This window comes from Corynebacterium sp. HMSC036D03, from assembly GCF_001836185.1.
In the GTDB taxonomy this organism is placed as follows: domain Bacteria; phylum Actinomycetota; class Actinomycetes; order Mycobacteriales; family Mycobacteriaceae; genus Corynebacterium; species Corynebacterium simulans.
This window is the reverse complement of the sequence record NZ_KV827708.1, coordinates 57,197-114,538: the sequence shown is the minus strand read 5'-3', so window position 1 is coordinate 114,538 and position 57,342 is coordinate 57,197. Positions and strand designations below refer to the sequence as shown.

Genomic DNA, 57,342 nt, shown 5'->3' with positions numbered 1-57,342 from the left:
AAGGATGAGATGGACCTGATTCATAGGAGCAATTCTAGCGGTAGAAAACTGCGATTCCATCTGCTGTGCGCGTGGGGTAATCGGGCGGCGAATCTTGCGTAACAATGATGCTCCGTGTGCCCGGCGGAATGGGCTCGATGTCTTCCTCAGTGGCCACCACATGTATCGGTGCCTGCGGGGTATCAAAGTGCCTCGGCCACAGGAATGCAACCACGCAGGCAAGTGTGAGCAATGGGCGTTTGTAGAGGATGCCCGCCACTATCCAGCCGTAGCCCAGCAACACCAGGAAAGGGCTAGCGTCAACGGTGCTGACCGGCAAGGCCGCGCAGCCGCGGGCGATGGTGTTAATCCACCAGGTAAAAGGCTCGGCTAGGCGCAGCACCCCGGCGCCCAACACGGAAAGCGGGCCCAGCTGCGCGAAGAGGGCTGCCAGCAATCCCAGGATGGTCACGGGAGCAGTCGCGGGAGCAACCAGCACGTTTGCAAGTACCGAGACCACCGATACCTTCCCGGACATCAAAGCAATGATCGGCATCGTCACGAGGTCGGCCGCAATTGCCACGGCGAGCGCGCGGACGAAGATATCCGGCCATCCAATCACCGCCAGGTGGCGATAAAGCAACGGCGAGAGCGCCACGATTCCGGCGGTCGCCGCCACCGACAACGCAAACCCGAAGTTCTTGGCCAACTCGCTGTCGATAAAAAGCAGCACGATGATAGCCAGGCTGAGCCCATGCATCGGCTCCATGCGCGCGGAGTTTAAAACCGCGAGTAGTCCCACCAGGCCCATCACGGCCGCGCGCTGGACGGAAGGCTCAAACCCCACCAAAGCCACGAAGATGCACAATGCGCTAAGCGACGCCGCGACCCGCAGCCGTGGTCCCTTCACCAACAAGGCGGCAGCGCTGCACACGATGGCCACGTTCGAGCCGGATACCGCGCTCAAATGTGACAACCCGGTGTCGATATAAAGCTGCTTTTCTGCCGCAGTCTGCAAGGTGGTATCCCCCAGCACCATGCCCGGCAGCAGGCCTTGTGAGGAAGGGCCAACGCTTATGCTGACCAGCTCGCGGAAGTTCTCTGCCACGTGCGCGGCCAAAGAATCCGGCGGGGTAAGCGAAGTGATGGTGCCATGGTCCACGGTCACTTGGGCCCCGGCTGGAGCGGGTTCGTCGCTAAACACAGGTACCTGAAAGGGATAGCCAGGCACGCGCAGGCGCAGCAGCCAGCCAAAGCGCACCTCGGTGGGCTCAGTTATGACGGTGCCGGTCAGGACGTCGCCAAGCGGGCCCGCGCGGGAAATGCGCACCTTAGTCACGGCGATGGCCAAGGCGCTAAGGCCCGTGGTGAGCACCGCCTGGCCGCGCTGCCAGAACCACAGGACTAGACAGACTAGCGGCACTAAGGAGCACCACGCGCCGTTAAAGCTTAAGAGCGTGGCCAGCCACACCGCACACGCGGCCGGCAGCAGGCGCAGCTGCCTCATAATTGCACCTGGTCTTTGAGCGCCTCGAACTTTGCAGGCCCAATGCCGCTTATCTCCATCAGCTGCTCAATCGAGGTAAAACCGCCGGATTCCTCGCGAAAGCTCAAAATGGACTCCGCCGTGACCTCCCCCACCCCTTTCAGCTCCATCAGCTGCTCCTTGGTGGCTGAGTTCAGGCTGAGCAGACCGCCTTCCTGCGGCTCGCCCGGGGCTGGGGCGGGTGCGGGCAGGCCGACGACGATTTGCTCGCCGTCGCTAAGCCGTTTGGCCAGGTTGAGGTTGAGGAGGTCCACGCTGGGGCGCGGGTGGGCATGATCGAGGGCGTCGGCAATGCGGGCGTCCGGCGCCACCGTGACAAGGCCGGGGTTTTCGACCTCCCCCACCACGGAGACCACCAGGGAGCTCGGTGCAGCGGCGCTGCTCGTAGCCTCGGAAACGGAAACCGCATAAGGATCGTTCCGGCTCGTAATACCCAGCCACGCCAAGACACCCGCAGCAACCAACACCGCGATGGCGCAGGCAAGCCACGGCGGAATGCGCACGCGCGGGCGCGGATAGGTGACGTTGAGCAGGTCCTCTTCCCCGGTGGGGCGCGTTAGTTCCCGAAGGCGATCGCTAATATGCGGCATGCCCTCGACGCTAAAAGGCGGCGCAGTTAATGCGCTAGAGGCAATTTAAAAACCTGTGGATAACTTGTTGTTCGTGTCAACGATTCAGGAGGTTCCTTGCTAAAGACCACCGATACGCCGATGGCGCCGGGGCCGGCATGCACGGCGAGCACCTCGGTGAGTTCTTCGACCATGAAGGAAGAGCCCTTCGGCAGGGCTATCTCGAGCAGTTCGAGCAGGCGCTCGGCGGACTCCTCGGCGTCGTTGTGCTGCAATGCCACGAAGACGGGCTCGCCATCGGCGCGGGAGGCGATGAGATCGACCAGCTTGGTAAAAGCCTTAGTCTGGGTGCGGGTCTTGCCCACGAGCTCCAGTTTGCCGCCCACGATGGACATGATGGGCTTGGTGGCCAGAAGTGCAGTGGAGAGCATCGCGGTGGTGGTAGAAAGGCGACCGGAGCGGCGCAGTTCCTCCGTGGAGTTGAGGTAAACCCAGGTGCGGCCGCGCTTGATCGTATCCAGCGCCGCCTCGTAGCACTCCTCAAGCGAGGCGCCATCACGCGCCAAGGTCGCCGCAGACATCGCCGCGGCACCAATCACCATGCCCGCCGAGCCGGACTCGACCACCTTGACGGTATCGGGGAACACGCCCGAAGCCGTCACCGCGGCAGACCAGGTGGAAGAAAGTTCCTTGGACAGATGGATGGCCACAATGCCGTCGTCGGTGGAGCGTTCCATTTCGCGACCGTATGCGGCCGCGAGCTCCAGCGCAGTAAGACCCGAGGTAGATTGCTCGCCGTCTGCGTCCATGACGTGCAAATCGATTACTCGAATCTGCAGGTTTTTCACGATGTCTGGCGGCAGCCCCGCGGCGGAATCAGTGACGATGCGGACGGCCACTAGTCACCTGCCCCCATGTTCCAGCCGTCGAAGTACCACTTGGCGCCGTCCACGTTTCCCGCAGTGAACTCGAGGGAGGCCTGCGGATTCGCTGGATCAAAGTCCGGACGGGCGGTCAGCTGGGACCAGTGGGTGTTCTTCAGGCCCGAAAGGATGGAGTACTGCTCGTGGCGCAGGCCCAAAAGGTGGCAGGTCAACGCTGCAATCGCACCGCCGTGCCCCACCACCAACACGGTGCCCTCGGCCCACGGTTCCGGGTCACGCATCAGCTCGTCGATGACGGGACGCGCACGCTTGGCGACGTCCACCCGCGACTCGCCCTCCGGCGGCGCCCAGGTGGGATCGTGACGCCAGATGGCGCGGGCGCCGGGGTAGTCGCGATCTACTTCCGCCGAGGACATCCCCTGCCACTTGCCCAGGTGCGTCTCGCGCAGGCGGGCGTCGACAGTAGGCTCCAGGCCCAAACGTTCACCAATGACGCCGGCGGTGGCGCGGGCACGGGAAAGATCCGAGCACACGATCGCGGAAATCCCTTGCTCCGCAAGCAGATCTGCTGCCTGCTTGGCCTGTGCAAGCCCCAGCTCGGACAGCTCCGTGTCCAGGTGGCCCTGCATGCGGCCAGTGGCGTTATAAGTGGTCTGACCGTGGCGGATCAGAAGCAGGCGGCGCGACAAGGTTTAGTACTCCTCGTCCTCTTCCGGCTCCGGCTGAGCCAGTGGGATCTCATCGATGGACTCAACTTCGCGCAGGTTAACCTCGTCGGACCACTCGCCCGGACGCTCCGGGGTCTCGATGCCCTCGATCTCCAGGATCGGGCAATCGTGGTAGAGGCGATCGAGGCCATAGAACTCGCGCTGATCGTTGCGCTGGACGTGGATAACGATGTGACCGTAATCCAGCAGTACCCAGCGGTTTTCGCGGTTGCCTTCGCGGCGCTTTGGCTCGTGGCCAAGCTTGGTCAGCTCGTCTTCGATTTCCTCCACGATGGAGGCCACCTGGCGCTCGGTCTCGGCGGATGCCAGCACGAAGATCTCGGTGATAGCAAGCACGTCAGAGACGTCGATAGCCACGATGTTCGTGGCCAGCTTCTCGTCAGCAGCGTGCGCCGCGGTTTCAGCCATCTTGCGGGCTACATCAGTAACGGACATGTGCTTTCCTTCAAATATCTTCCAAATATCTTCGAATACTTTTTAGTTCTGCCAGTTTCGCACGTAAGAGGTGCGTTTGGCTATTTCCGTGAATTCTTTTTCCCAAATTCTATAAAGGCTTATCAGGATTAGGCCCATAAAGATTGTTCTTAGCGATGTATTGGACAACCCCATCCGGCACGAGATACCACACCGGCTCGCCTTCCCCGGCGCGCTTGCGGCAATCGGTGGAAGAAATGGCCATGGCGGGAATTTCGATGAGTTCGATCCCGGTTTGGGATTCCAGCGGCAGCATATCCTTGCTGAGTTCGTAGCCGGGGCGGGTGACGCCGACGAAGTTGGCCATCTCTAGCATGACCTCCCAATCGTGCCAGCTCATGATCGAGGCCAGGGAATCGGCGCCGGTGATGAAGTAGAGCTCGGCATCGGGGAAAAGCTCGCGCAGGTCACGCAGGGTATCGATGGTGTAGGTGGGGCCCTCGCGGTCGATGTCGACGCGGGAGACGGTAAAGCGCGGATTCGAGGCGGTTGCCACCATGGTCATCAGGTAGCGATGCTCGGCTGCGGTGACGTCGCGCCCCTCCTTCTGCCACGGCTGGCCGGTGGGCACGAAGACCACTTGGTCCAGTTGGAAGCGGTAGGCCACCTCACTGGCGGCCACGAGGTGGCCATTGTGGATGGGGTCGAAAGTGCCGCCCATGATTCCAATGCGCTGTGGACTAGTCATGAGTGGAGATTATACGTGCGCTTTCTACCCAGCTTGCAAAGGTATCGGCTACTTTTTCATCGGCGGGCGTGGGCGCCTGGGTGAAATAGGAAGCATGCCGCGAGGCCTTGGTGGATAGAGCCGCGCTTGCCGACGCCACCGAGAGGTCGCAGGCGAAATCGTCCCGCAGGCAGTAGTTCAAGCGCTGCCCCTCGGGCAACACCGCGCTTTCTGGACGCATGTGCGCTGGGGCCAATTCCAGTAGTCCGCCACCGCGGGCTGGGCTGCCGATGACGTTGGGATCGCCCGGCAGGGAAAGTGGATTTCCCAACGTAATGGCTGCATGCAGCCGCGGGAGGGACTTTTCCGCACTCGTGGTGATGATGGCGCCCTGCGAGTACCCAGCCGTTATGTACTTCGGTGCGCAGCCGGTGCTCGCCTCGTAGTCTTGGACCACCTTGGGCGCATTGGCCATGCCGGTTTGCACGCTGTTGATAAAGCCGAACAAGACAGAAGGAATGAGCTCGTAGAGCGGGTGCTGCCCCACGATGAGCGCTAGGCGCTGCACGGTCTGAATCGGGTTGAGGTTCTCGCCGTCTTCTGCCAGCGCCGGCAGGTCCATTTCTGCCGGATAGGCCTTGTCATCCATGGCCAGCACGAAGACGCGGTCCATGGTTCCCGGATGACGCTTTTCTACTAAGTGGAAAAGGCCTGCGAGGTTCGGGCCCTCGTAGCCGTTTGAGGGCGCGGAGTGCTCCGAGTATTGCTGCGGGCCGAAGTACTCGCCGTGGTCCTTGTCCTGGTCAGAGCCTCGTGCGGCGAGCACCACGACGTCGGGGCAGGCGCTCTCCTCAGCTGCTGCATGTGGGGCAACTGCGAAGGCGCTGCCCAGAGCAACTGTGGAGGCAGCCAAGAAGGACAGCGATTGGGAAGGCAGGCCTCGGGAAGAGAGGAAACGAGAAAAAGATAGATGCATGTTTTAAGGTCGAGTTTGACCGCTGCCCTGCAGGATCCACTTTGTGGAGGTCAGCTCCGGCAAAGCCATCGGGCCGCGGGCATGCAGCTTCTGGGTAGAGATACCGATCTCCGCGCCCATGCCATAAACCTCGCCGTCGGTAAAGGCGGTGGAGGCATTGAGCATGACGGCGGCGGCATCGACCTCGTTGGCGAACTTAAGCAGAACATCGGCGTCCTGAGCGGCGATGCCCTCAGTGTGGCCGGTGGTGTACTCGGCGATGTGCGCGATGGCGCCAGCGACGCCGTCAACCACCTTGGCGCAGATGTCGTTGCTCAGGAACTCCTCACGCCATTCCTCGTCGGTTGCTTCCACAGCATTGGCCACGCCGAATTGCTCGAGCTCGGCGACCTCGCCATGGATGACCACGCCTGCCTCCTGAAGGGAGGTGATGACGCGAAGTTTCGCGGCGTCGGCAAGCGCGGCGTCGAGCAGCACGCACTCGGTGGAGTTACAAACCGAAGGGCGGCGGGTCTTGCCGTTGATGACCATGGCGATGGCCTTGTCGAGGTCGGCGCTGGCATCGATGTAGAAGTGGCAGTTGCCGGTGCCGGTCTCAATGGCGGGGACGGTAGCGCCCTCCACCACCGCATTGATGAGGCGAGCAGAACCGCGGGGAATCACGACGTCGACAAGCCCGCGCGCCGTGATGAGATCCTGCACCGAATCGTGGCTTTCGCACGGCAGGAGCTGCACGCCCTCGCGCGGAAGGTCGAAGTGCGCCAGGGTGTCCTGGAGGATCTCCACGAGCTGCTCGTTGGAGTTGCGTGCGGACTTAGATCCGCGCAACAGCGGCACGTTGCCGGACTTGAGCGCAAGGCCAAAGGCATCCACCGTGACGTTCGGACGGGCCTCATAGACCATGCCCATGACGCCGAGCGGCACGCGCACCTGCTTCATCTGGATGCCGTTGTCCATGTTGTGGCCCCGCAGTACCTCCCCTACCGGGTCCTGCAGGGCGGCGACCTGGCGCAGGCCGTCGGCGATGCCTTCGACGCGCGCGGCGTCGAGCGAGAGCCTGTCGATTAAAGAATCATTCATCCCGGCCGCGCGGCCAGCGGCGACGTCGCGCTCATTGGCCTCGAGGATCTCAGGGGTGCGGGCCACCAGGTTTTCAGCAGCGCGCACAAGAATCTCATTCTTGCGTGGGGTGGAAAGCTGCGCGAACTGCGGCGCAACTTTCTTCGCCTGACGCGCCAGCTTTAGTACTTGGTCTCGTTCTTCATCTCGAGTGAGTTGGCTCATGAGGCTCAAGCTTACCGAAGCTAGCCTCGACAGGACAGACCATGGGCACGCCTTCATCATCGATGACGCGGGCATGGATGCCATAGACCTCACCCAGCAGCTCGGTGTTCAGCACCTCTGCCGGGGTGCCGTGGGCATGCACGCGGCCGCCGTGGAGAACCACGAGCTCATCGCAATAGCGCGCGGCCAGGTTGAGATCGTGGATAGCTACCAACGCCACTGCCCCGCGGGAGACCTCCTTGCGCAAGGTATCCAGCAGGTGCACTTGATGGCGCAGGTCGAGCGCGGAGGTCGGCTCATCCAGCAGCATCAGGTCTGGCTCGCGGGCCAGCATCTGCGCCACGGCCACGAGCTGGCGCTGTCCGCCGGAAAGCTGGTGAACGTAGCGGTGTGCGAGGTGAACGATGCCGAGCTTTTCGAGTGCCTGCACTGCCGATTCCAAGGCGTTAACGGAGCCGCGCTTAGCGGAGATGACCACCGATTCAAAGGCGGTCAGCGAGGCGCTGGTCAGAAGATCCTGCGGCACGTAGCCCACGTTGGCGCCACCAGTATCGCAGGTGCCCGAAGTCAGCTTCTGAATGCCGGCGATGGCCTTGACCAAGGTGGACTTGCCGGCCGCGTTGGGGCCGATGAGTCCGACGATGGTGCCGGGTTCAGGCTCGGGCAAGTCAACTCCTTTGAGCACCTCCCGCTTGCCAAAGTTCACGCATGCCTGTTCTACTTTCAGCACTTGATCCTCCTCTTGGTGAAGATGAGCAGCACGAAGAAAGGAACACCAACGAGCGCCGTGATGATGCCGATGGGTACGGCAACGCCGGGGATGATGGTGATCGATACCGCGTGGGCACCCGCCAGCAGCATCGCGCCCGCCGCCATGGAGGCCGGCGCAAAGAAACGCTGATCCTCGCCCACCAATAAGCGGGCCACGTGTGGGCCAACCAAGCCAATGAAGCCGATGATGCCGGCGAAGGCCACAGCGCTAGCGGCCAGCAAGGAGGCCACGACGAGGGTTAGAACGCGCAGTTTTTGCACGTTGATGCCGAGGGCCGCCGCACGCTCGTCGCCCAGGCGCAGCGCCGTGAGCTTCCACGCGTTAAGCATGGTGAAAGGAATGGCAACCAGCAAGGTGACTGCGATGATCAGGTTGGACATCCAATTCGCACGCTGCAGGGAGCCCATGGTCCAAAAGACGATCTGCTGCAGGGCTTCAGTCGAGGCGCTGTATTGCATCAGCGAAAGCAGTGCCTGGAACAAGAAAACGAGGGCGATACCCAGCAGAATCATTGACTCCGCACTAGCACCGCGCCACACCGCCGCACCCGCGACGATGGCCACGGCCACAAGAGCCGACAGCCAAGCGACGGCCGCGAGATTGAACTGCGGATTTCCCAGCACGGTCCAGCCCAACACGATTGAGGCCGCGCCACCGAAAGCGGCTGCTGCCGAAATGCCCAAGGTGAAAGGCTCCGCCAGCGGATTATCCAGAATGGTCTGCATATGCGCGCCCGATAGCGCCAGTGCGGCGCCGATGAGAACGGCCATAACCGACGCCGGCAGGCGCAGGTTCCACAGGACCGTGCGGGTAGTCTCATCCACCTGGCCCGGTGAGAAAATGCCACGCAGCATCTCCATCGGGGAAAGGTGAATCGGGCCGACCACCGTGGCGATGACGAAGGCCACGAAGGCAGCCAGCACCAGCGCGCCAATGATGAGCACCTTGCGGAAGTTATTGCTGCGGTACTCGGCGATTACCTGGTGGGTGTCGGTTTTGGTTTCGGTTTTCTGGTCAGTCTGCAAACTCTCAGAAGAGGTCAAAAGTGCCATTTTCTAGTGCTTGTGTGTGTTCTTGGTCGTGAAGAAAACGCCGCTGTAGTCGATGGGCAGCCACTTGTTGTGGAATTCGGCGAAGTCCTTTTCTGGGTCTAAGTCCTTGAAGGTTTCTGGGTGCATCCACACGGCAAACTGCTCCAAGGCGAAGATGTTAAAAGGCGAATCGTAGAACTGGTGGTAGACAGCGTGGAAGTTGCCTTCCTTTGGGGCCTTAAGCTGCTCGAAGCCCGGGGTCTTCAGCAGGCCCTCGAGGGTCTCCTGCGCCTTTTCTTCCTTGGCCGCGTAACCCATCTCCACGTGCGGCAGGACCTCCGGCTTTTCCGGGTCCTTGGCCCATGCGCCGCCGGTGGCGATGATGTGCTCCGGCTGCTCAGCAAGCACCTTTTCTGCGGTAAGATCTCCAGACTCGGTGTCCAGCAGGCTATCGCCCAAGTTCTCGCCGCCGGCGGCATTAACCAGGTCACCTAGGTTAGAGTCCTTGACCGTGGAGCAGCAATCCTTCAGGCCCGCCGCGCGCCAGACCAGGGTGCGCGGCTTGTTGCCTGCCTTTTCCGCGCGGGACTTAATGTCATCAACCTTGCCGGTATAGAACTTGTTGAACTCTGCGGCCTTGTCCTCGTGACCGAAGAGCTGGCCGAAGACCTCCATGGACTTCGGGGTGTTTTCCAGCGGCTTCTGGCGGAAGTCGGTGAAGACGTACTTCAGGCCGGCCTGGTCCATCTTGTCCAGAAAGCCGGTCTTTTCCGCACCCTCCTTGTGGTCCAGCGTCATGACCACGACGTCCGGCTTTTGCGCGAGCAGGTTTTCCACGGTGACGTCGCCCTTGGCGATGTTGCCGATGGTCGGCAGATCCTTGTACGCCGCATTGGTTTCGGCGAACTTGGACTCGAAGCTCGGAGCCGCCTCATGCAGGTCCTTGCCCAGAGCCACGACGTGCTCGAGCGGATCCTCGCGGTTGAGAATCGAGGTGGCGAAGAGCCCGCGGCCCTCGCCCAGAAGGATACGCTCAGGCTGCTTGTCGAAGGTGACCTCGCGGCCGGCGACGTCAGTGATGGTCACAGCAGTGTCCCCCGCGGCGCCGGTAGAGCCGGTGGACGCGGAGGTGTCTTCGTTGCTGCTGCACGCGCTCAACGCAGTCGCGGATGCGAGCATGGCCAGGGTGGCTGCCGCAATGCGGACGGAGTACTTGGGCACGTTGAAATGGGTCATGAAAGAAAGTCCTTTGCTCACGAACAATAGCCAAGTTAACTTAGGCTTGACTAAATCGAACTAGGATGAGCTTACAATCCGGAACGTGCCCGCGAAAGTGATCCCCCCGGGTTTTATTTAGGTCACTTTAAAGCTGAATAACATCCTCTTAAAGAAACTCACCCCCAACAGCATGGTTATCCGCGCTGGATGTCACGCGTGGGTATAGCTCAAGCGCGCAGCCACTCCCCCCGCAGACCCCGCGGACTACTGCCCCAGCTCCTTGCGGCGCTCGGCTGCCAGACGTAGGCGCTCGGCCCGGTCTTTGTCATCCTTCTTTTTCAATTCCTCATAAAGTTTTTCGTCGTCGTCGGAGAGCTTGACCGCCTCCCTGACACCCCACGAGGCGATACCTGCAATCGGGAAGACAAGCCAGAAATAGTCCCAGTCGAAGACGAAAAGCCCCAGGAAGAAGAGGATCATCGTCGCTGACCAAATGACGGCATCGATTCGGTGGACTAACCCTCCGCGGCGCTGCAGCCGGTCGAGCTCGGCCTGCGCTTCCGATTCCTTGAACGGGACGACCTCTGCAATTGGATTGTCAGGAAGGTCCTCAAAGAGGGAAGCGATCTCGCCGCGGGTACGCGCAACAGCCGCCTTTCCTGTGCGGTCTTCGAACTCGTTGATGTCGATGAGACCGTTAGCGAAGTGGGTGCTGAGGAGGTCTAGCGCATTGTGGCGTTCCGCGTCTCCCACGCGAATGTCTTTGTTCATGCTTTTACACTTTAATATCCAGCGTTCGGATCCACACGGGTAGGAATTTCCTCGCCAGCCTCAAAGGCTGCGGCCACCTTTGCGGTGTGTGCTCCCAAGTGGCGGCGCACCGAGTTACGGGTATTAGCAATGTGCGGTGTAATGACCACACGTTGGTCCTTCCACAGCGGGTGATCATCCGGGAGCGGCTCCGGATCAGTGACGTCGAGCGCTGCGCCGGCAATCTCGCCAGAGTCCAGCGCTGCCAAAAGATCCTCGGTACTGATGAGTGGGCCACGGCCCACATTGACCACCACCGCATGATTCGGCATTTGGGCAAACACGTCTTTGTTGACCATGTGGTGGGTCTGCGGGGTAAGCGGCGCGATGAGCACAAAGTAGTCGGCCTCAGACCAGACCTTGTCCACCTCGGAGATGGGATAGGTCTCATCCGCGCCTGGAACCGCGTTGCCGGACCGGTTTACGGCGATGATGCGCGGGCCAAAGCCAGAGAGCATCGTGATGAGCCGCTTGCCGATGCCGCCGGCGCCGATGATCGCCACAGTCTTGTCCTCGTGTAGGTAGGACTTGTGATCCTGCACCTCCTCGTAGTTGGAGAAGGTGTCGTTGACATAGCGATGGGCATGCAGCTGCGCAAGCAGCAGCGCGATGGTAGATTCCGCCACGGTGTTATCGAATACGCCAGCGGCGTTGGACCAGATTACGTCGGTCTCCTTCATGACGTCGAGCAGATGGTCTACGCCTGCAGACGGAATCTGCACGAACTTGATGTTCTCCGGCAGTGGCAACGGGAAGTCCGAGCCGTCGCCGTTGTAGATGAGGAAGTCGGCATCGAAAAGCTCCGCGAGCTCATGGCCAGATCCCCGCAAGGTCTCGACGGATTCTTCCCATTGTTCCGGCAACATGGCGTATTTCATGGTCTTCTCCTGGGGTTTCTCTGGCCTCTAGTGTCTAGATTCGGGAGGCGTAGTTCGACAGGTAGTCGGCGTGGACAACGCTGCGGCGCTGGTATTCCGGCAGCTCCTCCATCTGCTTGCCCAGGATGCCCCGCAGCTCCGCGGAATCAAAACGTACTTCGCCGCGGCCGATGACCTCACCTTCCGGGCCCATGATGTCGATGATTTCCCCGCGGGAGAATTCACCGATGGCCTCCGTGATGCCAACCGCCAGGAGCGAATTGCCTCCCTTGGTGACCGCCTGCATGGCGCCAGCGTCCAGGCGCACCGCCCCACCGGTATCGGCGCAGTAGAGCGCCCAGAACTTCCAGGCAGACAGTTTGCGCTCCTCGCGGGTGTGGAAGACGGTGCCCACGGAGGCATCGGCAAGAGCAGGGCCAATGTTATCCGTCGACGTCAGCAGCACCGGGATTCCGCCGCGGGTGGCCAGGCGCGCGGCCGAGACCTTCGTGGCCATACCACCGGTGCCGACGTTGCCGGACTCACCGGCCTCGACCCCTTTCAGGTCTTTGCCCGTACGCACCTCATCGATGAAGCGGGCGTCCGGCTCCGCCGGGTTTTTGTCATAGAGGCCATCGACATCAGAGAACAGGAACAGCGCGTCCGCGCCCATCAGGTTGGCCACCAAGGCGGAGAGCCGGTCATTATCCCCGAAGTGCATCTCCGAGGTCGCCACCGTGTCATTCTCATTGACTATGGGAATGGTGCGCAGCTGGCGCAGCCGGTCGATGGTGCGCTGCGCGTTGCGGGCGCGGTCCCGGTGCCCCGTATCCGAGGCGGTGAGCAGCACCTGGCCCACCGTGCGGTCATAGCGGGCGAAAGACCGGCCCCACTCGTACGCCAGATGCACCTGGCCCACAGACGCCGCGGCCTGCTTGGTGGCCAGATCAGTCGGCCGGCGATTAAGCCCCAGCGGGCCCATGCCAGCGGCCACCGCACCGGAGGAGACCAGGATGACATCGGAGATGCCCATGCGGGCGTGCACCGCGTCCACAATGTGGTCGATGCGCTCCTGGGAGACCAGGAAGTCCTCATCCGTCAGCGACGAAGAACCAATCTTGATGACTACGCGCTTGGCGTGCGCGATGTGCTGGCGCAGCGGCGAATCAAAGCCGGACGCCGTGGGATTTTCATGCAACGGGTCCGGAAAGGGGGTGTCAACCGTGGGCCCGGAATAAGGTTTTTGGGTTAGCGGAAAATCTTGTTGCGAAGACATGGCCGCCCATTGTACTAGCCCTGCCAGCGGTCCCGGTTCGCCTGCTCGCGGGTGACCTTCTCGTCATCGCCAAAGTCATACTCGTCGATGAGGCCACGGCGAGCCTGCGAAGCGCGCTTACGCTCAGCGGCGGAAACACGCTCGGTGCCGCCGAGGCGACCGTCGAAGCCGCGGCCGGCATCCGTGGCACGGCCGCCAGTCATCGGCTCCCACTCGAAGGTGATGCCGCCGATGGTCACCGGACAGCCTTCAACAGCGCCCTGCTTGAACAGCTCATCTTCCACACCGGCCTTGGCCAAGCGGTCAGCGAGGTAGCCGATGGCTTCATCATTTTCGAAGTCGGTTTGCACAATCCAGCGCTCGATCTTGTCGCCCTCCACCACGAAGGCACCGGCAAGCTCGGGATCAGGGCGCACGGTGAAGTCAGCGTGGGAGCCGGACTTACGCTCGCCACGTGGGCGGATGATGGTGTGGTTCTTATCCGCCTTGACCTTCGGCTGTGTGCGACGGTGCTCCTTGACCATCTCAAGCAGCTTGTACTTGAGCGGATCGAGGCCCTTGCGTGCCACCGCAGAAATAATGAAGACGGGCCAACCGTACTTCTCCTCCAGCTCGGGTTTGACGAACTCGGCCAGTTCTTCCGCCTCCCGAATATCCGCCTTGTTCAAGATAATGATGCGTGGGCGCTGCCGCAGATCACCCAAGCCGGTGTCCTGGTCCAGCAGTTCTTGGTACTTTGCGAGCTCCTCTTCGAGCGCCGCAATATCGGAAAGCGGGTCGCGGCCCGGCTCCAAGGAGGCAACGTCAACGACGTGTGCGAGCACCGCAGTGCGTTCGATGTGGCGCAGGAAGTCCAATCCGAGGCCCTTGCCGTCAGCAGCGCCCGGGATAAGGCCCGGAACGTCGGCCATGGTGAAAGATTCAAAGCCCATGTCCACCACGCCGAGATTCGGCTGCAGGGTGGTAAACGGATAATCACCAATCTTTGGCTTGGCCGCAGAAAGCACGGAAATTAGGGAAGACTTGCCGGCCGATGGGAAACCGACGAGGCCGACATCCGCCATGGATTTAAGCTCCAACACCAGATCACGGGCCTCGCCCGGCTCGCCTTGAAGCGCAAAGCCTGGTGCCTTGCGGGCAGCAGAAGCTAGCGCAGCATTACCAAGGCCGCCAAAGCCGCCTTCAGCGGCTACAAAACGGGTGCCAGGAATCGTGAGATCCGCCAGCATCTCGCCGTCTTCGGAGTAGACCACGGTGCCGGCCGGGACCTCGAGGATGAGATCCTCGCCGCGGGCGCCATTGCGCCAGTCACCAGCACCGTTGTTACCTCGGCCGGACTTCAGGTGCGGACGGTAGTGGAAGTCCATCAAGGTATGCACCTGGGTGGAAACCTCTAGCAGGATGTCTCCTCCGTGGCCGCCATTGCCGCCGTCTGGACCGCCCAGCGGCTTAAACTTTTCACGGTGCACCGAAGAGCATCCGTGGCCTCCGTCGCCGGCCTGCAGGTGAAGAACGACGCGGTCAATAAAACGTGCCATGAAGTTGGTTTCCTCGCACTAACGCTAAGTAGCTGTTTTTCTTACTCTGAGCTGCTCATACTACCATCGGCGGCCGCCTGCTTCCTAGCCTGACGTTCCTCGCGGGCTTGCTTACGTCGGCGGCGACGCCATTCCAGATAGATGATGATAAGCAAAGAGATGGCGATGATGCTAAGCGCGGCAATCATCCACCACGACAGCTTTGGATGCCAGCCCGAATCCTCATCTCCGCCCGCAATGTAGACGCGTTCGGCGTGCACGAGCAGACGATCCGTGTTGATGCCGTACGGGGTGCAGGTGATCAGCGTGATCTGATCCTTGTCAGGCTCATAAGTCACCGCATCGTACTTATCAGGTTTGACCACCTCGCGGCCCACGACCTTGTAATGCAGCAACTCGCCCATCACCTCGATGGTGACGATTTCGCCGTCCTTGAGTCGCGGCAAGTTATCAAACATCGACGCGTCCACCATGCCGGTGTGTGCAGAAATAACGGCATTGGTTCCCTTACCTCCCACCGGCAGTGAGGAACCAAACATGTGTCCCGCGCCGTCGTAAAGCACAGCAGGGGCAGTCGTATGCCGCACGGGAAGATCGACGTTAATTGCGGGAATGCGAAGTCGCGCAATCGCGCCCCCGGCCTCTGGGGCATTGAGCGTTTTCATGTAACGCTCAAAGCCCGGTGAAGAAGGATTCGGTGGGAAAGCATGATGACCTTGCTCCGCCAACCAATCGTTGTACTCATGTGCCTGCTGCACGTAGGCCTCTCGCTGGGCAGGCGGGTCGATGCGCTCAATGGCGCGCCGGTAGTTCTCCGCCTGGTGCTGCAGCTGCCAATCGTTGTACTGCGTGGCAACAATCGGATACAGCAGCACCAAGATGCCGAGGATAACCAGCCACAGCGAGCTTTTCTTCTTGCGTGACTGGTTCTTCTTCGACTTAGTCTTCGCCATCGGTTTCTTCGCCGTCGGTTTCTTCGTCGTTGCGATTACGCAGGTACAAAGCCATACCAATTGCCAGCAGAATGAGGCCGATCAGCAGCGCCCACACCAGGGTCTGACGGCCGGTATCCGGCAGCAGGAAGCCGAGGCCTTCCTTCAGACGCAGAGCACCGTAGCTATCGTCGTCGGAGACGAGGATGTTATTGCCCAGCGCTGTCACAGTAACCTTGCCGCGGTAGTAGAAGTTATCCTTCGTCGACTCCGTGATCTTCACGTCGAAGCTGCAGGTGGTGGATGCCCCTACGGCGAGATCGCCTGGGGCACAAACCTCAGTAGGAATCGCGCCGCCTTCCGGAACCACGTACTCGGATCCATCAGCGGCTACCACAGTGCGGCCAGCCAACTCCGGCTCGGTGAGCTTAAGGTCAGTCAGCGGCAAGGCGCCGTTGTTTTCTACCGTGTAGTTGAAACGCATGGTGGTCGCGTCGTCGGGAAGCACCGCGGTATCGGCCACCTTGCCAGTCACCGCACTGATAGGTGCGCCATCAATCTTCTTGGTGATGTTGACCCCAGGGAAGGTATTGATACCGGTCAGTTCCCACTTGCTGCCCGAAGTGGACATATCGCTGGCCTTCGCTACCGGCAGGATATCGAAGGACCACTCGCCAGAAGTCACCGTGTGGGTAGTCGGATCGATGGAGTTATTCGCCTTCACATTACCCAGGCGCGGTCCGGTCTCACCCACAGAGACAACCGGAGACGCAGAACCTTCATTCATGACCTCGCCGATGGTGCAGTTCTGATCAACTTCGATGTCACTCAACGTATGCGACTGGCCAGACTTCAAAGTGAATGTCTCACCACAGCTCGAGGAGAACTCGAAGGTCCGCCCCTCTCCTGCCGCGCCGACAGATTGCTTAGTGAAGGTGACCTCAACGCTATCGCGCGGATGCATCGCCTCACCGGCGATGGTCAACACCGGAGCACCCGTCTCAGAGCGCAGCGCGCTATCCAGCCTAAAATCGTAGGTGTACTTCTTCATGTCACTGGTGACTTTGTCGAGTGGAATATCTGCAGGCTTTACATCCGGGTTATCGGCTGCGGCGCCCTCCTTCGTCCACGTCGCGAAAGTCATGTACGGAGAACGCGTGCCCGCGGTCACTTCTAGCTGCACGCGCTCGCGCAGGGCCGAGGAACCACTTGCATCCAAGGTGCAGTCATAGCCCACCGGCAGGTTCACAACCTTGCCACCCGAAGGTGCACTGGCGTCAGCCACCGTCGCACTCGAGTTAGCTCTATTGACGTCGAAGCTCAACGTTTGGCTATCAAAGCCCGGAGCAGTACAGCTGACCTTATAGTCATAGCTATTGTTGCTCAGACCACCGAGGTAGCCATCCTGCAGCGCCGCGAAGGACACGGGGACGGTGCGGCGCGTGTAGGTGTTGGTGAAGTCATAGGAAACCGCCGGTTGGCCCTCTTCACCGACGCGCTTGTCGACCTCACGTGGGTCCTGCTTCCACTCCAAAGCTTCTGGTGTGGCAGAAGGAGCGAGCTCCGTGAAGGTACACCACGCACCGGAAGGAACCTCAACCTCGTCCGAGGTGAAGGTCAACGTGCCATCCGGGAAGGCATTGGTATCGCCCGCATTCAAACTGGTAGGCAGCCCCACGTTAGAGATGGAATAACCCACGCCCTGGCACTGGTAGTCGAAGCGGAACTCTGGGTTGGCCTCGCGCAGCACCTGAAGGTCGTCCGCATTGGCGACGATCTTCTTACTCATCTTGATGGGCGACTTCACGAATTCATAGAAGTTGACCAGTTCGACCTTGTTGCCCAGGCCTCCATCGGAGATGTCGTCCTCAATCATGAACTTCTGCGAGGTGGTCTCACCATCTGCGAGATCGGTATCCGTGTAGGTCATGCCCTCGTCGCGCTGCAGACGCCACTCCACCTTGCTTGGACGCATGTGCGTTTCCAGTTCCGTGCCATCCGGCGCGGTCTGAGTCAAGTTGAGCTGACCGAACTTGTCACCGGTCAGTTCGCATTCCGCGCCGACCGGGATATCAGCAAAACTGGTAGAGCCAGGTCCCTGAATGGTGCTGTTGACCGGGAAAGTTCCCAGCTTGCCCGAACCATCGATAGGCCCTTCTGGGTCACGGCAGACCAATGCAAAGTTGTGGGTATAGAACTGGTCTTTCCAGTTTGCGCCATAGGCTGCCTGGACGTCGACTGGCGTGTTAGCAACCTTGTCCAGGTTCACCTCTGCCAGCTGACGGGTATAGGTATTGACCAACTTCACGTCTTGGTTGCCTCTGACGTCGAAGTTCAGGGAGCGATCGCCTGAAGCGTCCCCGACTTTTACTTCCTGGGTGAAAGTGATGCCCTCGGCAGCAGTGGTCTCACCTTCTGCCGCAACGCACTCGGAACCGTCCGGAATGTTATCAAAGCTCAAGGACTGGCTAGCCGCATCATCAGATTGCGGGGAGCTGACCTTACCGGAGACAGTGATGACGCTGCCGCCACCGGGTGGCGTGCACTTCATCGTGAAATCGAATTGACGGTTGTACTTGACGTCCTTGCGGGCCTGGGAGAAGTAAGCCTCATTGGCAAAGTCGACCTGCTTGGTCACAGCCACGGTGACATCTTGGTAGTCGTAGGTGTGGGTTACCTGTGCAATGGTGGAATCGCCGACGATGAACTCACCAGAAACGATGCGAGCTTCGTCGTTGAAGGTCTGAGACTCGCCATCGACTGAAATGTTGGAATCACGGTCGATGGCGTAGCCATTGCGTTTGCCGTCTTCACGGTTGCTGTCGGATTCGACCAATTGGCACGTGCTTCCCGACGTCACGACGGTGGCTGGCACGGTCTCCTTCGGGTTATCGGGCCCCAGGGTGATAGTGGCGTACTGGCCTAGGTCCAAGGGGCTGCCGTCGTCGGCGGTACAGGTCAATTCGTAGTCGACGTCGCGGAAGAACTCGTCGACGCCTGCCTCAGACTGGGTAATGGTGATGCCCTTACCGGCGGGTTCGAAGGTATTGGTCAGGCTAACGGATTCAGAGTCAGAATCGACTGTAAAAGTCTGCTCCTTGGCGTCGGTTGACCACAGAACGCCGTTGCCAGTCGAAGGAGTGGTTTCAGAGAACGTACATTCATTGCCATAGGGCACGCCCATCGCACCGTCGCGGTCATTAACCAGCCCCGCAATCGTGGGATCGGAGACCTCGGCGACGAGACGTTCGGTCTGCCCATCGGCTAAACGGACAGTACCAGTGAGGTCGACAGGAACATAGCTATCGCTCGTCGTCTCTACCGTGCGGGTACCACAGCGGAAGGAAAGCTCGTAGTCAGCAGGCAGGTTAGCGCCGTTGACGGAATTGTTAACGAGCTTGGTCAAATCGACCGTGCCCGTTTTATTGAAGTAGTGGTTCGACACAGAAACGCGGTTCTGGTTGGTATCCCTGGATTTGTTCACGGTCAAAACCGGGGTGGTCTTTGCTTCCTCATTGTTGAGGGTGGTCACCACGTCAGAAGAATTGGACGCGGAGACCGTGGTGCGGTCAAGCGTGACGTTCTGCTGCGAGGGGCTACCGGATTCGTAGACGTAGCAGTCTGCACCGACGCGCACGCCCTCGATCTTGACCGGATTGGCGGTGTCAGTGGTGATGTTCATGTCGCCTTCGAGGTTGTAGGCGGCATCGTTTGGGTCGGTGCAGCGATAGTGCACCGGGAAGGTGGTACCCGCGTCCAACAAGCTGCTGCCTGGTCCACGCAACTGCTTGATCACACGGACGTCGCGGGTCTTGTAAGAGTAGTGCGCCTCGATACGAATATCGGACACAGTCGGGGTTCCACCTTGCGGATAATCCTTCAGGCGGATGGTGTAGGTGCCATCGGAGTTGGCTTGAATTTGCTGGCCATCAACCCAGACATCGCGGCCGTCGAAGCTAATGCGCTCGGCCTCGGAATCGGAAAGGCCAGACAGTGGCTTGAGCACGCAATCGCGCTCGACTGGGACATTGTTAAAGCTCGTATCGCCGGCGATTTCATCCCCAGTGCCCGTGGCCTGGATCGTGGATTGCTGACTGTAATTGGTGGTCAAACAACGTAGCGAGAAAGAATAATCGCGCGGGCTGCCGAGCTCGTTGACGGGTTCGCCGGTGATGGTCTTTGAGATGTTGACGGTGCCGGGACGGTAGTCATAGTTGTTGTTTGCCTCGATGTCATTCGAGTGATCGGCGGCGTTGACACCGGATTTCAGGGTGACAGTACCAACGGGCACGGCGTCGGTGTTCTGGGAGGTGCCGTTGCCCTTCCAGGTCAGGGTCAGTTCCTTACCTGGACGGGCAGGCGGAGCACCATCAGCAAACTTCTCCGTCAAGGTACAAGTCGCGCCGGCTGGCAGACCTTCAACGGTGTAATCATCACCAGCGGCGAGATCACGAGAATCCTCCAGCTTCATCGTGGGGTAAGCATCGGAGTAGCCGGCCGGGGCGGCGCAGCGGTAGCCCAAGTTGAACTTGCGCGACTGCACCTCGTCGAAGCCGGCCGCGGTACCGGTGACCGTCTTTCGTAGGGTCAGCGAGGAGAATTGGTACTTTGGCTTCCACGTGACGGTACAGGACATGGGAACCGAGTACTTGTTTTGGTAGACCACCTCGGAGGTACCTGCCGCGGCATTGTTGTTGAGCTGGAATCCCGAGGGCACGGAGCCTTCTTTGATGGTGTAATCCGTGGTACCGAGGGTGCAACGCCACGTCGGCGTATAGCGGGCCAGCGCCTTGCTCTTTTCCGTGCCGGTGGCAGCAGACTTGAACACCATGGAATCGGCAGCGACGTTGCCGTTCACATCGGGGGACATGCGGCGCAGCGCCTGGGTGTAGGTGTTCGCGCCTTGCCACGGAACCTTGGTGTCGGTGCTGCCATAGCGGGTGGCCATGGAGAAATCGAACTTGGTCTCTTGACCCGTGATGGTCTTTTCCATCGTGGTATCCGGCTGGACGACGTCGCCGGTCATGCGGCCCATGTTGAGGGCTAGTGCAACGCCTTGGAAGTTGTTGCGAGTAAAGAAGCCGACGTCGAGGCTCGTCAGGCCATCGCCGCCCACGATGTAAGAGCCGGCCTTGCCGGTGTTGATGGAGAATTCCTTGCACACGAAGTCTTTCGGCGTGTTATCGCCGCGATTGTAGTAATCCTCGATGCCGGGGCCGAAGACGTTGCTGGAATTGTTATTGGGATCGCACGCGGAGCGATAACCGCTCGGAGTGAAACGCTTGTACGGAAAAATGGTCTGCCCCGTCTCGGGGGCATCGATGGTCAAGTTTTCCGTAAATAATGACCAACCACGAGTGTCCTGTGCATCGACGATTGAGGTGCGGTAATTGCTCACGTATTGGCCGGTGAACTTATCCTTGACCTTGATGTTGCGAAAGCGCAGGGTGGCCTGCTGCGATGCGGCCGTAATTCCGGTGCCTATACCCCACACCACGCTCGGCTGGATGGCCTCCTGACCAGAACGCGGGACAAAGTAGTCGGTGTCGTTTACATTGCGGCCAAAGACGCCGTCACCCACCGGACCGGAATACGTCTGCAGCTTGGAAGGATCAGTGTTTAGGTCGTAGCCGCGTTCGTCTTTTGTCTCGTACATGACGTCGAAAGTCAGCTCGTAGCGGCCGAGATCCTTCTTCACGGGCTTCGGGTAGGTGGTGACCGAGTTATTGAGATCCGACATGTCGATCCAGCACAGCTGGTCCGCATAGTTGGCGGCCTCACCGGTGCCACTGCGGAAACCGCACTGCTTGTACGTCGCCTCGTTCGTGGCCCAGCCCTTGCTGGTCTGTGCCTCGGCTTCGGGCGTCACCAAGTTATTCAGCGGCGAAGAGGGCGCGACGACTAGCATTAGCGTCACGAACGCCACCAATAATGCGGCGAAAAGGCGCCGAGTCTTGGTGTTAACCGTCATAAATGCTCCTGCGGAAAAGATTGTGTGTGAGGAATGAAATAGGTTGGCCGGGCGTACCCTCATACGCGACCATCTCCTTCATCGTCATCGTCATCCTCGTCGCGCCTGCGAACGAGAATAAAGCCCAGCACCAATGCGGTAATCGCAGCGAGCACGATGCCGATCACGCTGGCGCCGGTGCTTGCGAGGTTGTCGGCAATCTTGCCGGCAATACGCTTTGCTTGCTCGCCGACGCCGTTACCCTTGCTGTCATTGCCAGCATCGTCGACTACCCCACTGCTCGGAGAATCGGGATGCCCATGAGTCTCGGAACCCGGCTGGGTTTTTCCATCGCGATCGTCATCGTTGTCATCGATCGGATGATTTTTGCCTACAACGACGACTTTCGCTGGAGTGGACTGGATAGTGGCAGGCTGATCGCCACGGCACTGTTCAGCTGCAGCAAGAACAACGCGCTCAGTTACTTGACGGCCGTTAGCATCGGAATACGCCAAGGTCGAAACACTAGGACTTAGGTTTGGTAGGCAGTAGCCGTCGGGGCTAAAGCGCGCAATGTTGGTGATGACATCGCCAACAGCTTCAGAAGAGCGCACTTCTGCTTCCAAGTGAATTTCCACACGGGTCTCCGGATTGCCAAGCCGTGCCTTCGCCAGAATGTCTAGTCCAGACTGTTCCATCACGATTTCAACGGAGTTACCGTCAAGGATAGTGCGAAAATCGCGCCCGTCCTCCAAAGTTTGCGAGCCATTGAGGTTGCTCACGGTAATGGACTTTAGCCGCCGAAACGCAAGACGCGGATCCAGCTCATCGAGCACGACAAACTGGTGGAGTTTTCCTTGGGCGTCGCAAGGCGGCAGCGACGTCCTGATGCGATAGTCCAGCACAGCTCCAACCTCGACTGATCGGGCGTCCACAGATTTATCGGCAATTACCGGCTGCGCTTTGGCACTGATTTCAGCCTGCACGTCATTCTTTACGGGGACGAGGAAAGGGCCTGCCACATCCTCGTAGGAATTGTCGGTGCGTTGGGGCCGCTCAGTTACTTGGTACACGCCTTCTGACAGGCCTGTAAACTTTGCAGTACCGGTCTCATCAGTAGTTGCAACAATCTCAGGCCCGAGCTCCATGCCAGGCTTCGAAGTCAACAAGGCAGGATTATCCTGAACCATCTGCCCGAGTTCTTCTGGGCTTGCCAAGGGCAGCCCAAGAAGCTGACGGACGACGAAGACAGCACCAACGTTGGAGTTGATGCCTTTGGGGTCAGCGCTCTTGTGAACTGACAAACTACCAGTGCTTGCCGAATGCGCTGGCGCCGGCGAGACAGCGACGATCAAGGCGCACGCAAAGAACAGGCCAACGGCCAAGCGCATCAATGCCTCACATCGCCCTCTGGTAGTCACGTTAGGATTCCTCTAATTCTTTTTCTTTTTCTTTCGCTTACGCCCTGCCAGGAACCACCACAGCAGGTAGAGCAGTACCAATGCCGCAATGACAATGGCTGCGATCATCCATGGCTGCCACGGCGAGTGGTAGCTCTGGTCAAGCTCAGCGGGTAGCTCGGTACGCTCGCCGCGGACCAGCAAGCGATGGCTGTTGATGCCGTACGGAGTACACGTCACCAAGGTCAATAAGTCGCGGCCTTCTTCGGCACGTAAGGCCTCCACTTGATCGGGAAGAACCGTCTCAATCTGGTCCACCTTGTAGACCATGGTCTTACCCATGACCTCAACCGTGAAGACATCCCCCACTTTGATGTGGGTGAGGTTGTCGAACATGGTCAGGGTGGCAAGGCCGGTGTGACCGGTAAGAACCGCGTGGTTTCCTTCCCCACCAACGGGAAGCGCCGTGCCGTAGAGGTGGCCCACGCCATGCGCGAGAACATCAGTCGACGTTCCGTGATAGACGGGCAAGTCGATGCCCACTGATGGAACGCGAACACGCGCCATTGCACCAATCTGGTGCAGCGTGTCGAGGTAGCGCTGGTAATCCGGTGAGGAGGTATCAACTCCATTGACCCATGGGTCGGGAGCGCCCACCTCTGGCAGCTGGGCGTTATAAGCCTGCGCCTCGGCGAAAGCTGCCTCGCGCTCTCGCTCGGACAGCTTGTCGACGCCGCGCGAATAGTTCTCCGCGATGCGGTGCTGCTCCACATTTTTGTAGTGGGTCAGCACCACGGGGCTGAGAAACACGAGCATCGCCAAGACGAGGTAGATAACCCCGCGTGGATTACGCCTGCGCTTTCCCTTCACATGGCCTCCTTAGGCCTGGGCGCGGTTGTCCTTATAAGAGGTGTACAGACCACGAGCCAGCAGGAGCAGGCCGACGAGGAATACCAACAGGATTCCCCATGCACCGGTTGCCGGCAGCTGGTTGATGATGTTGTTCTTCTGGTTCTCAACGCTGACTGCCAGGGTGCGTGCATTGACGTCGATGGTCACGTGCTGCGGCTCTGGGTTGCGGACGTAGCCTTCCGGTGCCTTGGTCTCCAGCACGCAGTAGTCATTGTTGGTGGTGCCGGTGTTTGCAGCGAAGGAGTTGATTGGAACGCCGTAGCCCTGTGCCGTGGAGGAACGGTTGTCACCGCCGGAGGTGGTGAGCTTGGTGGATGGGCTACCGGTCTCGGTGGTAGCAACGTTCAATGCTTTACCCAGCAGCTCGTACTTGGTGGAGTCCTGGTCGGAGACCTTGCACTGGTACAGCTCGAACTCCGCACCTGCTAGCGGGTCAGTGCCGTTGGTGGAGGTCTTGGTGATGGTCAGGTTACCGAAGGTCGTCGAGGTGGGGTTATCTTCGGTCTTATCCGGAGTGCTCGGGTCATCGCCGTTGGTATCAACGGTGGCGTTGTTCGGCAGCTCGATGGTTGCCTTGTTGGTGATCTGGCCAGTATCAGCCGGAATGGAAACGATGGTGGCATCAAAGCCGGCCACAACCTTTAGGGTCGGGTCGGACTTACGAGCTTCCTGCAGCTTGCCGCGGCCATCCTGGGTGAATTCGATACGCAGGGTGTTATTAGCGGTATCGACCTTGTAATCAGCGTCCTTCGTCAAAGTTGGAGCATTTGCACCCTGTGCCTCGACGGTGATGCCGTCAGCCTTGAGTTTGAGGCTTTGATTCAGCGGGTCAACGATGTTGAAACGGGTCAACTCACCAGCCGGAACCGGCGCATTGATGGTGTAGTGCAGATCAGAACCGATGGTGGCGTTGGTGTCATCGACCTGCTTGGAAGGGTTAACCTGCTGGTTCTTCGGGCTCACCGTCTGGGTATAAGACCACTTACCATCCTCCGAGTGCGGCAGCGCTACCAGGAACGGAGCTGCAGCGGTGTAGTTACCGCTCTGCACCTCTGTGATCTTGTAGAGGCCAACCTTGAACGCCGGAGTTTTAGCAGTGGTCATTGAAGCGGTGCCCTGATCGTTGGTCTCAATGGTGCCCACTTCAGTGACATCGGTGGCAGTCGCAGCGGTGAGATCAGCAGCGGCTGCCCAACCTTCCTGGGTGGTCAGGTCTACGTTATTGACCTTTTCCACCTTGAAAGTGATGCCGCCGAGGGCGGTGGTGTTATCGAGTGAGCCAGGGTCACCCAGACGCTTGTTGATGATGAGCTCGATATCGTGGTTTGCATCAACGAGATCGGCATCGGCCGCAGCCCCCGGGGTCGCCTCAGCGCCGGCCTCGGAGGTGGTCTGTGCAAGTGCGGGAGCGGCAAATCCAGCGCCCGCGACGGAAACGGTGCTTGCAGCAATAACCGCTGCCAAGCGCATAGAGAACTTAGACATAGGGAATCCTATTCCCCCATCAAACTGGGGCATCGAGGGCGTTAACATTAGCGCCCGCTGAATATTTAGCAGTTCAATCCTAGTAAATCGTTCGTAGCCCCACAAACTATGAAATCATCTTTACCCGCACTATTCGGCCACAAAACCACACAATCGCCACCCATAACGCAGCAAAACCCAGCTCTTTTACCCCCGTTTTCACCCTTTCCCACCCATATGATGAACATACGAGGAGAATTAATACATCGAATCTTTTCTTATTTAGTTAATAGTTTCTGTAAAGTCAGACAATTTCCTGAAAAAGAGGGCGTAAATACAAAAACGAAAAAGGTCTGACTCCGAAAATCGGAATCAGACCTTTTTACGTTATTAACTAGGCAGAAGCCTCAACTGCAGCCTGCTCAGCCGGAACGATGTTCACGATGCGGCGGTTGCGCTTGATAGCGAACTCAACAGCGCCTGCCTCGAGTGCGAACAGGGTATCGTCGCCGCCGCGACCAACGTTCTCACCTGGGTGGAACTTGGTGCCGCGCTGACGCACGATGATCTCGCCGGCCTTAACCTGCTGACCACCGAAGCGCTTGACGCCGAGACGCTTGGACTCAGAGTCGCGACCGTTGCTGGAGCTGGAAGCACCCTTCTTGTGTGCCATGTGGTTTTCCCTCCTTCAGGGATTTCTCGAGCCGGTTAAGGCTTACTTGATACCGGTTACCTTCAGAACGGTCAGCGGCTGACGGTGGCCCTGACGCTTCTTGTAGCCAGTCTTGTTCTTGTACTTCAAGATGTCGATCTTCGGGCCCTTGCCCTGCTCGACGATCTCAGCAGAGACGGAGACCTTCTCCAGGTCAGCAGCCTTAGCCTTAACGGTTGCGCCATCGACGAGCAGAACCGGGGTGAGAGCTACGGACGTACCCGGCTCACCCTCGATCTTCTCGACCTTGACGAGGTCACCTTCAGCAACCTTGTACTGCTTTCCGCCGGTCTTGACGATCGCGTACATAGAGGGTTACCCCTTATCTAAACTCGGCTCAGAAGCGGCAGGGTGAGCCACTTCTGAATGGACAATTACTTATTGCGTTTATCCCTGGCGCTATGCGTGGCGCCCGCGCAAAACAACGACTCGGCCGATGCAGCGCATTCATGGTCTAAACAGCGACTGTCAAAGACTACCCCGTCACGGGCAGAAAATACAAACTGCGTATTTTCTCTCCCGCGTGGCGAAGGCCTACTTTGCGCTGCGCCGTGCTACGCGACGCCGTCCGCGCCCACTGCCGCCCTTGCCAGAAGCACGCCCCTTTTCCCGCTCAGCCTGGCGATTTTCGCTCTGCTTAGCCGGATTTTCCTGAGTGTTTTCTGCTGCTGGCTGCGCGGACTTACGAGCCACCGCCTTGCGGACGGCCCGCTTGCGGCCACGGCGAATGACCTTGGTTTCGGTAGCTGCAGGCTCTCCTGCTTCTTCTGCCTCGGGCTCTACCACGGGGGCATCCTTTGGTTTGGCAGCACTCTGGCGAACAACGCGGCGACGACCACGCACTCGCTTTAGCGCAGCCTTCGGCTTGCGCTCCACCTTTTCCTCGGCGGGCGCTTCCTTTTCAGCCGGAGCCAGGAAGTCCTGCGGCTGCGGGCGGTGGTCGGAACGCGAGTTGCCACGGGTGCGGCGCTTACGACGCGGCGAAGCCTCGAACTCTGCAACGGCTTCCTCGTAGGTCTGCTGCTTATCGCTTTCCTGCTGCTTCGGAGCATTCGAACGCACGCTACGACGACGGCCGCGTCCGCTCTTGCGTTTATCATGGCGTGGCTGCTCTTCTTCGTCGGCAACGTACGAGCTGAACTCTGCGACGTCGTCAAGCTCTGCGGCGTTTTCCGCAGCAGCATAACCGATGCTTGCGATGTCTTCTGCAGAAGTACCAGCGTCCTGAGGCTTCCTTTCCTCACGCTGGACGCGGCGACTACGACGGTTACGGCGCTTCTTATTGCCCTTCTGCTCGTCCTGCTCCTCCTCGCCCACGACGATGCCAGCTACGAGTTCCTCGATGGAGGTCTTCTTTTCCCCCTGTTGCTCTTGGTCCTGCTCATCCTCGTGGCGGTGCATGGCAACGGCAGCCGGATGCTGCTGCGGATCATGTTCGGGGTGACGGCGTTCGCGACGCTGGCGGCGTCCCTTGTGCTCGTGACTGCCGTGAGTATCCTGCTCTTCTTCCACTGGGTACTCGTGGATGATGATGCCGCGGCCATGGCAGGTCTCGCACTCGGTGGAGAAAGTCTCCACCAAGCCGGTGCCCAGGCGCTTACGGGTCATCTGTACCAGACCCAACGACGTGACCTCAGAAACCTGGTGGCGCGTGCGGTCACGACCCAAGGCCTCCTTGAGGCGGCGCAGAACCAGCTCCTGGTTCTCCGGCAGAACCATGTCGATGAAGTCCACGACAATCATGCCGCCCAAATCACGCAGACGCATCTGGCGCACGATTTCCTCGGCAGCCTCAAGATTGTTACGGGTGACCGTCTCCTCCAGGTTGCCGCCGGAACCGGTGAACTTGCCGGTGTTGACGTCAATCACGGTCATGGCCTCAGTGCGGTCAATGACCAAGGTGCCGCCGGAAGGCAGCCATACCTTACGGCTGAGCGCCTTATGCAGCTGCTCATCGATGCGGTAGGTAGCAAAGGCGTCTTCCCCGCCGTTGCTGCGTGCGTCGTACTTCTCCACGCGGTCAGCGAGATCGGGCGCCATGGACTCTACATAGGCGCTGACGGTGTTGAAGGAACGCTTGCCGTCAACGATGAGCTTGGTGAAGTCCTCGTTGAAAAGGTCTCGGACGACCTTAACCAGAAGATCTGGCTCTTCATACATGGTCACCGGCTTGGCACCCTTGGTGGACTTCTCGTGCTCAGCGCGGCGAGTGATGTCCTCCCACAGGTCATGGAGGCGATTGACGTCGGTGGAAATGGCCTCTTCGGAGACGTTCTCGGCTGCGGTGCGGATGATTGCGCCGCCGTCGCCAGGCACAACGCGCTCCAAAATGGATTTCAAGCGCTTGCGCTCCGGAACAGGCAGCTTGCGGGAAATACCCGCACTGCGGCCACCTGGGACATAGACCAGGTAACGGCCGGCCAAGGAAATCTGGGTGGTCAGACGCGCGCCCTTGTGACCGATTGGGTCCTTAGCCACCTGGACCAGGACCTGGTCACCGGACTTGAGCGCATTTTCGATCTTGCGTCCGCGGCCGCCCAGGCCAGCAGAACGCCAATCCACTTCACCAGCATAAAGCACGCCGTTGCGGCCCTGTCCGATGTCGATGAAGGCAGCCTCCATCGAAGGCAGGACGTTTTGCACACGGCCCAAGTAGATATTGCCGATGAGCGAGGCCTGGGCCTCAGTGGTGACGAAGTGCTCTACAAGGAGATCGTCTTCGAGGACGCCAACCTGCGTGATGATGCCGGCGCCATCGGCGCGCTCCTTGTCGCGCACGACCATGGTGCGCTCGACGGATTCCCGACGCGCCAGGAATTCCGCCTGGGAGACGATGTGCTGACGCTCTCGGCCCTTCTCACGCAGCTCGGCACGACGACGGCGCTGCGCTTCGATGCGAGTGGAACCCTTGATTGCTTTGGGCTCCTCGATGGTCTCGGTCTCGTGCTCATGCTCCTGTGCCCCACGGCCACGGGACGTACCACGGCTACCGCGTCGGCGACCACCGCTGCGAGCTTCCTCGGAGGTCTCCTCCGTCTCACGCGGCTGCGGCTTTTCCAGCTTCGGCGCCATGAAGATAGGAGCGAAGTCGTAGACCTCTGGCTCGTCCTGCGGCATCGGCGTAACGACGGGCGCATACTCGTCTTCGTCGAATTCATCGCCGGCTTCAACTAGCGCCTCATGCAGCTTCTCGACGTCGACGGTGCCCGTGTCCGCATGCTCAGCTTCTTCAGGCTGCGCGGTGTCTTCCACGGCCTCAGCGGTTTCGGCGAGCTCGGCCTCGATCTTTTCCTCAATCTGGGAAATCTCGTTGGCGACGTTCTTGCGCACGCGGTCGCGCAGCTTGGCATCGTCCTGCTCGTCTTTGACCTCAGCAGGCTCGGCGGCAGCCTTCTTCTTTTTAGCCTTCTTGTTTTCTTGCTTGTTTTCTTGGGCCTCGCCATCGCCTGCCTTGGCGATGATGGCATCGAGGACTTGGCCTACTTCTTCCCGCGTGAGGGAAGATTGCGCGGCCTTTTTCAGGCCCAGCTCGGCGTATTCAGCAACGAGCTCTTTGGAGCTAAGCCCCAGCTGCTTTGCCACCGTATACAGGCGGGTCTTTTCTGCAAAAGCTTCGCGGTCAATCTTTGCGGCGAAAGCTGCTGCAGCAGCATATGAGTTTTCAGTTTTCGTATTCTTTGCAGTCTTCGTAGTCTTCTTAGTCGCCATCTGGTGACCTTCTCCTGACAAAATCAGCGGCACAATCCCCGGGCGCAGGCAACATAATCAGCACCTTTTGACTGACACAGGCTTTCTGCAGCCACACGAGGGGGCCGGAATGTATGGTGCGGTATGAAATTTTCTGCTTCCCATTGTGGCACAGGACGTCGGCAAGCTGTGCTTTAGCCAAACCAAGCCCCACGAGATATAAGCCACCTGTGGCAAGATGTCGGACATGGAAGCGCCTGAGGAGAAAAAAGAACTCGCAATTCCTGAGCACGCACCGCGCACGGTGGCACAGGCTCGGGCCCGTAACGAGATTTCGATGCGCGATATTTTTATCGGCTCGATTCCGCTTTCCCTCGCGTTTGCTTTATCCAATCCAGATCTGGGGCACTATTCAGGCCAGTACGTGTTGGTGGGCATTTGCATCGTGCTTAGTGTGCTGGCGGGCATCAACATTCTGCGCAAAAAGCCTAAGATGATTCAGGCCGTGCGCGAGGAGCATAAGTCGGGCGACTACTCTTCCTTGGCCTATATCGGTCCCTTCCTGCCGGTGGTGGGTGCGCCAATTCTGTGGCTGGCCGATGACTTCGGCCTCGTCCCAGATGCCACTATCTCGCCCATCGTGCTGACTGTCTGCAAGGCTATCTACATGGTGCCGGCGTTCACGCTTGGCGGTTGGGCCGCGTTTACGGGCCCGTACCGTACGGGGCGGCGGCGCATCCGCAAGACGCTGGAGCATTCTTCGATCGAGGGAATCACCGAGACGACCTTGCAGGCTGTAACCGACTACGCCGATATTGTCTCCGCGCTGGTGGCAGCCGGTGCTGTGGAAGGCAATATCGTGAGCGTCAAGCAGTTGGGTTACATCACCGGGCAGGAGGAAGGCCTCGAAAAACGCGTGCTGGAGCTGGAAAAGACCGGCGTGGTGAAGCTGCGCGGTGTGCGCCATTCCGATAACACTCGCACCTGGGATGTCACGCTGACCGAGTTGGGTGTGCGGAGCATGCATGAGGCGCGGAGGCGTTAGCTGAGGGCTGCTGGGGCTTGGGCCGCACATTTTGCCAAATAGTGCGCTGAAACGGGGTGGTTTTGGCGGCATATTTGGCAAATTGCGCAGGCGCGGTGCAGATACGGCGCCAAAGCGGTGCAGATACGGCGCCAGCGAAGGAGAAGGGGCGTCAAACACGAAGAAAGCCCGCACTCGCCAGGCGAATGCGGGCTAAAAAAGCTAGATGCTTTTACAGGTTCGGGAACCAGATGGAGATCTCGCGCTCAGCGGACTCTGGGGAGTCAGAGCCGTGAACAATGTTCTCGCCGACGGTCAGGGCGAAGTCGCCGCGGATGGTGCCCGGGGTGGCCTTGGAAACTGGGTCGGTGCCGCCGGCCAGCTGGCGCCATGCCTCGATAGCGCGCTCGCCCTCAACAACGCCAGCAACCAGCGGTGCGGAGGTGATGAACTCAACGAGGTCACCGAAGAATGGCTTGTCCTCGTGCTCTGCGTAGTGCTTCTTAGCGGTAGCCTCGTCTGCAACGCGCAGATCCATAGCAACCAGCTTCAGGCCCTTGCGCTCAATGCGGGTGATGATTTCACCGACGTGGCCGTTCTTAACGCCGTCTGGCTTGATGAGAATGAGTGTACGTTCAGTCATGGCTGCCATAGTACTAAAGCTATTCCGCCGCGTCTCGCGCTAGGGGTGAGATGTTTGGTTCAGCCCGCGCACGATCTTCTCTGCGTGGTTGTAATCGGTCCCCTTAAACCACAGCTGCACCTGTTTTACGGCGGTGCCGAACTGGCCGTTTTCCAGCAGTCGGTTAAGTTCGGCTCGCTGCTCTTCTGAAAGATCTGTCTCACTAACGGGAGTTGCGGGGCGCGCCGATTGCCACAGGCCGAGCGCCAGGAACGCGGCGGCAGCAAGCAGCGCAACCAGCGGCATCCAAGGCTGCCCGGTCATTGCGCGCAGCAGCAAGGCCGCAATGCAGCCCAGCGCCGCGAGGAAAAAGTAGAGATAGCGCATGCCTGCAAAGTCTACGTGGCTATTGGCGCGGCTGCGAGGCGTTTAGGTGCTGGGTGGTGAGGTATCCGCGCTTCATGCGCTCGACGATGATGCCGCGCATGTAAGAAGCCATAAGCCACAGCAGGCCAAAGATGATGAAGATGGCCGCGATGGACCAGTGGATCATAAAGCCCAAGATGATAGCGAGCACGTGCAGCGCAATCATGGCGTTGACAATCCACGGCTTGTTCATGAACGCGAAGCTAACGAGAAGCAGCACAGCCAGGCCAATCACTACGGAGTAGTTAAACGGGGTCCACAGCGTTCCGTCGTAAAGCTTGTACAACAGTGGCAGAGCCAGTACGAGGGTGAGCAGCTCCATGGTCAGAGAGCTGGCCACCACCATCCCGCCAAACTGCTTGAGCGGGTCTTTGACCGGTGCCTTGCCGAGACCGAGCGGACTGATTTCAGATTCCGGCACCTCGTTGCGGTTGGTGCGGCGGGACTGACTCATGCGGGATCCTTTCCAAACATCGCGCGGGCGTCGCCGGCAGTGACGACGGAACCCGTGATGACGATACCCGAGCCGGACTGAACTTCCGCATCCTCAGCCAGCTCGACGGCTTGGGCATAAGCGCCGGGTAGATCCGGGGCCACATACACGCGCTCTTCGCCGAAGATGTCGCGGGCGAGCTCTGCCAGCTCGTAGGCGTCGCGGGCGCGCGGAGAAGAGTTTTGCGTGATGACGACCTCAGTGAGATAAGGCTCGAGGGCCTCCAAGATGCCAAGGGCATCTTTGTCTTCGAAGATGCTGATGACGCCGACGAGGCGCGCGAAGTCGAAGTCGCGGTCAAGGGCCGCGCCTAGGGCCCTCGCGCCGTGCGGGTTATGGCAGGCATCGACGAAGGTCGTGGGGCTGGTGCGCACGCGTTCCAGGCGGCCGGGAGAGATGACCTGCGCAAAGCCGTTGCGCACGGTGGCCGCATCGAGCGGCTTGCCTGCCGACGCCCCGAAGAAGGCCTCGACCGCAGCCAGCGCCACGCCGGCGTTCTTAGCCTGGTGCTCGCCGTGCAGCGGCAGGAAGACGTCCTCGTAAAGACCGCCCAGGCCCTGGATGTTGAGCTGCTGGCCACCGACCGCGATGCGGGACTCCAGCACCGCGAACTCGCTGCCGGAGCGCGCCACGCCCGCGCCGACCTCGACGGTGCGCTGCAGGATGACGGACATCGCCTCCGGCTCTTGCTCCGCGATAATGGCGATGTTCTCGTGCGGGGCGAGGACGTCATCATCGTCGTGCTCGCGCGCCTTGATGATGCCGGCCTTCTCGCCCGCGATCTCGGCGAGGGTATCGCCCAGGTAATCGGTGTGGTCGAGGCCCACCGGCATGATGACGGAGACCTCGGCGTTGACCACGTTGGTGGCATCCCAGGTGCCGCCGAGGCCGACCTCGACCACGGCGACGTCGACTGGCGCATCGGCGAAGGCCGCATAAGCGATAGCCACCAGCACCTCGAACTTGGACATCGGAATGTCCGAGCGCGCGTCGACCATCTCGACATAAGGCTTGATTTCGCCCCAAATGCGCACGAAGTCACGCGGGTGAATCGGGCGGCCGTCGATGCCGATGCGCTCGGTGACCAGCTGCAGGTGCGGGCTCGTCACCAATCCGACGCGTCGGTGGAAGGCGCGCAGCAAGGAGTCGATCATGCGGGAAGTCGAAGACTTGCCATTCGTGCCCGCGACGTGGATGACCTGGAAGGACTTCTCCGGGTTACCCAACAAATCCATCAACGCCTGGATGCGTTCCAGGCTCGGAGCGATCTGGGTTTCGGGCGCGCGGGCGTTGAGCTCGGCGTCGACAAGCGCGAGCGCTTCCAGTTCCTCCGGGCTGACCTCGATGGGAGCGGCTTCCTCGTACTCGTCTTCCGCGCCCATGCCGAGGTTGAGCTGCAGGCCGGACTCCGTGATCTCCACGGGTCCGCCCTCAGTGCCCTCCTGCAGAGCGTCGACGAGTTCGTATTCCTCGCGATCTTCTCGCTTGCTCACTACTTAAGTGCCTCCAAGCGTGCCGTGATGCGGTCGACTTCTTCCTGTGCCACCTGCTGGCGGGTGCGGATCTTCTCCACGACCTCGCCCGGAGCTTTAGCTAGGAAGGACTCATTAGCCAGCTTCTTGCCGGTCTGCTCGAGCTCCTTGTTGGCCTTGGCCAGATCCTTTTCCAGGCGCTTGCGCTCGGCCTCGACGTCGACTGCGCCGGAGGTATCGAGGGCGACCTCGACGGTGCCCTGGGAAAGGCGTACCTCGATGGAAGCAGAGGCGGTAAAGCCCTCTTCCGGCACGGTGGTATTAGCCAGGTTGCGCACCAGGTTCTCCTGACCTGCAAGGTCAACGGAGGCGAAGTCCAGGCGGCCGGGAACCTTCTGCGAAGGCTTAACGCCCTGGTCAGAGCGGAAGCGGCGCAGCTCAGTGATGAGCTTGTCGGCGTCCGCGATGCGGCGTGCGGCAACCTCGTCGGTGGCCACGCCGCCGTTGGTATCGGCCGCGGTTGGCCACGGGGCAATCACGATTGACTCGCCGCCCGTTAGTGCCTTCCACAGGACCTCGGTGACAAAAGGCATGGTTGGGTGCAAAAGGCGCAGGACGACGTCGAGGACGCGGCCCAGGACGATCTGAGTGTTGCGGCCGGTCAGCCGCTCCGCGTCTGACGTTTCTGCCGAATCGAAGTCGCGCGGAATCTGGGACTTGGCAATCTCCAGGTACCAGTCACACAGCTCATCCCAGATGTAGTGGTAGAGCAGCTCGTTAGCCTTGGAGAACTGGTAGTCATCCAGGTAAGCGTCGAACTTGACGCGAACCTCTTCGGCGCGGTCCAGGATCCAACGGTCGGCGTCGGTTAGCTCCTCGCGTGCCGGCAGCTCCGCCACGCCAGCGCCGTTCATCAAGGCGAACTTGGTGGCGTTGAAAAGCTTGGTGGCGAAGTTACGGGAAGCCGCAGCAGCGTCGGAGCCCAGCGGCAGGTCGACGCCCGGGTTGGCGCCACGCGCCAGGGTAAAGCGCAGGGCATCCGCGCCGTAGTCGCGGACCCAGTCCATCGGGTCGATGCCGTTACCCAGGGACTTCGACATCTTGCGGCCCTGCTCATCGCGAACCAAGCCGTGCAGGTAAATATCGTGGAAAGGAATCTGCGGGCGGCCATCGCGCTCCGCGGAAGAACCGGCGTTAAGCAGCTCTGGGGTCTGGACGCCAGCGAAGGTGCCGAACATCATCATGCGGGCAACCCAGAAGAACAGGATGTCGTAGGCAGTGACCAGCACGTTGGTTGGGTAGAACTTCTCTAGGTCCGGAGTCTTTTCCGGCCAGCCCAGCGTGGAAAATGGCCACAGCGCGGAGGAGAACCAGGTATCCAGAACGTCTGGATCCTGCTCGTAGCCTGCCGGCGGCTCCTCGTCAGGGCCGACGCAGACGATATCGCGGGTGGTGTTGCCCTCGGCGTCGGTGGTCTCCGGGCCGTACCAGATCGGGATGCGGTGGCCCCACCACAGCTGACGGGAGATGCACCAGTCGTGCATGTCATCGACCCACTCGAAGTAACGCGGCTCGAGGGAGGTCGGGTGAATCTTGGTATCGCCCTCGCGCACGGCGTCGCCGGAGTACTTGGCCAGCTTTTCTACCGCCACGAACCACTGCAGGGAAAGGCGCGGCTCGACCGGCTCGCCGGAGCGCTCCGAGTGGCCCACGGAGTGGACATAAGGGCGGATTTCCTTGACGATGCGACCCTGTTCGCGCAGCGCCTCTCGGATCTCCACGCGTGCTTCCTCGCGAGTCAGGCCATCGAACTTGGTGCCGGTGTTCGCGATGTGACCGGTGGAGTCCATGATGGTCGGCATGTCCAGGTTGTGGCGCAGGCCCATCTGGTAGTCGTTCGGGTCGTGGGCCGGGGTGATCTTCACGGCGCCGGTGCCGAATTCCATGTCCACGTAATCATCAGCGATGACCTTGAGCTTCAGGTCGGAGCGGAAGGGGTGGGCAAACTCCTGCCCCACCAGGTCCTTGTAGCGCTCGTCGTCGGGGTGGACGGCAATCGCGACGTCGCCAAGCATGGTCTCCACGCGGGTGGTGGCCACGATGAGGTGTGGCTCGTCGTCGTTTAGCGAGCCGTAGCGGATGGACACGAGCTCGCCCTCGACGTCCTTGTAAACAACCTCGATGTCAGAGACCGCGGTCTCCAGAACCGGGGACCAGTTGACCAGGCGGTGGGCCTGGTAGATCATGCCGGCGTCGAAAAGCTGCTTAAAGATGGTCTGGACCGCGCGGGACAGGCCCTCGTCCAGGGTGAAGCGCTCGCGGGACCAGTCCACGGAGTCACCAATGGCACGCATCTGGTTCTGGATGGTGCCGCCATATTCTTCCTTCCACTCCCAGACCTTGGAGATGAACTCCTCGCGCTCATAATCCCAGCGCTTTTTGCCCTCGGTCTCCTTCAGCTTGGCCTCGACCTTGGTCTGGGTGGCGATGCCCGCGTGGTCGGCGCCCGGCAGCCACAGGGTGGCATAACCCTGCATGCGCTTGCGGCGAATGATGGAGTCGATGAGGGTGTGGTCTAGGGCGTGGCCCATGTGCAGCTGGCCGGTCACGTTGGGTGGCGGCAGCACGATGGAATAAGGCTCTGCCTCGCTGGCGGCATCCGGGGTGAAGTAGCCGGCTTCCACCCAGGACTCGTAGAGGTCCTTTTCTACCGTCTGCGGCTCCCAGGACTTCGGAAGCGCGTCAGCACGGTTAGCGCCTACTAGTTGCTCTTTATCTACAGCGTTGTTCTGCTCAGTCACCCGGACAAGTCTACCCTGTCGGTCAACTGGCTTTTCACCCCATTGGGCGAAATCGGCACCGCGGGCGCCGGTGGCTGGATACATTGTCTGTCATGTCTTCACATCCTGGAACTTCCCCAGCGCGCCTGCGCACTCGCTGACCAAGGAGGTCTCCTTCCCCACCATCGGCATCGGCGCGGGCAATGCCTGCGATGGGCAGATTCTGGTCTGGACCGACGCTTTTGGCATGGGCGCGGGCAAGACGCCGCGCTTTGTGCGCCGGTATGCGGATCTGCGCGGCATGCTTGCCGAAGCCGCGCGTTCCTACGCCGCCGACGTTCACTCGCGCGCGTTCCCGAATGAGGCGGAATCCTTCAGCGACTAGTCTTTAAGGTTTGAGTAATGCAGGTTTTTGAAACTATTTCGCAGCTGCGTACTTTCCGCGCGGAGCAGGCCGCTGCCGGGCGGAGCGTGGGATTGGTGCCGACCATGGGTGCTCTGCATGCCGGGCACGGCGCGCTGGTTAAGCGCGCACGCCAAGACAACGACGTGGTCGTGGTCTCGGTGTTTGTAAATCCGCTGCAGTTTAGTGATTTGGGCGAGTGCGATGACTACCGGAACTACCCGCGGGATCTGGAAGGTGACGCGAAGTTCTTGGAATTAATTGGCGTGGATGCGGTTTTCGCGCCGCGCGTGGAACAGATGTATCCGTCTGGTACCCCGTTAGTGTGGGTGCGCACTGGGCGCATGGGTGAGGTGCTCGAGGGGGCTTCCCGCCCAGGCCACTTCGATGGTGTGGCCACGGTGGTGACCAAGCTCTTTACTATCGTGCAGCCCACCCGCGCCTACTTCGGGCAAAAGGATGCCCAGCAGGTGGCGGTGATTCGGCGCATGGTGGCAGATCTCGACCTGCCGGTGGAGATTGTGGCGGCACCCATCGTCCGCGCGGCAGATGGTCTGGCGGAATCGAGCCGCAATCAAAGGCTCAGCACGAAGGAGCGTGACCAGGCACTGGCGCTATCGCGCACGCTGTTTGCGCTTCGCGACGGCGCCTTCGCCGACGTAACGCAGGCCGCCGCGGCGCTGGATGCCAGCGAGGGCGTGAAGCTGGACTACCTGACGGTGGTGGATCCGAAAACGCTAGAGCCGGTGGCTGCTGCAGCGCGCCCTGCCCTAGCGTTGGTTGCCGCATTCGTGGGTCCGGTGCGGCTTATCGATAACCTGCTGCTCGATTAAAGCAGGTGCTGGACGGCTTCGCGCTCAGCGCGCAGCTCCTCCACGTTGGCCTGGATGCGTTCGTTCTGGAACTCACCAAGCTCTAGGCCCTGCACGATTTCCCAGGTGCCGTTCTTGGCCACGGTGGGGAAACCAAAGATAAGGCCCTCGTCCACGCCATAGGAGCCATCGGAAACCACCGCGGCGGTGCGCCAATCCTCGGTGCCGTGGATCCAGTCGTGCATGTGATCGACTGCAGCAGAGGCCGCAGAAGCAGCGGAGGAATGACCGCGGACCTCGATGATTTCCGCGCCGCGCTTGGCCACCTTCGGAATCATCTCCTCGGTGTACCACTTCTCATCTACCTCCGCATTGGAGTAGCTAAGGTCTGGGAACTGGGTGGCGGAGTGGTTGCCCCAGACGGCCACCTTGGTGAACTCTGCGGTTGGCGTGCCGGTCTTGAGCGAAAGCTGGCTGAGCGTGCGGTTGTGGTCTAGGCGCATGAGTGCGTTGAACTGGCTGGCGTCCAGGTCTGGTGCGCTCTGGGCGGCGATGTAGGCATTGGTGTTGGCTGGGTTGCCGACGACGAGCACGCGGACGTCGCGCGCGGCGTGATCGTTGATGGCCTTGCCCTGGACAGTGAAGATGGTGCCATTGGCCTCAAGGAGGTCCGCACGCTCCATGCCCTTGGAGCGTGGGCGCGCGCCCACGAGGAAGGCGGCCTTGGTGTCCTTGAAGGCCACTACTGGGTCATCGGTGACGGTGATGCCGCGCAGCAGCGGCAAAGCGGAGTCAGCCAACTCCATGGCAACGCCTTCTGCAGCGCCTACAGCGTCAGGGATTTCCAGCAGCGCAAGTTCAACCGGGGTGTCTTTTCCGTAGACGTCGCCAGCAGCGATGCGCCACAGCAGCGAATAAGCGATGTTGCCGGCTGCCCCAGTAACGGTTACTTTGACGGGCTTCAATGCTGACTCAGTCATGTGCAATCCTCCTGCGGGATGTGGTGAAACAAACATGTTCTTAAAGCCCACCTTAGCCTTGCGCGCAGAACTTATGCAGCAGGTTACTCCCCTCTTTTGGAGTCAATCGAGATCACAAAATTGCGAAAATTACCCCCAAATGTCCCGCAGTTCATGACTTTATTTTCACTTGAAACTCGGAAAAGTTGGTTTTTGGGCACTATAGGAAAGAGAAAGAAAGAGTCTTAAAGGAACAGATTCATCTCGCACAGGACTTACAAGGACGGAAACAATGACCATGGACGCCACTGATTCGGCTTCGCCCGATTCCGTCGGCACCGCCGAGCTTACGGGCTCCGTCGACAAAGTAATCGACGTCGCCATCGAGCAGTTCTCCGAGTTGGGATTCGCTGACACCAAGTTGGACAACATTTCCCGCCTCGCCGGCATGTCCAAGCGCATGATCCATTACCACTTTGGTGACAAAAAGGGCCTGTACCAGCAGGCCCTCACGGTTGCGGCACGCCTCCTCAACCCACCGGCAGGCAGCCTTGAGCTGGACTCTGCAGTCCCAGTGGAAGGCGTACGCACGCTCGTAGACTGGCTTTTCAAGCAGCACGTTGAGCACCCAGAGGCCATCCGCATGATGACGATGGAATCCTCCACCGGCGCGCTTGATGGCGGCCACGCGCTAATCGACGTCTCCGAAGTTTTCCTTCACTTGGACAAACTTCTGATGCTGGGCCAGGACTCCGGCGCCTTCCGCCCGGGCATTTCGGCCAACGATATCTTCACCCTCATTGCCTCCCTCACGATGTACCGCGTGACCAATCGCTCGATGATGCAGAATTTGTTGGACATCGACATGCGCAGCCCCGAAAACACCGACGGCATGCACCGCATGACTGTCGACGCAGTCCTGGCATTCCTTACCACCAACATCCCGGATTCCGGGCACAGCTCCTACCTCACCACCAGCGCCGCCGACGAAGACAACGACGCTAGCCCGCAGGATATCTACTCCAGCGACGAAGAGCAGGCCGCATCGGATATTTACGAATAAAGCCTAAAAGAGCCGCCTTTTAGAAGGCGGCTCTTTTTACATGTGGGCTAGAGGGAAACGCGCTAGCTAGGCAGATTCCTTTTCGGCGTCAGAGTAGACAAACTCCGGCTCGCCCTCGCCCTTAACGCAGGCCTCGGTAATGTGCACGGCCGTGATGTCCTCGCGGTCTGGCAGGTCATACATGATGGGAACGAGCAGCTCCTCCATGATGGCGCGCAAGCCACGAGCGCCGGTCTTGCGCTCAAGCGCGAGCTCGGCAATGGAGCCCAAGGCCTCGTCTGCGAAGACCAGTTCCGCGCCATCCATCTCGAAGAGGCGCTGATATTGCTTGATGAGCGAGTTCTTCGGCTCCACCAAGACCTTGACCAAGGACTCACGATCGAGGTTGTCCACGGTGGCCACAACCGGCAAGCGGCCGATGAACTCCGGGATAAGTCCGAACTTTACGAGATCCTCAGGGCGTACCTCAGAGAAGAGGTCGAGCTTTTCGCGCTCGCTGGCAGTCTCGAGCTTCGCGCCAAAGCCCACGCCCTTCTTGCCCACGCGCTCTGCGATGACTTTATCGAGACCAGCAAAGGCGCCAGCAACGATGAACAGGATGTTCGAGGTATCGAGCTGGATGAACTCTTGGTTGGGGTGCTTACGGCCACCCTGCGGCGGGATGGCGGCTACGGTGCCCTCCAAGATCTTCAGCAGGGCTTGCTGCACACCCTCACCGGAAACGTCACGAGTAATGGATGGGTTTTCAGACTTGCGGGAAATCTTGTCCACCTCATCGACGTAGATGATGCCGCGCTGCGCGCGCTCTACGTCAAAGTCTGCGGCCTGCAGGAGCTTGAGCAGGATGTTTTCTACGTCCTCGCCCACATAGCCGGCCTCGGTAAGGCTGGTGGCGTCGGCGATAGCAAAAGGAACATCCAGCATGCGAGCCAGCGTCTGCGCAAGGTAGGTCTTGCCGGAACCGGTAGGACCGAGCAGCAGGATGTTGGACTTAGCGATCTCGACGTCCTCATCCTCGACTTTCTTGCGGCGGCTTTCCAGGCCCGCTGCTTCTTCTGCCTTGATGCGCTTGTAGTGGTTATAAACCGCCACCGAAAGCACGCGCTTGGCCTGGTCCTGGCCGATGACGTACTTATCAAGGAAGGAGGAAATCTCCGAAGGGCGCGGAAGCTTTACTTCCTTCTCGGCATTGTCAGCCGCGGCGGCTGCGCCGAGTTCTTCTTCGATGATCTCATTACACAGCTCGATGCACTCATCACAGATGTAGACACCGCCGCCGGCGATGAGCTTTTTCACCTGTTTCTGGCTCTTGCCACAAAAGGAGCACTTGAGCAGGTCAGCGCTTTCTTGCATACGTGCCATTAAGGTCTTTCCACTCGCTTTTGATTATTGATTGTGGTGGGAAGATTCTAGGATGCCAATCCTTTGCATCCGGCGCCCTTAAAAAGAACGCGTCCCACAGATACTTCCACCTTAGTAAATCAACGCGACACCGCCCTCATTCATTCCTCCGCGTGGCGCAGCCTCAACCCCTCCTTGAGACTTCCCTTTTTGCAGTTCACCCACATTATGCGCCGACTTTCAGCAAGCAACGCAGGGACCAAGAAAACGGCGACGACGCCGCGGGTCTTAAGACCAACGGCGTCGGAAAGCATCGGCTCCTTTTTAGCGGAAGGTGGCGAAGTTCTTAACCACCCAGCGGCTGACTGCCAAGACCAGCAGACCCAGAACGATGGAAGCGATGCCCAGGGAGATAAAGAAGGTATTCTCCGCGCCAGCGTCCTCCGGGTTGTAGAAACCAGCCAGGGAGCCAGCCAGGGAGGTACCCATGGCAACGGCCATCATCCACACCGCCATCATGCGGGAGGGGAAGGCACGTGGCGCGACCTTCGTAGCAAGCGAGTTACCAACCGGGGACAGCAAAAGCTCGCCCATGGTGAACAGGAAGAGGATGCCAATGATGGCAAACATCGGCGTGGAATTTGCACCGGTACCGGAGTACGGCAGGAAGAAGAACAAAGAAATACCGATGATGATGTTCGCGGCGCCGAACTTCACCGGCGTGGACCACTGACGGTTACCGAGCTTGGTCCACATCGTTGCGAAAATCGCAGAGAAGACCACGATGAAGACCGGGTTGAAGGACTGCACCAGTGACGGCGGAATCTCGATACCGAAGAAGTTACGGTCCAAGCGCACATCCGCGTAGATGGTCATGACGGTGAACTGCTGCTGGAAGATACCGAAGAACAAAACACCAGAGACAAACAGCGGGATAAATCCCAGCAGACGCTTCTTCTCTTCCGCATCAACCAGCTCGGAGAAGTACATCTGGCACCACAATACGATTGCCGCCAACAGCGCAACGACGGTGACGATGTTGGATAGCCAATCGACCTTGACAACGCCGGTTGCGATGGAAATTACCGCAATTGCCACGATGCCAAGGACGGCAGCTAGGCCGAGCAGCATCTGCTTGCTGCTAGCAGGGTTCGGGACCTCGTGGCCTGCATCCTTGATGGTGGACTTGCGCATCAGGGTGTACTGAATCAGGCCCGCGAACATGCCGATTGCCGCGAGGCCAAAGCCCCAGTGGAATCCCTTCCAGCCCCACATGATTGTTGTGACAAACGGGCCTAATAGAGCGCCGATGTTGACACCCATGTAGAAGATGGAGAAACCACCGTCACGGCGGGTGTCATCACGGCTATATAGCGAGCCAAGCACCACCTGGGCGGTGGTCTTCACGCCGCCAGAGCCGATGGCAATGAGAACCAAACCAATCGCCAGACCAATAACGTCCGGAATAAACGCCAGAGCGATATGACCGAGCATCACCAGGTTCGCGGAGTAGAACAGGGTGCGCTCCGGGCCCAAAATTCGGTCTGCAACCAAAGAGGCCAAAAGGCAGGCCATATAGACCAGACCGCCGTAGGCACCAACCACGGACGTTGCAGCGGTCTTGTCCATGCCTAGTCCGCCATCGGTGACGGAGTAGTACATATAGAGCAAAACGATCGACTGCATGCCGTAGAAGCTGAAACGCTCCCACATCTCGATGCCAAATAGGTTGGCTAGGCCCCACGGATGCCCGAAGAACAGTCTTTCTTCAGGCTCCGTTTTGTGTGCTGTCGCGCCAGACAGCTGCGTATTGTGATCTGACATATAAATAGTTGACCACTAATTCTCGGTAACAACAAATCGGTTGGTTGCCCGAAATATTTGTTAAAGCACGCGGCTGCAGAAAGTTCCACGTCATGGCCCCGCACTGCGAAAACTTTCACACCTATATTTGCAGCCGAATTGACCAAGGGTCGGAGCATCAACCTCCGCTTCTGCCGCTTGCTCTTGACGACACATCAAAGCTCATTTAGGGTTACCCACATAGGTGGTAAACCCACAAACCCACAAACCGCTTTGTTATCAGTCACGCATCCGAAAAGAGGTCTCATGGGCAATCCCCTCCCCCTCTACCAACAACTCGCCAGCGGCATCCGCGACATGATCATGTCCGGCCAGCTCGCCCCCGGCGACCGAGCCCCCAGCACAAACGAGCTTTCCGCATTCCACTCAGTCAACCCCACGACAGCGTCCAAGGCCTTAACCGCGCTCTTCGACGAAGGCCTGCTCGAAAAGCGTCGCGGACTTGGAATGTTCGTCACTCCCGAAGCGCGCACCCGCGTTGCAGAAAAGCGTCGTGCCGCATTACATGAGGATTTCGTCGCACCGCTTCTAGCCGAAGCACGAGCCCTCGGAATCACAACGGCTGAGCTCATCGAACTCATCAAAAGCGAAGGAGAATAACCATGCACACTATCGAGGCAAAAGACCTCCGAGTAAAGGACTTTCTCCATGCTCACTCGATCCGATTGAAGCCCGGAATCTACGGCATTATCGGCACCAACGGTGCGGGCAAGACGACGCTTATGAGAGCGATTGCGGGTCACCTTCCAATGACATCCGGCTCTATCGAGACTGCCCCAACTGCCCTTGCACGCACTGGCGCTGACATTTTGCTGGCGGGGCACACAGTGAAAGATCACCTTCACATCGCCCAGAAAGCACGAGGCGAACTCGACATCGCCTATGCGAACCGTCTCCTAGCCCGCTTTGAGCTTCACCCCTCAGAGGTCTGCTCGAGGCTTTCCACCGGCAAGCGCCAATTGATTGCCAACATCACCGTTCTTGCTGCACGCACGCCTGTCACGCTGATGGATGAGCCTTTCACTGGGCTAGACGTACCGACGCGTGAGGTACTGCGCCAAGTCATCATCGAACACGCATCCCACAACGACGATTGGACGTTACTTCTATCCTCACATCGCGCCGAGGATCTCGCTGGCCTCGTTGAGGGGCTCATCGTCGTGCAGAAAGGCCGCGCGGTTGGTCCACTTCTGCTCGACGAACAGCGGGAACTATATCCACTGTTCACGGGCGAGAGCAGTGCCGTTGATGACGCAGTTGCCGCACTCACGGGGAGCGTCGTCAGCCAGCAAAAGCTCGGGCGAACCTCTCGCGTACGTGTCCAACTAGCGGAGCCGCTGAATACTCCTCTCCACGGCATAGACACCGATTTCCCAGACGACGTCCAACTCATCGACTCACTTGTATCCGCACAGCTTTAAAGGAGCAACACCATGACCGCACTCGTTTCGGCACACCGAAAGACAATCGCAGTATTTGCACCCCTCATCATTGTGCTCGCCGTGGGCGCTTACCTAGTTCCGCATGACTCCAGCCAAGTTAGCGTTAATCCCACTTTCTGGATCATCTTCTCGGCTATCTTTTGGGCGATACTTTGCGCAAGCGCAACCTCGCAGTTCAAGGTTTTGCGCAGCCTCGATATGCCGCAGAAGCGGTGGCAGATCGCAGCTCACGGGTTTGCCATCGTGGGTTCCGTCATCTTTGGACTCGTCGCCGCCGCAGCACATTACATCGCGGTATCCGCAGGCGTTGATGTCGATAGCTCTTTTGAGGTTGCTGTCAACGGCGATACCGGCACCCTTCCAACTTGGTTAGCTCATTTGCTTTCTGTCCTGGCATTCCTGACCACTTACCTCGTTGCAGGCTATGCTGGCACGGCGATAGGGATGCTCTTCAAAGCGCTTGATAATAGAAGTATCGCTATGCGAACCATCACCGCCGCTGGAGGCATTCTCCTAGTCTATTTCCTAGCAATCGCGATAAACTGGGCCGCATACACCTTCAGTATCCCAATCGAGGCACCGTACCCAGGCCTATTCATTTTCAGCGGTATCGCTATCATCGTCAGCGTTGTGCTGATGTGGCGGCTGCCTAGACACATCCATCCGTAGAACGGGTTTGGGTGACGCACCAAGACCTATAGAACTAAAACCAAAGCCCTTGCACCACGAATACGGTGCAAGGGCTTTAGCTTAACTACTGGTTTTAGGCGTTGAGCTTGCGGTAATCAAAGACGGTATCGATGATGCCGTACTCAACGGCTTCCTGGGCGGTCAGGATCTTGTCGCGGTCAGTGTCCTCACGGACCTGGTCTGCGGTGCGGCCGGTGTGCTCAGCGAGGGTGGTCTCCATGAGGCGGCGCATGCGCTCGATCTCGTTAGCCTCGATCTCTAGGTCAGAAACCTGGCCCTGGGTGCCCTGGGTGCGTGGCTGGTGAATCAGCACGCGGGAGTTCGGCAGTGCCGCACGCTTGCCCGGTGCGCCGGCAGCCAGCAGGACGGCTGCAGCAGATGCAGCCTGGCCCAGGCACACGGTCTGCACATCAGGACGTACGTAGCGCATGGTGTCGTAGATAGCCATCAGCGCGGTAAAGGAGCCACCCGGGGAGTTGATGTACATGGTGATGTCGCGATCTGGATCCTGGGACTCGAGGACCAGCAGCTGCGCCATGATGTCATTCGCCGAGGTGTCATCAACCTGGGTGCCAAGGAAGATGATGCGCTCTTCGAAGAGCTTGGAGTACGGGTTGGTGGTCTTAGAGCCTTGTGCGTTCTGCTCGACAAACTCCGGCAGAACGTAGCGGGAATTAGGCATTTGAAGGTTAGACATAGTGATAATTCTCCTTATTCCCTAGTTATTGATCGGGCCGTTTACGGACTCGATGACGTGGTCAACGATGCCGTATTCCTTGGCCTGCTGTGCGGTGAACCAACGGTCACGGTCAGAATCCTTGGTGATTTGCTCAAAGCTCTGGCCGGTATGCTCAGCGATCAGCTGCGCCATTTCGCGCTTGGTCTGAGCAAACTGCTCAGCCTGGATGGCGATGTCAGCAGCAGTGCCACCCACGCCAGCGGAAGGCTGGTGCATCATGATGCGAGCATGTGGCAGAGCGTAGCGCTTGCCCTTGGTGCCGCCGGAGAGCAAGAACTGGCCCATGGAAGCTGCCAGACCCATGCCATAGGTAGCAATATCGCACGGCGAGTACTTCATCGTGTCGTAAATGGCCATGCCCGCGGTAACGGAGCCACCCGGCGAATTGATATAAAGCGAAATATCGCGCGTGGGATCCTCTGCGGACAGCAGGAGAATCTGGGCGCACAGCTTGTTCGCAATCTCATCATCCACCTGGGTTCCCAGGAAGATAATGCGCTCGCGCAAGAGGCGCTCATAGACGCTATCGCCCAGGCTCATACCAGTAGCGGATGAGTTCATTGAAATCTTCTCAGACATTAATGATGCTCCTTCAATTGAAAAATTTTTAACTGGCCCCACCTTACCGACATTCTTCTCAAATTTGGCCCCTGTTCGCTATGAGCGTTGGGAGCGCTACGTCAGCACACACTAAGGTGCTGGGTTAAGATTTTCCCATGTCTGTTTCCGAGCTTTCCACTAGCACACAGAATTATTTGAAAGCCATCTGGGGGCTAAAGGAATGGTCATCTGAGCCCGTAACCGCCACGCTTATTTCAGCACAGTTAGGGCTCAAACTCTCCTCAGTCTCCGATGCAGTGCGCAAAATGGCCAAGCAAGGGTTGGTATCACACACACCTTACGGAGCAGTGGAGCTCACCGATCGGGGTAGACAGTATGCATTGGATATGGTGCGCCGTCACCGATTGCTTGAATCTTTCTTGGTACAGGCATTGGACTATACATGGGACGAAGTCCATGACGAAGCAGAAAACCTCGAACACGCAGTGTCGGACATGCTGATAGAGCGCGTGGACAAGTTCCTCAATTTTCCCAGCAGGGATCCACACGGCGATCCTATTCCCACAGTTGATGGGAACATCACAATTCCTCGTGCACACCGGCTCTCTGACAGCGGAGCACAATCTCAGGTGATCGTTGAACGAATCTCCGATTCCGATCCACAACTACTAGCTTTCCTGAAAGAACACGGCATCGTCACGGGTGCCGTTCTAGACACGCGCGAAGGAGCCCCCTTTTCAGAATCACTCGAAGTGCGAGTATTTGGTAGCGCTCCGTGGGTACTGCTCGGACGCCCGGCTACCGACGCAGTTTTTGTAGCTCCTCATACCCCATAAAAGCCATCCCCCTCCATCTAAACCTAACATTACCTGCCCTTTTAAAATATACGTTGCAACGTAGTTTGCAACTACGCTCACACGTAGTTACGCTTTCGGATATCACATATCCCACGAATGGCTCAGGCCAGGATGAGCAGGATTGCTATGTCAGACTCACCAGATTTGGTGTACTTTTCGAGCGTTTCTGAAAACACAAAAAGATTTGTTGAACGCCTAGGCAGACCCGCAGTGCGAATTCCACTACGGCCCAAGAAAAACGGAATGATCCAGGTTTCACACCCGTATGTACTCGTCGTCCCCACCTACGGAGGCGGCTCTCTCAAACGCGCGGTTCCTAAACAGGTCATCACTTTCCTTAACGACCCAATCAATCGATCCTTTATCCGCGGCGTCATTTCCTCAGGAAACACCAATTTCGGAAACGCCTACTGCGTAGCCGGCCAAATCATTTCCGCCAAGTGCCACGTGCCCGAGCTGTATCACTTCGAGCTACTCGGCACCCAAAAAGATATTGACACCGTAAAACAAGGTCTTCACAAGTTTTGGGAACAGCAAGAACACGTCAAAAAATGAAGAACACGTCCGGACCACACAGATTGGACTACACAATGACCCCTCCGCAGACCACACCCACGCAGCCTGTTGACGCAGCCCATCGCATCACCACCGGTGCTAACGACGAAGGCGGCGTTGGTAAGCGCAAAAGTTACCATGCGCTCAACGCGCAGCTGAACTTATTCGATTCTTCCGGGAGAATTCAGTTCGACAAAGATATTGAGGCAGCACAAGATTATTTAGCCCACCATGTTGCTCCCCGCATGCGCACATTTAGCTCCACCACGGAACGCCTGGAATGGTTAGTAGATAATGAATACTACGAGCGGGGTTTCCTCGAACTTTACGAGGACGAGTTCCTGTGCGCCATATATGACAGAGCACATCGCGCCCAGCATCGGTTCCGCACATTCCTCGGCGCATTTAAGTTCTTTACTTCCTACGCGCTAAAAACCTTTGACGGCTCAACACTCCTTGAAGGCTACGAAGAACGCGTCACCACCACAGCTCTTTACCTGGCACAAGGCGACAAAGTTCTTGCAGAGAAACTGGTGGACGACATCATGTCCGGACGATTCCAGCCCGCCACCCCTACTTTTCTCAACGCAGGCAAGGCTCAGCGCGGTGAAATGGTGTCTTGCTTCCTCCTGCGAATAGAAGACAACTTGGAAAGCATTGGCCGCAGTGTGAACTCCGCGCTACAACTATCAAAACGCGGCGGTGGCGTGGCCCTATTGCTAAGCAATCTGCGCGAATCCGGAGCCCCGATCAAAAAGATTGAGAACCAAGCATCCGGCGTAGTCCCAGTTATGAAGATTCTGGAGGATAGTTTCAGCTATGCCAACCAACTGGGAGCCCGCCAGGGCGCTGGGGCTGTCTACCTGCATGCGCATCACCCAGATATTCTTCGCTTCCTCGATACCAAACGGGAAAATGCAGATGAAAAAGTTCGCATCAAGACCCTTTCACTGGGTGTCGTTATTCCGGATATAACGTTTCGCCTGGCCAAAGAGAACAAGGACATGCATCTGTTTAGTCCATATGACATTGCTCGCGAATACGGCGTGCCCATGTCCGACATGTCTATCACCGAGCATTACGACGAGCTGGTGACCAATCCGCGAATTTCGCACACCACCATCAAGGCCAGGGAGTTTTTCACTACGCTTGCTGAGCTTCAATTTGAATCTGGATACCCCTATATCCTCTTCGAAGATACGGTCAATCGCTCTAATCCCCTCAAAGGACGTATCAATATGTCCAACCTGTGTAGCGAGATCCTTCAAGTCAACACGCCATCCACTCTTGGCCCATCTGGCAACTACACCACCATCGGCCAAGACATTTCATGCAATCTGGGTTCGCTCAACATCGCTAAGGCCTTTGCATCACCGGATTTTGGAGCAACTGTAGAAACCGCAGTGCGCGCGCTCACCCAAGTCTCAGATCTTACCGATATCGAAGCAGTTCCTTCCATTGCTAAAGGCAATAAATCCATGCACGCGATTGGTTTGGGGCAGATGAATCTCCATGGTTTCCTTGCTTCCAAACGGATTCCCTATGGCTGCGCCGAGGCTTTGGACTTTACCAACTTCTATTTCCTGACTGTGACCTATCATGCGCTGCGCACATCCCATGCGTTAGCGGTAGAGAAAGGTCAGCGATTCCAGGGTTTTGAAGACTCTGCTTATGCCTCCGGCGCATTCTTCGACAAGTATCTCAAACAGGAATGGGTACCTGCCACCAAGCGAGTAGAGCAGCTTTTCCATGAAGCAGGCGTGCGGATTCCTACACGCGAGGACTGGCTGAAATTAAAGAATCAGGTGGCCCGAGACGGAATATATAACGCCTATCTACAGGCAGTTCCACCCACTGGATCAATTGCCTACATCAATGATTCGACTGCATCCATCCACCCGATTGCCTCCAAGATCGAAATTCGCAAGGAAGGCCGCTTGGGGCGCGTGTACTTCCCCGCACCGGAAATGACCAACGACAATGTGGAGTATTTCGAGGACTCTTTCACCGTGGGATACGAGAAAATCATTGATACCTACGCCATGGCCACGCAGCACGTGGACCAAGGCCTTTCTCTGACCTTGTTCTTTACTGCCGACAGCACCACTAGGGATATCAACAGGGCGCAAATCTATGCCTGGAAGGCCGGCATCAAGACCTTGTACTACATCCGTTTACGCCAATCCGCGCTCCAAGGCACCGAGGTCGAAGGCTGCGTCTCCTGCGCTTTATAGGAGCACTGCCCTCCCATCTTTTGCACTACCAATTCACCCGAAAGGAAAAAGTAATGACTTCAACATCGAACGCTGCTGCGTTAACTAGCATCTCTGTTACGCCTCCGAGCTTCCGACATGATCCCTCAGCCCGCATCCGCCCCATCAATTGGAACCGTGTGAGTGACGAAAAGGATCTTGAAGTATGGAACCGGCTCACCGCCAATTTCTGGCTGCCGGAGAAAGTGCCGCTTTCTAATGATCTCTCAGCCTGGCAGAAAATGACGCCCTCAGAGCGTAACCTCACCATGCGGGTGTTCACAGGTCTGACCACTTTAGATACCGTGCAGGCTACCGTGGGAGAAATCTGCCAAATTCAAGACGCCCGCACCGAGCATGAGCAGGCCGTTTACACCAACATTGCCTTCATGCAATCAGTTCACGCCCGTTCTTATTCTTCAGTGTTTTCTACGCTAAGCAGCACAAAGGAAATCGACGAAGCCTACCGCTGGGCGGTGAATAATGACCTTCTCCAAGCACGTGCCAAGAAAGTCCTCACGCACTATTTCGGGCCGGATCCGCTCAAGCGCAAGGTATCATCGACGCTTCTTTCTTCGCTCCTTCTATACGCGGGTTTCTATCTCCCCTTACACTTTTCTGTCCACGCCACCCTGACCAATACGGCAGACATGATTCGCCTCATTCTGCGTGACAAGGCAGTACACGGCTACTACTCGGGATATAAATACCAGCGTGGCCTAGAATCTTCTTCTCCTCAAAGGCAAAAAGAGATGAAGAATTTCACCATCTCTTTGCTCGAGGAGCTCTATTCCCTAGAGCTGGAATACTCCGGCGAACTATATGAACCATTAGGACTCATGGACGATGTGGCCGTCTTCGTTCGCTATAACGCAAATAAGGCCCTGATGAACTTGGGCTACCCAGATTACTTCCCACCTGAGGAAACGGAAGTTAACCCAGAAATTCTCGCCGCCCTAGCTCCTGGAGCAGACGAGAACCATGACTTCTTCTCTGGTTCAGGCTCCTCCTATGTCATTGGTACCGCTGAAGAAACGAGTGATGATGACTGGGATTTCTAAACCCTTCCCACGACCAGACCAAGGAAGCTGGCTTGAAACCATTGCATTGTTTGAGGCTATTCGTGAAGGAAACCAACCTGCGGCATTGCGGCTGCTACAAACCTCGGCCGCACGCGAGGCCGTCCTGGGAGGGCTTTTGGGCCTCATTGAACTGTATTTCCGCAATGAAGAAGATGACAAAATAGAGGGATTTCTCGCTGCCGCCCACAGTGCCGGCCCGCCCCCAGCTTTCGGTTGCAAGCCTTTTCTCCCTTAATCCAGCCCCAATGAAGAAAGAAGGTTCAGCATGACTTCCACCCCACGCATCACCGTTATCGTAGGTAGCCTGCGTCGCGGATCAATTGCGCGCAAGATTGCGCACGAAGTACTCACAATGATCCCGAAAGACTACGAGGCAAACATCCTCGAAATCCGCAACTTGCCCCTTTATGACTTCGACTACGATGATCCCGCGGTCACGGACAAGCCAACTCCGGCCGAGTACACCACCTTCCGCGACACCATCAAGAACTCTAGCGGAGTCCTTTTCATTACGCCCGAAAACAACCGCACAATCCCCGCATGCCTCAAAAACGCAGTGGACATCGGTTCTAAACCCAACTCAGATGTGGCTTGGAAGAACCTTCCCGCAGGAATCATCAGCCACTCTGTAGGGCGCATGGGCGGGTATAGCTCACAAAAGAACCTCCGATTGGCCCTGTCTTACTTTGATATGCCTTTTCCTGGGCAGCCCGAGGTATTCCTCGGCCAATCACCCACCCTTTTCGAAGACTCGGGCCGCCTTAATGAACACACCGCAGAATTTGTAAAGGACTACGTCATGCGCTTCCTGGCTCTGGTGGACAATGCCTTAACCAGCTAGGACCCACGCACATCTCTAGAGGGCGTTCACGATCACGCAAACCCCGGACTCATTCATGAATCCGGGGTTTGCTAGTGCGCTAGAAACCGCTCGCTACGAAAGAAACCTACTTCTCCTCGGTAGCATCTTCAGCGCCCTCTTCTTCGACCTCGCCGAAGTACTGGTCGACGTCAACCTTGTTGCCGTCCTCGTCCTTGACGTCAACGCGGCAGATAGCGGCTGCGAGAGCCTTGCCACGGCGAACATCAGAGAAGAGGTTTGCAATCTGGCCATTGGACTGCAGCTGCTGAATGAACTGGTTCGGGTCCATGCCGTAGGACTGAGCGGTGAACAGGATGTGGTCGGTCAGCTCCTGCTGGGAGACCTCAGGCTGCTCTTCCTCAGCAACGGCATCCAGGAACAGCTGGGTGCGGACGGACTCTTCAGCGGACTCGCGAGCTTCCTTATCGAACTCCTCGCGGGTGGTGCCCTGCGCCTCAAGCAGCTGTGCGAATGCCTTCTCGTCGTGAGCCAGCTGGCCCAGGATCTGGTGCAGCTGTGCGTGAACCTGCTCGTCAACGACGGAGGTCGGCAGCTCGAACTTAACGCCGTCGAGAGCAGCCTTCAGAACCTCGTCGCGGATGTTCGCAGCCTGCTCAGCCTTCTTGGACTCCTCAACACGGGTCTTGGTGGACTCGCGCAGCTCGTCCATGGTGTCGAACTCGGAAGCCATCTGTGCGAACTCATCGTCCAGTTCCGGAAGCTTGCGCTCCTTGGTCTGCTGAACGTGAACCTTGATGGTTGCTTCTTCACCAGCGTGGTCACCGGACTGGATGGTGGAGGTGAACTCGTTGTCCTCGTCGGTCTTCATGCCGCGCAGTGCGGTGTCAAGGCCCTTGATGAGGTCGTCATCACCAATCTGGTAGGACATGCCTTCGTAGGATGCCTCTTCCAGCTTCTCGCCGTCGATCTCGGTAACGATGTCGATGATGGCGAAGTCGCCGGTCTTCATCTTGCGCTTGGTGTCCTTGAGCTCACCAAAGCGTGCTGCCAAGTCCTCGAGAGCCTTGTCGACGTCCTCTTCCTTAGCCTCCAGAGCCGGAACGGTAACAGACAGCTTGGAGAAGTCCGGAACCTCGATCTCCGGGCGGATGTCAACCTCAGCGGTGAACTCGACGAAGTCGTTGTCCTCGATCTTCGCGATGTCAACCTCTGGCTGGCCGATAACCTTCAGGTCGTTTTCCTGAACTGCCTGCTCGTAACGGGTCGGCAGCATGTCATTGACAACCTGCTCGAGAATCGGGCCGCGACCAAAGCGGGCGTCGATAAGCTGGCGCGGAGCCTTACCCTTACGGAAACCTGGGATAGAAACCTGTTGTGCGATCGCCGCGTAGGCCTGATCGATTTCTTTGTCCAGCTCAGCAAACGGAACGTTGACGGTGAGCTTGACGCGGGTATCGCTCAGCTTGTCTACGGTGGTCTTCACGAGAAACTCTCCTGGCATAAATTGGTTCAGAATGTAAATAAGGGGCCTGGAAATACTTTTAAGGGTATTCCCAGACCCCCATACGTCGGGGCGACAGGATTTGAACCTGCGACCCCCTGCTCCCAAAGCAGGTGCGCTACCAAACTGCGCCACGCCCCGTATGTAGGCCTCCACGATCTTCTAAAACATGTCATGCTTTTCGCCGTGGGTGCGTTGCATACTCGAAATAGTGTAGCGGCATATCTCCAAATGACCTAACACCGACCCCCACTTAAGAGCATTTCCGCAGGTTAACAGCTATGAATTTCCTCCCCGTCGCAACGGCCAATTACGCAAAGTTAACGCCTTCAAGCGTGAGTTTTAGCGCTTGTTTTGCGGCGCCATTCCACTGCATCGGCAACGTCTCCGCAGCCTGTTCAGCGAAGCCCCACAACATCGCACTGTGGGACGTGGGCCTTGCCCCTAAACCAGATGGTGAGGTCGCCCATTCCTAGATGGTGAGGTCACGCCGTCAATTCTGCGCCTGGTGATAACGGCTGTGACTGGAGTCTACTGACCTCACCTTTTAGACCTCACCATGTAGGTTTGTCACCTCACCATTTGGGGTTTCGGCCAAACAAGCACGCTTTATGGGCTTTTCCCTGGATTTGATCGCAAGGTGGAAAACGACAAATCTCGAGCCAACATTTGCATGAAACGTTGACTCGAGATTTAAAAATTGGAGGGAATGACGGGAATCGAACCCGCGTCTTCAGCTTGGAAGGCTGAGGTATTAGCCACTATACGACATTCCCACAGTCCGACATCTAGCGATGTTTGACGTGCGAACCACTTTAGCGCACTTGCCGGCAGAAAATAAAACCGGCCCGTCAACGTGGGGAACTAACTAGGCTTGGAAGGCGTTCAACGTGTGTTGCCCATCAAGATTTGGAAGTGAGTTTTCTTGACACCAATTATCCTGCTTATTGCCGTCGGCGGCGGCGCCGCCTACTTTGCTTCGCGCGGACAGAAGAAAAGGCGCGAAGAGCTTGAAGCGCAGCGCTTCGAGGACGCATTGGCAGATGCCCGCCGCTGGACTGAGCGCCTGGGTGGTCAGGTCATGCAGATTTCCGGCACCGACGCTGCTTCCACACAAGCCATGGCAGATGCTTCCGAGCGTTTCACCGCAGCCAATGCCGCGATTTCCCGCGCCAACACCGTCAAGCAGGCGAATCTGGCGCGCGAATCCGCGCTAGAGGGCATGCACTATGTCAACGCAGCGCGCGAAATCATGGGCATGGATGCAGGTCCAGAGCTCCCACCGTTGGAGGGCCAGCGCCAGGCTGGCAAGGTCACTGAAAAGCGCACAGTTGAGGCAGACGGCCAGACGATTACCGCTTCGCCTTATGCATCCAGCGAGACGCCGAACTACTACCCCGGCGGCGTGGTTGCAGGCCGCCCGGTTCCGGCTGGTTGGTACTCCCGCCCATGGTGGGCCGACGCACTGAGCACCGGCGTATGGATGATGGGCTACTCCATGATGTTCAATGCCATGTTCAGCGGCATGTCCGGCATTGGCTACTCGGCAGCAGCTGCCGAAAGCGGCGACTGGGGCGGCGACCAGGGCGGTGGTGAATTAGGCGGTGGTGACATCGCCGGAAACACGGGCGGTGACGGCGAAGATGGCGGCGGATTCTTCGACGGCCTCTTCGACGGCGGCGATGGCGACGACGGTCTCTTTGACTTCGATTTCGATTTCTAGTTCTCGCCCCCACACTGGGCGCCCAGCAACAGCACCACCCGAGCAATAATTAATACGTAAATTTTTGTGGCTATTTTGTACCGCTGAGCTTGGCTTCTGCTAAGTTGTTCACTCGCAACGTAGTCTGGGAACCATGTCTGTACCAATGATGAAACTCCACGACGGTAACGAAATCCCACAGCTTGGCTTCGGCGTCTTCAAGGTCAATCCAGAAAAGACCGAAGAGCTCGTCGCTGAAGCCCTACGCGTGGGCTATCGCCACATCGATACCGCTGCCGTTTATGGCAACGAGGAGGGCGTAGGCCGCGCCATCGCTAACTCCGATATTCCGCGCGAGGAGCTATTTATTACCACCAAGCTGTGGAATGACAGCCAGACCAACGTCGCAGAGGCCCTCGATGAGTCTCTGAAGAAGCTAGGCCTCGCCTACGTCGACCTTTATCTCATCCACTGGCCATGCCCTGAAAACGGCAACTACGTCGAGGCATGGAAGCAGATGATTGAGCTGCAAAAGGCCGGCAAGGTCAAATCCATCGGCGTTTCCAACTTCGAGCTCGAGCACTTAGAGCAGCTGGAAACCCACACCTCTGTTACCCCGGTGGTCAACCAGGTTGAGCTGCACCCGTACCTACAGCGCTGGCGCGAATTGGACGCTTTCCGTGCACACGGCGTCAAGATTGAGGCGTGGGGCCCACTCGGCCAAGGCCAGACAGACCTTTTCGAGATTGATGAGGTTACCGAGCCTGCCAAGAAATATGGGGTCTCCCCTGCGCAGGTCATCATCCGCTGGCACCTGCAAAATGACGTCATCTTGTTCCCGAAGTCCGCGAACCCAGAGCGTATTGCGGAAAACTTCGACGTCTTTGGCTTTGAGCTAACCGAGGATGAGATGGCTGCCATCACGGATCTGGATCTTGGTGAGGAAGGCCGCGGCGGCCCGCACCCGAACGAGTTCAACGCTAGCTAAGCAGCGCGAGTCAGCTTAGCTAGGCATCTAAAAAGCGCCTTCATCTCCCCTTGTCCCCCCACATCGAGTGGGCGGGCGAAGAGAAGGGAAGGCGCTTTTAGCAGTTTTGGTACTTTAAGGCTCCTAGAAGACTCTAAGCCTCAGACAGCTCCGGGGGAATCTCAGTGCGCTCGTACTCAGCCAGGATGTCGATGCGGCGCTGGTGGCGATCAGCTGCGGACCACTCCTGCTCGAGGAAGGCATCCACGATGGCCAGCGCTTCTTCTTCAGAGTGCATGCGGCCGCCGATACCGATCAGCTGAGCGTTGTTGTGCTCGCGAGCCAAGCGGGCGGTTTCTGGGGACCAGGCCAGCGCGCAACGCGCGCCCTTTACCTTGTTGGCTGCAATCTGCTCACCGTTGCCGGAACCACCGAGCACGATACCCAAGGAACCGGGATCGTTAACGGTACGCAGTGCCGCCTCAATGCAAAAAGCTGGGTAATCATCCTCAGCGTCGTAAACGTGTGCGCCACAATCGATGACGTCGTGGCCCTGCTTCTTCAGGTGTTCAACGATGACGTTCTTCATCTCGAACCCTGCGTGGTCTGCTCCTAAATAAACGCGCATGCCCCAAATCCTACAGCTTTGCCCAATCTGGCGTTGCTATGATCGGCGTTCCCCGTATTCATCCCCCGTATTAACGCTGAATCCCTCACAGCATGGCTCGCAACGTCTTAGAAAGGAGACTGGAAATGAACGAACGTTTTGGTGCACGGCTGTGCCTCGGCCTCTTTGTGGCCAGCCTGCTGTTGCTGCCAATCTTTCCGCTCTTCCTGCCTCCTTTCGTCGGACCCGTCGTCGGCACTGCTTTCGTCACGCTCGCGCACATCATCCTGGGCCTTTTCTATTATTTCCGGCCAACACGAGACCTGCGAGTAGGCCTTTGCGCACTCCTCGGCGCGGCTTCCTGGGCCACCTGCGTGTGGTGCTACTGGGAGGAATACAGCGCACAGATGTCGCTGCCCAACATCAATATCGCGGGCCTTATCGCACCAATTGCAACGCTGCTCACGATTCTTTTCCTCTCCTCGGATAGCCTCAAGTTCGGCTCCACATCCCGCAGCGGGAAGCGATATTTTGCCGTCGGAGTTGCCTTCACGGTGTTGGTCTTGGTCGAGGTGCTGTGGACCTTCCTGTTCCAAGAACAACTTGCAGAACCGGCCATGTCGCCTGATATGGCCTCCTT

At 58.6% G+C, this 57,342-nt stretch carries 51 protein-coding genes, 2 tRNA genes and 1 pseudogene (2 of these 54 only partly in view); 16 read left to right on the top strand and 38 right to left on the bottom strand.

Features of this window, described 5'->3' with window-relative positions:
• The 24 genes from holA to HMPREF2692_RS00415 all read right to left on the bottom strand — a co-directional run.
• A protein-coding gene (holA, locus tag HMPREF2692_RS00530) for a DNA polymerase III subunit delta (RefSeq protein ID WP_210385651.1) crosses the window boundary here: on the bottom strand, positions 1-24 show its 5' end (the start). Its footprint begins 924 nt before the window's first position; only the first 24 of its 948 coding nucleotides appear in the window; its start codon is at positions 22-24; the stop codon falls past the left edge of the window.
• 10 nt (positions 25-34) lie between these two features.
• The gene (locus HMPREF2692_RS00525) at positions 35-1,486 is read right to left on the bottom strand and encodes a ComEC/Rec2 family competence protein (RefSeq protein ID WP_070518728.1); all 1,452 of its coding nucleotides are present in this window, start codon (positions 1,484-1,486) and stop codon (positions 35-37) included.
• Positions 1,483-2,115, bottom strand: coding sequence for a ComEA family DNA-binding protein (locus tag HMPREF2692_RS00520; protein WP_070433016.1), 633 nt, complete (start codon positions 2,113-2,115; stop codon positions 1,483-1,485). The genes HMPREF2692_RS00525 and HMPREF2692_RS00520 overlap by 4 nt, the downstream gene beginning before the upstream one ends.
• A 26-nt stretch (positions 2,116-2,141) precedes the next feature.
• Entirely contained in the window at positions 2,142-2,993 is an 852-nt protein-coding gene (locus HMPREF2692_RS00515; RefSeq protein ID WP_070455910.1) for a DegV family protein, read from the bottom strand.
• On the bottom strand, positions 2,993-3,667 hold the full coding sequence (locus HMPREF2692_RS00510) for a histidine phosphatase family protein (protein WP_070433014.1): 675 nt from the start codon (positions 3,665-3,667) through the stop codon (positions 2,993-2,995). The genes HMPREF2692_RS00515 and HMPREF2692_RS00510 overlap by 1 nt, the downstream gene beginning before the upstream one ends.
• Before the next feature lie 3 nt (positions 3,668-3,670).
• Entirely contained in the window at positions 3,671-4,141 is a 471-nt protein-coding gene (gene rsfS / locus HMPREF2692_RS00505; RefSeq protein WP_061924072.1) for a ribosome silencing factor, read from the bottom strand.
• A 109-nt stretch (positions 4,142-4,250) separates the two neighbouring features.
• Positions 4,251-4,868, bottom strand: a complete 618-nt coding sequence (gene nadD, locus HMPREF2692_RS00500; protein ID WP_070433013.1) for a nicotinate-nucleotide adenylyltransferase — start codon at positions 4,866-4,868, stop codon at positions 4,251-4,253.
• Positions 4,861-5,823, bottom strand: a complete 963-nt coding sequence (locus tag HMPREF2692_RS00495; protein ID WP_070433012.1) for a hypothetical protein — start codon at positions 5,821-5,823, stop codon at positions 4,861-4,863. The genes nadD and HMPREF2692_RS00495 overlap by 8 nt, the downstream gene beginning before the upstream one ends.
• 3 nt (positions 5,824-5,826) lie before the next feature.
• A complete protein-coding gene (locus tag HMPREF2692_RS00490; protein ID WP_070455909.1) occupies positions 5,827-7,107 on the bottom strand; it encodes a glutamate-5-semialdehyde dehydrogenase in 1,281 nt (426 codons plus the stop codon).
• Positions 7,085-7,837, bottom strand: coding sequence for an ABC transporter ATP-binding protein (locus HMPREF2692_RS00485; protein WP_070455908.1), 753 nt, complete (start codon positions 7,835-7,837; stop codon positions 7,085-7,087). Before HMPREF2692_RS00485 ends, HMPREF2692_RS00490 begins: the two co-directional genes overlap by 23 nt.
• Positions 7,831-8,931 carry a FecCD family ABC transporter permease gene (locus tag HMPREF2692_RS00480; protein WP_083286075.1) on the bottom strand — a complete coding sequence of 367 codons (1,101 nt, stop codon included), beginning with the start codon at positions 8,929-8,931 and terminating at the stop codon, positions 7,831-7,833. Before HMPREF2692_RS00480 ends, HMPREF2692_RS00485 begins: the two co-directional genes overlap by 7 nt.
• A gap of 3 nt (positions 8,932-8,934) precedes the next feature.
• Positions 8,935-10,146, bottom strand: coding sequence for an ABC transporter substrate-binding protein (locus HMPREF2692_RS00475; protein WP_070822387.1), 1,212 nt, complete (start codon positions 10,144-10,146; stop codon positions 8,935-8,937).
• 246 nt (positions 10,147-10,392) lie between these two features.
• A complete protein-coding gene (locus HMPREF2692_RS00470; protein ID WP_062037851.1) occupies positions 10,393-10,899 on the bottom strand; it encodes a DUF1707 SHOCT-like domain-containing protein in 507 nt (168 codons plus the stop codon).
• A gap of 11 nt (positions 10,900-10,910) precedes the next feature.
• Positions 10,911-11,816 carry a D-isomer specific 2-hydroxyacid dehydrogenase family protein gene (locus tag HMPREF2692_RS00465; RefSeq protein WP_061924091.1) on the bottom strand — a complete coding sequence of 302 codons (906 nt, stop codon included), beginning with the start codon at positions 11,814-11,816 and terminating at the stop codon, positions 10,911-10,913.
• 34 nt (positions 11,817-11,850) lie between these two features.
• On the bottom strand, positions 11,851-13,071 hold the full coding sequence (gene proB / locus HMPREF2692_RS00460; RefSeq protein WP_062043574.1) for a glutamate 5-kinase: 1,221 nt from the start codon (positions 13,069-13,071) through the stop codon (positions 11,851-11,853).
• A 14-nt stretch (positions 13,072-13,085) separates the two neighbouring features.
• Positions 13,086-14,609 (bottom strand): GTPase ObgE, encoded by a 1,524-nt coding sequence (obgE, locus tag HMPREF2692_RS00455; RefSeq protein ID WP_070822385.1) that lies wholly within the window; start codon positions 14,607-14,609, stop codon positions 13,086-13,088.
• Between the two features lie 41 nt (positions 14,610-14,650).
• Positions 14,651-15,562 carry a class C sortase gene (locus HMPREF2692_RS00450; protein ID WP_070822383.1) on the bottom strand — a complete coding sequence of 304 codons (912 nt, stop codon included), beginning with the start codon at positions 15,560-15,562 and terminating at the stop codon, positions 14,651-14,653.
• Complete coding sequence (locus HMPREF2692_RS00445) at positions 15,549-21,512, bottom strand: DUF5979 domain-containing protein (protein ID WP_070822381.1); 5,964 nt, start codon at positions 21,510-21,512, stop codon at positions 15,549-15,551. The genes HMPREF2692_RS00450 and HMPREF2692_RS00445 overlap by 14 nt, the downstream gene beginning before the upstream one ends.
• 59 nt (positions 21,513-21,571) lie before the next feature.
• A complete protein-coding gene (locus HMPREF2692_RS00440; RefSeq protein ID WP_141761283.1) occupies positions 21,572-22,912 on the bottom strand; it encodes an isopeptide-forming domain-containing fimbrial protein in 1,341 nt (446 codons plus the stop codon).
• 12 nt (positions 22,913-22,924) lie between these two features.
• Positions 22,925-23,761 carry a class C sortase gene (locus HMPREF2692_RS00435; RefSeq protein ID WP_246817712.1) on the bottom strand — a complete coding sequence of 279 codons (837 nt, stop codon included), beginning with the start codon at positions 23,759-23,761 and terminating at the stop codon, positions 22,925-22,927.
• 9 nt (positions 23,762-23,770) lie between these two features.
• A complete protein-coding gene (locus HMPREF2692_RS00430; RefSeq protein WP_070433006.1) occupies positions 23,771-25,288 on the bottom strand; it encodes a SpaH/EbpB family LPXTG-anchored major pilin in 1,518 nt (505 codons plus the stop codon).
• A 373-nt stretch (positions 25,289-25,661) separates the two neighbouring features.
• Positions 25,662-25,940, bottom strand: a complete 279-nt coding sequence (rpmA, locus tag HMPREF2692_RS00425) for a 50S ribosomal protein L27 (protein ID WP_005531747.1) — start codon at positions 25,938-25,940, stop codon at positions 25,662-25,664.
• A 42-nt stretch (positions 25,941-25,982) separates the two neighbouring features.
• Complete coding sequence (rplU, locus tag HMPREF2692_RS00420; RefSeq protein ID WP_061924117.1) at positions 25,983-26,288, bottom strand: 50S ribosomal protein L21; 306 nt, start codon at positions 26,286-26,288, stop codon at positions 25,983-25,985.
• A 225-nt stretch (positions 26,289-26,513) separates the two neighbouring features.
• Positions 26,514-29,687, bottom strand: coding sequence for a translation initiation factor IF-2 N-terminal domain-containing protein (locus HMPREF2692_RS00415; protein ID WP_070433005.1), 3,174 nt, complete (start codon positions 29,685-29,687; stop codon positions 26,514-26,516).
• Between the two features lie 226 nt (positions 29,688-29,913).
• Between HMPREF2692_RS00415 and HMPREF2692_RS00410 the strand changes: the two genes are divergently transcribed.
• Positions 29,914-30,711, top strand: a complete 798-nt coding sequence (locus tag HMPREF2692_RS00410) for a hypothetical protein (protein ID WP_083323785.1) — start codon at positions 29,914-29,916, stop codon at positions 30,709-30,711.
• Positions 30,712-30,922: 211 nt separating this feature from the next.
• Here the strand turns inward: HMPREF2692_RS00410 and ndk are convergent, their stop codons facing one another.
• From ndk to HMPREF2692_RS00385, 5 genes are read right to left on the bottom strand one after another with little or no spacing between them, the layout of a single operon-like run.
• Positions 30,923-31,333, bottom strand: coding sequence for a nucleoside-diphosphate kinase (ndk, locus tag HMPREF2692_RS00405; RefSeq protein ID WP_070455949.1), 411 nt, complete (start codon positions 31,331-31,333; stop codon positions 30,923-30,925).
• Between the two features lie 39 nt (positions 31,334-31,372).
• Entirely contained in the window at positions 31,373-31,699 is a 327-nt protein-coding gene (locus HMPREF2692_RS00400) for a hypothetical protein (RefSeq protein WP_062043556.1), read from the bottom strand.
• Between the two features lie 19 nt (positions 31,700-31,718).
• On the bottom strand, positions 31,719-32,192 hold the full coding sequence (locus HMPREF2692_RS00395; RefSeq protein WP_062037819.1) for a DUF4233 domain-containing protein: 474 nt from the start codon (positions 32,190-32,192) through the stop codon (positions 31,719-31,721).
• Positions 32,189-33,724, bottom strand: coding sequence for a bifunctional tetrahydrofolate synthase/dihydrofolate synthase (locus HMPREF2692_RS00390; RefSeq protein ID WP_070433002.1), 1,536 nt, complete (start codon positions 33,722-33,724; stop codon positions 32,189-32,191). The genes HMPREF2692_RS00395 and HMPREF2692_RS00390 overlap by 4 nt, the downstream gene beginning before the upstream one ends.
• On the bottom strand, positions 33,724-36,588 hold the full coding sequence (locus HMPREF2692_RS00385) for a valine--tRNA ligase (RefSeq protein WP_210385650.1): 2,865 nt from the start codon (positions 36,586-36,588) through the stop codon (positions 33,724-33,726). Before HMPREF2692_RS00385 ends, HMPREF2692_RS00390 begins: the two co-directional genes overlap by 1 nt.
• A gap of 31 nt (positions 36,589-36,619) precedes the next feature.
• Here HMPREF2692_RS00385 and HMPREF2692_RS00380 point away from each other — a divergent pair.
• Positions 36,620-36,868, top strand: a pseudogene (locus HMPREF2692_RS00380) (3-methyl-2-oxobutanoate hydroxymethyltransferase); the annotation flags it as partial.
• A 17-nt stretch (positions 36,869-36,885) separates the two neighbouring features.
• Positions 36,886-37,719, top strand: a complete 834-nt coding sequence (gene panC, locus HMPREF2692_RS00375) for a pantoate--beta-alanine ligase (protein ID WP_061924134.1) — start codon at positions 36,886-36,888, stop codon at positions 37,717-37,719.
• Here the strand turns inward: panC and HMPREF2692_RS00370 are convergent.
• Positions 37,716-38,678, bottom strand: a complete 963-nt coding sequence (locus HMPREF2692_RS00370) for a malate dehydrogenase (RefSeq protein ID WP_070432999.1) — start codon at positions 38,676-38,678, stop codon at positions 37,716-37,718. The genes panC and HMPREF2692_RS00370 overlap by 4 nt on opposite strands.
• 271 nt (positions 38,679-38,949) lie before the next feature.
• Here HMPREF2692_RS00370 and HMPREF2692_RS00365 point away from each other — a divergent pair, with 271 nt between their 5' ends.
• A complete protein-coding gene (locus HMPREF2692_RS00365; protein ID WP_061924139.1) occupies positions 38,950-39,720 on the top strand; it encodes a TetR/AcrR family transcriptional regulator in 771 nt (256 codons plus the stop codon).
• Positions 39,721-39,786: 66 nt separating this feature from the next.
• On the opposite strand, the gene clpX is transcribed toward HMPREF2692_RS00365, so the two are convergent.
• Together clpX and HMPREF2692_RS00355 are read right to left on the bottom strand one after the other, a co-directional pair.
• Positions 39,787-41,082, bottom strand: coding sequence for an ATP-dependent Clp protease ATP-binding subunit ClpX (clpX, locus tag HMPREF2692_RS00360; protein ID WP_061924143.1), 1,296 nt, complete (start codon positions 41,080-41,082; stop codon positions 39,787-39,789).
• A 303-nt stretch (positions 41,083-41,385) separates the two neighbouring features.
• Entirely contained in the window at positions 41,386-42,885 is a 1,500-nt protein-coding gene (locus tag HMPREF2692_RS00355; RefSeq protein ID WP_062043551.1) for a peptide MFS transporter, read from the bottom strand.
• Positions 42,886-43,170: 285 nt separating this feature from the next.
• On the opposite strand from HMPREF2692_RS00355, the gene HMPREF2692_RS00350 reads away from it, so the two are divergent.
• The 3 genes from HMPREF2692_RS00350 to HMPREF2692_RS00340 are packed head-to-tail and all read left to right on the top strand — an operon-like array spanning position 43,171 to position 45,035.
• Positions 43,171-43,524 carry a GntR family transcriptional regulator gene (locus HMPREF2692_RS00350; RefSeq protein WP_062043548.1) on the top strand — a complete coding sequence of 118 codons (354 nt, stop codon included), beginning with the start codon at positions 43,171-43,173 and terminating at the stop codon, positions 43,522-43,524.
• Between the two features lie 2 nt (positions 43,525-43,526).
• The gene (locus HMPREF2692_RS00345) at positions 43,527-44,345 is read left to right on the top strand and encodes an ATP-binding cassette domain-containing protein (protein WP_062043544.1); all 819 of its coding nucleotides are present in this window, start codon (positions 43,527-43,529) and stop codon (positions 44,343-44,345) included.
• 12 nt (positions 44,346-44,357) lie between these two features.
• Positions 44,358-45,035: a hypothetical protein gene (locus tag HMPREF2692_RS00340; protein WP_061924156.1), complete on the top strand. Its 678-nt coding sequence runs from the start codon at positions 44,358-44,360 to the stop codon at positions 45,033-45,035.
• Between the two features lie 94 nt (positions 45,036-45,129).
• Here the strand turns inward: HMPREF2692_RS00340 and HMPREF2692_RS00335 are convergent, their stop codons facing one another.
• Positions 45,130-45,753, bottom strand: coding sequence for an ATP-dependent Clp protease proteolytic subunit (locus HMPREF2692_RS00335; RefSeq protein ID WP_061924159.1), 624 nt, complete (start codon positions 45,751-45,753; stop codon positions 45,130-45,132).
• A 21-nt stretch (positions 45,754-45,774) separates the two neighbouring features.
• Positions 45,775-46,374, bottom strand: coding sequence for an ATP-dependent Clp protease proteolytic subunit (locus tag HMPREF2692_RS00330; protein WP_062043541.1), 600 nt, complete (start codon positions 46,372-46,374; stop codon positions 45,775-45,777).
• A 137-nt stretch (positions 46,375-46,511) separates the two neighbouring features.
• Between HMPREF2692_RS00330 and HMPREF2692_RS00325 the strand changes: the two genes are divergently transcribed.
• The 6 genes from HMPREF2692_RS00325 (at position 46,512) to HMPREF2692_RS00300 (ending at position 51,943) form a co-directional block, all read left to right on the top strand.
• Complete coding sequence (locus HMPREF2692_RS00325; protein WP_061924164.1) at positions 46,512-47,192, top strand: metal-dependent transcriptional regulator; 681 nt, start codon at positions 46,512-46,514, stop codon at positions 47,190-47,192.
• Positions 47,193-47,309: 117 nt separating this feature from the next.
• A complete protein-coding gene (gene nrdI, locus HMPREF2692_RS00320) occupies positions 47,310-47,768 on the top strand; it encodes a class Ib ribonucleoside-diphosphate reductase assembly flavoprotein NrdI (protein ID WP_062043538.1) in 459 nt (152 codons plus the stop codon).
• A gap of 35 nt (positions 47,769-47,803) precedes the next feature.
• On the top strand, positions 47,804-50,002 hold the full coding sequence (gene nrdE, locus HMPREF2692_RS00315) for a class 1b ribonucleoside-diphosphate reductase subunit alpha (protein ID WP_061924170.1): 2,199 nt from the start codon (positions 47,804-47,806) through the stop codon (positions 50,000-50,002).
• 53 nt (positions 50,003-50,055) lie between these two features.
• The gene (nrdF, locus tag HMPREF2692_RS00310; protein ID WP_082778640.1) at positions 50,056-51,081 is read left to right on the top strand and encodes a class 1b ribonucleoside-diphosphate reductase subunit beta; all 1,026 of its coding nucleotides are present in this window, start codon (positions 50,056-50,058) and stop codon (positions 51,079-51,081) included.
• On the top strand, positions 51,062-51,337 hold the full coding sequence (locus HMPREF2692_RS00305) for a hypothetical protein (RefSeq protein ID WP_062043534.1): 276 nt from the start codon (positions 51,062-51,064) through the stop codon (positions 51,335-51,337). Before nrdF ends, HMPREF2692_RS00305 begins: the two co-directional genes overlap by 20 nt.
• Positions 51,338-51,367: 30 nt before the next feature.
• Positions 51,368-51,943: an NADPH-dependent FMN reductase gene (locus tag HMPREF2692_RS00300; RefSeq protein ID WP_061924173.1), complete on the top strand. Its 576-nt coding sequence runs from the start codon at positions 51,368-51,370 to the stop codon at positions 51,941-51,943.
• Between the two features lie 106 nt (positions 51,944-52,049).
• Here HMPREF2692_RS00300 and tig read toward each other — a convergent pair whose 3' ends face one another.
• From tig to HMPREF2692_RS00285, 3 genes are all read right to left on the bottom strand, one after another.
• Positions 52,050-53,408 (bottom strand): trigger factor, encoded by a 1,359-nt coding sequence (tig, locus tag HMPREF2692_RS00295; RefSeq protein ID WP_061924176.1) that lies wholly within the window; start codon positions 53,406-53,408, stop codon positions 52,050-52,052.
• An 85-nt stretch (positions 53,409-53,493) separates the two neighbouring features.
• A tRNA-Pro gene (locus HMPREF2692_RS00290) sits at positions 53,494-53,567 on the bottom strand.
• 560 nt (positions 53,568-54,127) lie between these two features.
• A tRNA-Gly gene (locus HMPREF2692_RS00285) sits at positions 54,128-54,202 on the bottom strand.
• A 149-nt stretch (positions 54,203-54,351) separates the two neighbouring features.
• On the opposite strand from HMPREF2692_RS00285, the gene HMPREF2692_RS00280 reads away from it, so the two are divergent.
• Both HMPREF2692_RS00280 and HMPREF2692_RS00275 read left to right on the top strand, forming a co-directional pair.
• On the top strand, positions 54,352-55,149 hold the full coding sequence (locus HMPREF2692_RS00280; RefSeq protein WP_062043531.1) for a hypothetical protein: 798 nt from the start codon (positions 54,352-54,354) through the stop codon (positions 55,147-55,149).
• 133 nt (positions 55,150-55,282) lie between these two features.
• Positions 55,283-56,116: an aldo/keto reductase gene (locus HMPREF2692_RS00275; RefSeq protein WP_062043528.1), complete on the top strand. Its 834-nt coding sequence runs from the start codon at positions 55,283-55,285 to the stop codon at positions 56,114-56,116.
• A 133-nt stretch (positions 56,117-56,249) separates the two neighbouring features.
• Here the strand turns inward: HMPREF2692_RS00275 and HMPREF2692_RS00270 are convergent, their stop codons facing one another.
• A complete protein-coding gene (locus HMPREF2692_RS00270; protein WP_070822377.1) occupies positions 56,250-56,723 on the bottom strand; it encodes a ribose-5-phosphate isomerase in 474 nt (157 codons plus the stop codon).
• Positions 56,724-56,848: 125 nt separating this feature from the next.
• Between HMPREF2692_RS00270 and HMPREF2692_RS00265 the strand changes: the two genes are divergently transcribed.
• Positions 56,849-57,342 carry the 5' portion of a hypothetical protein gene (locus HMPREF2692_RS00265; RefSeq protein WP_061924188.1) on the top strand. 208 nt of this gene lie beyond the right edge of the window, so the window shows 494 of its 702 coding nt (coding positions 1-494); its start codon is at positions 56,849-56,851; its stop codon lies beyond the right edge, outside the window.

Bases quoted from the DNA above. Each gene is read 5' to 3' on its own strand.
- HMPREF2692_RS00400 (WP_062043556.1), bottom strand. From the start codon at position 31,699: ATGCGCTATCTCTACTTTTTCCTCGCGGCGCTGGGCTGCATTGCGGCC.
- HMPREF2692_RS00270 (WP_070822377.1), bottom strand. From the start codon at position 56,723: ATGCGCGTTTATTTAGGAGCAGACCACGCAGGGTTCGAGATGAAGAAC.
- HMPREF2692_RS00430 (WP_070433006.1), bottom strand. From the start codon at position 25,288: ATGTCTAAGTTCTCTATGCGCTTGGCAGCGGTTATTGCTGCAAGCACC.
- HMPREF2692_RS00465 (WP_061924091.1), bottom strand. From the start codon at position 11,816: ATGAAATACGCCATGTTGCCGGAACAATGGGAAGAATCCGTCGAGACC.
- HMPREF2692_RS00450 (WP_070822383.1), bottom strand. From the start codon at position 15,562: ATGGCGAAGACTAAGTCGAAGAAGAACCAGTCACGCAAGAAGAAAAGC.
- HMPREF2692_RS00345 (WP_062043544.1), top strand. From the start codon at position 43,527: ATGCACACTATCGAGGCAAAAGACCTCCGAGTAAAGGACTTTCTCCAT.
- HMPREF2692_RS00490 (WP_070455909.1), bottom strand. From the start codon at position 7,107: ATGAGCCAACTCACTCGAGATGAAGAACGAGACCAAGTACTAAAGCTG.
- HMPREF2692_RS00355 (WP_062043551.1), bottom strand. From the start codon at position 42,885: ATGTCAGATCACAATACGCAGCTGTCTGGCGCGACAGCACACAAAACG.
- HMPREF2692_RS00410 (WP_083323785.1), top strand. From the start codon at position 29,914: ATGGAAGCGCCTGAGGAGAAAAAAGAACTCGCAATTCCTGAGCACGCA.
- HMPREF2692_RS00350 (WP_062043548.1), top strand. From the start codon at position 43,171: ATGGGCAATCCCCTCCCCCTCTACCAACAACTCGCCAGCGGCATCCGC.
- HMPREF2692_RS00300 (WP_061924173.1), top strand. From the start codon at position 51,368: ATGACTTCCACCCCACGCATCACCGTTATCGTAGGTAGCCTGCGTCGC.
- ndk (WP_070455949.1), bottom strand. From the start codon at position 31,333: ATGACTGAACGTACACTCATTCTCATCAAGCCAGACGGCGTTAAGAAC.
- rplU (WP_061924117.1), bottom strand. From the start codon at position 26,288: ATGTACGCGATCGTCAAGACCGGCGGAAAGCAGTACAAGGTTGCTGAA.
- HMPREF2692_RS00305 (WP_062043534.1), top strand. From the start codon at position 51,062: ATGATGACTGGGATTTCTAAACCCTTCCCACGACCAGACCAAGGAAGC.
- HMPREF2692_RS00365 (WP_061924139.1), top strand. From the start codon at position 38,950: ATGACCATGGACGCCACTGATTCGGCTTCGCCCGATTCCGTCGGCACC.
- HMPREF2692_RS00370 (WP_070432999.1), bottom strand. From the start codon at position 38,678: ATGACTGAGTCAGCATTGAAGCCCGTCAAAGTAACCGTTACTGGGGCA.
- proB (WP_062043574.1), bottom strand. From the start codon at position 13,071: ATGTCTTCGCAACAAGATTTTCCGCTAACCCAAAAACCTTATTCCGGG.
- HMPREF2692_RS00415 (WP_070433005.1), bottom strand. From the start codon at position 29,687: ATGGCGACTAAGAAGACTACGAAGACTGCAAAGAATACGAAAACTGAA.
- HMPREF2692_RS00520 (WP_070433016.1), bottom strand. From the start codon at position 2,115: ATGCCGCATATTAGCGATCGCCTTCGGGAACTAACGCGCCCCACCGGG.
- HMPREF2692_RS00495 (WP_070433012.1), bottom strand. From the start codon at position 5,823: ATGCATCTATCTTTTTCTCGTTTCCTCTCTTCCCGAGGCCTGCCTTCC.
- HMPREF2692_RS00335 (WP_061924159.1), bottom strand. From the start codon at position 45,753: ATGTCTAACCTTCAAATGCCTAATTCCCGCTACGTTCTGCCGGAGTTT.
- obgE (WP_070822385.1), bottom strand. From the start codon at position 14,609: ATGGCACGTTTTATTGACCGCGTCGTTCTTCACCTGCAGGCCGGCGAC.
- HMPREF2692_RS00470 (WP_062037851.1), bottom strand. From the start codon at position 10,899: ATGAACAAAGACATTCGCGTGGGAGACGCGGAACGCCACAATGCGCTA.
- HMPREF2692_RS00445 (WP_070822381.1), bottom strand. From the start codon at position 21,512: ATGACGGTTAACACCAAGACTCGGCGCCTTTTCGCCGCATTATTGGTG.
- nrdE (WP_061924170.1), top strand. From the start codon at position 47,804: ATGACCCCTCCGCAGACCACACCCACGCAGCCTGTTGACGCAGCCCAT.
- HMPREF2692_RS00475 (WP_070822387.1), bottom strand. From the start codon at position 10,146: ATGACCCATTTCAACGTGCCCAAGTACTCCGTCCGCATTGCGGCAGCC.
- nrdI (WP_062043538.1), top strand. From the start codon at position 47,310: ATGGCTCAGGCCAGGATGAGCAGGATTGCTATGTCAGACTCACCAGAT.
- nadD (WP_070433013.1), bottom strand. From the start codon at position 4,868: ATGACTAGTCCACAGCGCATTGGAATCATGGGCGGCACTTTCGACCCC.
- HMPREF2692_RS00340 (WP_061924156.1), top strand. From the start codon at position 44,358: ATGACCGCACTCGTTTCGGCACACCGAAAGACAATCGCAGTATTTGCA.
- nrdF (WP_082778640.1), top strand. From the start codon at position 50,056: ATGACTTCAACATCGAACGCTGCTGCGTTAACTAGCATCTCTGTTACG.
- HMPREF2692_RS00525 (WP_070518728.1), bottom strand. From the start codon at position 1,486: ATGAGGCAGCTGCGCCTGCTGCCGGCCGCGTGTGCGGTGTGGCTGGCC.
- HMPREF2692_RS00395 (WP_062037819.1), bottom strand. From the start codon at position 32,192: ATGAGTCAGTCCCGCCGCACCAACCGCAACGAGGTGCCGGAATCTGAA.
- HMPREF2692_RS00330 (WP_062043541.1), bottom strand. From the start codon at position 46,374: ATGTCTGAGAAGATTTCAATGAACTCATCCGCTACTGGTATGAGCCTG.
- panC (WP_061924134.1), top strand. From the start codon at position 36,886: ATGCAGGTTTTTGAAACTATTTCGCAGCTGCGTACTTTCCGCGCGGAG.
- rpmA (WP_005531747.1), bottom strand. From the start codon at position 25,940: ATGGCACACAAGAAGGGTGCTTCCAGCTCCAGCAACGGTCGCGACTCT.
- HMPREF2692_RS00325 (WP_061924164.1), top strand. From the start codon at position 46,512: ATGTCTGTTTCCGAGCTTTCCACTAGCACACAGAATTATTTGAAAGCC.
- HMPREF2692_RS00480 (WP_083286075.1), bottom strand. From the start codon at position 8,931: ATGGCACTTTTGACCTCTTCTGAGAGTTTGCAGACTGACCAGAAAACC.
- HMPREF2692_RS00275 (WP_062043528.1), top strand. From the start codon at position 55,283: ATGTCTGTACCAATGATGAAACTCCACGACGGTAACGAAATCCCACAG.
- clpX (WP_061924143.1), bottom strand. From the start codon at position 41,082: ATGGCACGTATGCAAGAAAGCGCTGACCTGCTCAAGTGCTCCTTTTGT.
- HMPREF2692_RS00385 (WP_210385650.1), bottom strand. From the start codon at position 36,588: ATGTATCCAGCCACCGGCGCCCGCGGTGCCGATTTCGCCCAATGGGGT.
- rsfS (WP_061924072.1), bottom strand. From the start codon at position 4,141: ATGTCCGTTACTGATGTAGCCCGCAAGATGGCTGAAACCGCGGCGCAC.